We start from the raw sequence: 57671 nt of genomic DNA, 5'->3' as shown, positions 1-57671 counted from the left end.
AAAACTATAAATATAAGTGGGAGGGATTGTAAGTGGAGATAGGAGTAAGCACGTTTGTAGAAACATCACCAGATGTTCAAACAGGTGAAGTAATGAGTCATGCGCAGCGATTGCGTGAGGTTGTCGAGGAAATTGTGCTTGCCGATCAAGTTGGGCTGGATGTATTTGGCGTAGGCGAACATCATCGTAAAGATTATGCAGCGTCTTCGCCTGTAGTCTTGCTGGCTGCGGCTGCTTCACAGACGAAACGAATTCGCCTGACTAGTGCCGTTACTGTGCTATCATCGGCCGATCCGGTGCGTGTGTTTCAGGATTTTGCTACACTAGACGGTATTTCGAATGGACGAGCAGAGATTATGGCAGGTCGGGGTTCATTTATAGAATCCTTTCCACTGTTTGGCTATGATCTAAAAGACTATGATGAGTTGTTCGAAGAGAAGCTGGAGCTGCTGCTAAAATTACGGGATTCGGAGAAGGTAACCTGGAAGGGCGGGCATCGACCAGCTTTTACTAATCTAGGTGTATACCCGCGGCCTGTGCAGAATCCTTTACCCGTGTGGATAGGGAGCGGGGGAAATTCGGAATCCGTTATCCGTGCTGGTCTGCTTGGTTTACCGCTTGTACTAGCGATTATTGGCGGAAGTCCGCTGCAATTTGCACCACTGGTGCAGCTCTATAAGAAAGCAGCTACTCATGCAGGCCATGATGTATCGAAGCTGCCTGTTGCTTCTCACTCCCATGGTTTTGTTGGTGAGAACACGGAGCTCGCGGCAGATAAATTCTTCCCATCTACTCAAGCAACGATGAATATGCTCGGCAAAGAGCGGGGCTGGGGCCATTACGACCGATCCAGCTTTGATGCTGCACGCAGCTTCGAAGGAGCTTTATATGTAGGTGACCCAGAGACTGTCGCCCAGAAAATTATACACCTCCGCAAGAACGTAGGAATTACACGCTTCTTCCTGCATGTGCCTATCGGTACAATGCCTCACGAAGAAGTCATGAGAGCCATTGAGCTGCTGGGTAAAGAAGTAGCGCCGCGTGTTCGCGATGAAATAGCTAGATGGGAAGCAGAGAACGAGTAGTATAGGCAGATTTATGAGGGCTCAGCTATATAGCTGAGCTCTTTTGTATTCGGTTGGTGTCAGGCCGGTAATTTGCTTGAACAGCTTACTGAAGTAATAAGGATCTGGATAACCAACTTGCTCTGCAATATCTTTAAACAGCAAGCGTGGATGCTCTTTAATCAACCGTTTGGCTTCTTCGACCCGCAGTTATATTAGATAATCCAAGGGAGATTTGTGATTTTTACTCTTAAAAACATAGCTGAGATAGGAAGGGTTCAGGTTGAATTTCTCGGAAAGATCGGTCAGCGAGATATTGGTCACGTAATATTTCTCCAGATATTCCTCTACCTCGGTAAGCCAATCTGCTTGCTCTGCTTCTTCATTTTCCTGAAAAAGTCTTCCGAAAATGCGCTTGAGATGATCGATAATTAACGCGGATTCTCGGGTTCCCCAAATCGCATGCTTGATCTCATCCTCCATGCTTCTGGCTTTATCAGAAGCTATCGATGGCTGCGCATTGGATTCGAGTACCCTTACAAGATGCTGCATCGTTTCCACCCACAATGCCCTCGGGGCTGCTTCCAATTCACAGATGGCGATTATTGATAACAGCTGCTTTTCGAATTCATGCTGCTTTTGCTTGCGCTGAAAAGAAATTAAATGGTTCAAATGATTAACAGAGAGATCCATTCTACGGGAATCATGTATGGGTTCAGCAGCTTTAACAACCTCAAAAGACATTTTTTCTACATAATTATGGGTGAAAGCCGCTTTGCGTGCTTTAGTAAGCAGCTGCGGGATGCGGGCAAGACCGTCTTCAACTGGCAGTAAGACGAAGCTGACTGCTTCGGTATCTGATAATCCTCGGAGATCCGCTTCAATCTCCAGGTAGCGCTTCTCCTGAATATCATGAATACCAAATAAGAGGATACACTCATGTGCAGAAGCAGAAATTAGATAATGCCGTTCCCCTTGTCTGGGAAATTCGCCAGCCTTATCCAACAGCTGTGTTAAAGGGAGGCTGGTCTGCAGCTCTGGAGGAATCCAGGCATATAGCAATATATAATTCGCATGGTAGAAATATTCGCGTGCCATCTTCTCCGTTTTGGTGAAATTCTCAAGTGAATGATGGTTGGGAAAAGCCATATGCTGGAGGATTTCCGCTTCGACCAACGATTGGTTCTGCATGAGATTATCTTTAAGAGCAGTCAGCAGCTCTGCTATACTATCCACGGTTGGTGGCTTTAATAGATAGTCTGTAATACCCCGGCGTATTGCCATGCGGGTATATTCGTAATTCTGATATCCAGTGAGAATGACGCATATAATCTCCGGATATTTCTCACGCACCTGCTCCAATAATGCAGCCCCATCCATAACAGGCATCTGCAAATCTGTAATCAGCACATGCGGCTTTACGATATCCATTTCCAGCATCGCTGCAGTCCCGTTATGGTACTCGCCAACTACTTTAAAGTCAGGGTCAATGCTGATAATTTTCTCTTTAATACTGCGTATAATTGGGGGCTCATCTTCAACAATGACAACGCGAAACATTAGATCGTCTCCCCTCTATTACGAATGATCATGCGAATTTCGGCGCCTTCAGGCAGATTGCTCACGTTAAATTGAACTCGATCTTCCCAGAACATGCGGCAGCGGGTTAATGTATTCTCAACTCCAACACTCCCTAGTCCGCGCTTGGTAATTTCCAGGAGCTCTAGGGTTTGGCCGGAGTGCAAATGCTCGGTAATCCGCTGGATCTGCTCAAGTGCTGCTTGGCTAAAACCAATTCCATTATCTTTAATCGAAATAACCCATGTGCCATCATCGCTTGGACTGCTGCTAATATTAATCTGGATTGACCAAGGGGGCTCTACCTGCTGGAAAGCATGGGTAAAGCAGTTTTCGAGAAAGGGCTGAAGCAGCAGCTTTGGACTAATTCCTCTTCAAGGGCAGGATCCAGCCAGACTTCATATTGAAATTGATACTCAAAACGCATCTTCATCAGCTCCAGGAAAGAAACAGCGTGTTTAAGCTCCTCTTTAATAGCTACTGGAGTAGAGATAGACTGGGTGCTGTATCGCATCATTTGAGTAAGCTTATAACACATTTGCGCTACATTCGGATTAGCCGATTCTTCCGCCAGTCTGCCAATCGAGCTCAGAGTATTATACAAAAAGTGAGGATTCATTTGGGCATACAGCGCTTGCATCTGAGCGATATTCTCACGATGCTGCAAATCGATTACCTGATTCATCGAGGTATGGAAGCCCAATGTCATTTTGACAATGGTTTCATATAGCTCGTTTACTTCGTAGGAGTATTTAAATTGCAATGGCGATAATGAAAACGGAACATCCGCCAAATTAACTTTTCGAACGTACCGCTGCAGCTTGAGGATTTTATTGCAATAGCTGTTATATCTTTCATAGCTTTATATTTCCTTCGTAAACGGGAGGTTCAGCTATGACTAATAAACCGCTATTATTCGTTAAATGGGTGCTTATGTGTATCTTAAGCTTAATCATCTTTATTCCACTCTTGTTTATTGTCTTAAATGCGTTGAAAAATACGCAAGAAGCGGCTGTCTTGAAACTTACGCTTCCTAGTGAATGGATGTGGAGCAACTTTTCGGTTGTTTTTGAGCAGGGGAGGATGCTGCGCGGGCTAATTAACAGCAGTATTGTTACAGGAGGCTCTGTCGTACTCACTATCAGTATTGGTGTCTTGGCCGCATTCATTATCGCTCGACGTTCAGGTAAAGTGATGAATGTGATTTATTTAATCTTTGTAGCCGGATTAATAGCGCCATCTTCGGTTATTCCAACCTTTAAGCTGATGCAGTTTTTCCATTTGAATAATCATTTTACGGGTGTCATTCTGTTATATGCTGCCTTAAATTCACCTTTCATTATTCTGATGATGACCGGGTTTGTAAAATCGATTCCCAAAGAAATCGACGAATCGGCATTTGTGGACGGTTCACATGGGATCGGACTATTCGTTCGGATTATATTGCCGTTATTGGTTCCTTCCATTACCACTGCGTTGATTTTTGTTTTCCTCGGGGTTTGGAATGATTTCCAGCTGCCGTTGTATTTTCTGAATAATTCAGAGAAGTGGACAATCCCGCTTTCCGTGTTTGCTTTTAAATCTAAATTTGGTTCGGATTGGAACTTAATTTTTGCCAATTTAATTATCGCCATGCTGCCTATTCTACTGGTTTATGCAGTTGGGCAAAAGCTGATTATCGATGAGCTGACTGCAGGAGCGATTAAGGGATAATTTATAGACGCTGGGAGGCGTGACTGTTGTTTTATGACGATAGTAAGCAGCAGTGGATCATTAGAAATCAATATTTTGATTATCGAATAGGCTTGAAGAATAACCAATGTCATCATATTGGTTTTCTGCCTGTTGGTTTGTGGACGGACGATCTGGTAGATCAAATTATGGAGCTTGATCTGCAGCCTGAGGCGGAGGTTCACATCTACCGTGAGAATCGGGCCCAGCACCATGGGCTGAGGTGGATTGGCTGCAGTGCCAGTCAGCGGGCGGAGTATCAGAGCTTTCAAATTGTAGCAGGTGAGAACGAGCAGGAATTGGTGATTACAACATTGGATGTGCGGTCACAGCTGCAAATCAATTATCATTATCGAATATATGAGCATTCTCCCGCTCTAACGCGGTTTGTTTCACTCGTAAATCTTTCCGAAGTGCCAATTTCAATTGAGCATTTAGGATCCTTCAGCCTACACGGGATGCCTTTTTTTAACAAAGCTGAGTTTGGAGAGCAGATTATGATTCACAGCTTTCCTTCTTCGTGGTATTGGGAGGGGCAGAAGAAGTCGGTTTCCGCAGAGGAAGCTGGACTGTTCTCTGCATTCAACCTCGCTAGCCGCATTTACCATTCGTTTGGAAGAGCCCTTTAGTGCAAGGCTTTATGCTATTCAAATGGTTTAAATGATGAATAGCGGCCTTATTGGCCTCTAATCCAACAAGTGGTAAGTTTAGAGGGAAATAAGCGCCTCTTGGGCAGCTTACTAGAGAAACTGGATTCATTGTTAGGAGATAAGGCTAGTGATAAGGAAGATAGTTCTATTAAGGAAGAGCGCTGACCTAAGGGTTAGCGCTCTAAATTTATTGTAATACCAAATATTCTCCCTATTAATTCTCGTCTATAAAGATTGCGCCATTGCCTTTATAACTTGAGAAACCTGATGATCGTCCTTCATACTTTCTAAAGTGTGCCATCCTACTTCCTTTAAAACTTGTAGATCTTTTGCTAATTCGGGGTCATGTCCTAATGTTGGCCTCCAGGCAATGTCCAAAACTCTCTAGCATTTTCAATTTCACGAACCATAAGAATAGAATCATCTTTAATAATAGCTGCACAAGCTCTAGGCCGTTCATTACTCATAAAACGTATCCCTCCTGTCCAAATAGGATTGTTATTCTACTAACTTTTAAATTTCGCTATATTACTTTGTTTCCCTGCCTAAAAGGGGCTTAATTTCGACAGTTTTTTCCAATACTAACTTTATAAATTGTACACATGGAAGTTAACTGAGGTACACAGGAAATACACACCGGTCAAATATAATCAATTTGTAGCAAAAATAAACTATTGGAGGTAATACAGTATGAAGAAAGCAATTATGTTATCCATGGCCCTTTCAATGGCGGTTCTGCCGTCAGCAACAGCAGCATTTGCTGCACAGGAAACAGGTACGAATCAAGCAGCAGTGAGTAAGTTTACAACCGTGGCACGCAGCATGCCTTTGGAGATTTCGGGCAAGGTAGATAAGATCTCTAAAGGCGAATTGACTGTAACTGCCAAAGACGGCAAGGTTTATCTAGTACCGTTGTGGAAGCTCTCGACGATTAATGGTTTTAGTGATCTTGGTCTGAAGGTAGGTACGGAAGTAACCTTGAAAAGCACACAGCCTGATCTAGCTAATGTAAAGTCAGTTTCTAGCTTAGCTTCGCTTACTGTGAGTGCAAAGCCAATTGACATTAAGACTCTAAAAGTAGCAGAAGGTACACTAACTCCATTAACAGCTGTAGATGCTTCGAAGTTAATTAAAGGAGCAGATCTTACCTTTACTGCGGCTCCAAGCATTAAAGCTGTAGGTCATGTTGATTTGAAAGCAATTGATGCTAAAGAAGCTAAAGCAGTTGGTGCTACACTATCAAGCGCTACACCAGTAAGCACTACAGCAATAAGCAAAGATAGCATTACTACATTAACAGCAGTAAAAGGCCCTTTGCCTGATTTATCTAAAGTTCAAGTTGGCACGCTAAAAGTTGTTGAGAATGGAAAAGTAAGCTTTGTTGCACCAGCAGAAGGCAGCTTTACCCTATCAGCTCTAAATGAAGGAACCCAGCTCTTCTTAGCTGGAGAGATAACTGCAAACGGTAAAACAGTAAAAATAAGCAATTAACATATTTCACCAATACGACATAAATTTTGTTTATAGTATACTTATAAGCATAGATTATGTCGTATTGCTTCTTATTATTCTTACATAAGCAAGAGAGCGAGGTTTCCAGATGAATAAGAATATCCTTTTGGTTGAGGATGATATACGAATGAGAGAGATAGTTGTCGATTATTTTTCACAAGAAGATTTTAGAATTATTGAAGCTGAGAATGGTAGAAAAGCCCTGGAGCTTTTTGAAATAGAAGCAGTAGATTTGGTTTTGCTGGATATTATGATACCTGAGGTGGATGGGTGGTCCGTTTGCAAAAGATTAAGAAAAATATCAGATGTGCCTATAATCATGCTAACCTCGCGTGCGGATGAAGACGACAAATTAATGGGGTATGACCTAGGTGCGGATGATTATGTAACTAAGCCATTTAGTCCAAGGGTATTAGTAGCCAAAGCTAAAATGCTGCTAAAAAGAGCAGAAGGCTCAATCGGCCAAATGGATGGTTTTTTTGCGTACAATGGGATTGAAATTAATAGGCTCTCCCATACGGTGAAAATAGATAGTGAAAAAATTGAGCTCGCACCCAAGGAATATGATTTATTGCTCTATTTAATAGAAAATAAAGGAATTGTTTTGACGAGAGAAAGTATTTTAAGCAAGGTTTGGGGTTATGACTTTTTTGGAGATTTACGGGCAGTGGATACCCATATTAAGAAGCTGCGGAATAAACTCGGCGATAAATCAATTTATATCTCTACTGTGATTGGATCAGGCTATAAGTTCGAGGTGAATAAATGAAAAAGCGCAGCGTAACGTTTAAATTGTTTATGATTACTTTGCTGTCGTTTTCCTTATTCTTAGGTGTGTTCATGGCAGGCCAAACTCTATTCTACAAAAGCTTCTATTTAAGCATGAAAAAATCAAAATTAGAAAATAGTATTGAGAAATTCAGCCTGTTGTATGAAAAGGAAAAATGGGATAGCGCAGATATAACGCGAAACGTTAATAAGTTTGCTGACCAGAATAATACGCAGATCGCGATTTTGGATGAAAAAGGGACGGTAAAATTTACTCCTGCCTACGACTTTATTGTGGAAACGACGGATAAACAGCAATACAAGATACCTTTAAACAACATTGTCTACTTAGAGGAATTTCAAAAGTTAAAGCTGGCTATTGGACTGCAGGTAGAGGTAGAAGGGATTATTGACGATACACACAATCAGGTTAGTTATCTGTCCAGCATTTCAAATGATAATGAAAAATGGGAAAATTCTAATCTTAAGATAGTGAATGCTACAACAGCTGCCAATCCTAACTTTACGTTGTCCGGCATAACTCAAACAACGCTTACACCCGTAGCCACCCTTAAAAAAGCAACAGCCGTATCCATAGTGGGTATAGAGCTTAGCCAAAAGAAAATAGATGGTAAAATAATAGCTTTGGAAATACCCACACAGATTTCACAAATGGCTAGCTATAACAAGGAGCTGCTGTGGTCCTCGATTGATTACTGGAATGGGCTCAAGCTGCTGAATCATATTACAATCGAACCGGGTAAAACCATTCAATTTCAATATACGAGCCCTTCAAACGGCATGGATAATATCGTTTTTGCTAAGCCAGTAACCAAAGACGACGGAACTTCTGAGTACGTATTTGCCATATCGTCGCTCCAGCCTGTAGGAGAAGCGGTTGATGTAATGAAAAATTACTATATTTATGGATTTCTTGTGGCGTTGATCCTTATCGCTGCTATGGCACTGCTATTTTCTAAGATTATCACAAAGCCCCTAATTAAGATGAATCAAGTTGCTGCTAGAATGGCTAATTTGGATTTCTCCGAGGAAGTTCCGGTAAAATCTACGGATGAATTAGGAAATATGGCGGTAAGCTTAAACCGGTTATCTCGAAACCTTGGCTCTAGTCTAAGTGAATTAAAAGTGGCTAATGAGCAGCTGCAGCTTGATATTGAGAAAGAGAAGCTACTTGAAACCATGCGCAAAGAATTCGTCGCAAGCGTCTCGCACGAGCTCAAAACACCTCTGGGAATTATCAAAGGATTTGCCGAAGGAGTTAAGGATAATATAGCCGAGCATAAAAGAGAACATTATATTGATGTCATTTTGGATGAAATTGATAAGATGGATGACTTGGTTTTGGATTTACTTGATTTGGCTAAGCTTGAATCCAAGGCTTACAAGCTGGACGCAGAGAGCTTTGATATTATGGATCTTGTGGGTGACGTTGAGGCTAGGCTAATCAATCGTATTAAGGAGAAGCGGATTACGATTAAGCATGAAACGGAAACCCTCAAAGTTTACGGTGATTTTAGAAGAATCGAGCAGGTTATAACCAACATTCTGAATAACGCAATAAGGCATACGGATTATGAAGGCAGTATTACAATAGGCACCAGTAAGCTCGAAAATAAGGTCCATATTTATATAGAGAATAGCGGGAGCCCTATTGCAGAGGATGACCTGAAATTAATCTGGGATCGCTTCTATAGGGCAGAAAAATCGCGAGATCGCAAAACAGGAGGCACGGGACTCGGGTTATCGATTGTAAAGAATATTCTAGAGATGCACGATAGCAGGTTTGGCGTTGAAAATACAGATAATGGGGTCCGTTTCTATTTTACTCTAATGAATAGTCACTGATATTTGGTCTTTGACATGGAATAATATTGCTGTAAAATTGTAGTAATACAGCAAGGTTACATTAATTGTTGAGGTTGATTAAATTTACTCTGGAGGCGGACTATGAAGGTACTATTTATCGGTGGAACGGGAATTATTAGCTCGGGCATTACCAAGCAGCTGTTAGAAGAAGGCTGTGAGCTTTATCTACTCAATAGAGGCAATCGGAATGAGAACCTGCCTGCTGGAGTGAACATTATTAAAGCGGATATTAATGATGAAGCCAACGTAGCTAAGCTAATTGAGAACCATCAGTTTGATGTCGTTGCTGATTTTATTGCCTTTGGTGTGGCTCAATTGGAAAGAGATTTCCGTTTATTTAACGGTAAAACCAAACAGTTTATCTTTATCAGCTCGGCTTCTGCTTACCAAACGCCATTATCAGACTACAGAATTACAGAGGGAACTCCACTATCGAACCCATACTGGGAGTACTCCCGCAACAAGATTGCTTGCGAAGAGTATTTAATTAAGCAATATCGGGAGAATGGCTTTCCGATCACGATCATCAGACCCAGCCACACCTATGACGAACGTTCGATTCCGCTTGGTGTACATGGTAGCAAAGGAAGCTGGCAGGTTGCTAAGCGTATGCTAGAGAATAAGCCTGTGATTATACATGGAGATGGGACTTCTCTGTGGACCATGACACATAACAGTGATTTTGCTAAAGGCTTCATTGGTTTAATGGGTAATATTCATGCAATTGGGGAGTCTGTTCATATCACTACAGATGAGACGGTAACCTGGAATCAAATCCATGAAATCATTGCGGATGCTTTAGGAGTTAAGCTTAATGCCGTTCATGTTTCATCTGATTTCTTGGCTGCATGCAGCGATGAGGATTACCGGGGTGGTTTGTTAGGAGACAAAGCTAACTCAGTCGTTTTTGACAACTCCAAGCTGAAAAGACTTGTCCCTGGATTCGAGGCAACCACGCGGCTTGACCAAGGTATTAAACAAACGATCGCGTACATTCTAGCCCATCCCGAGCTTCAAACAGAAGACACGGAATTTGATAGCTGGTGTGATAAGGTTGTTCTAGAATTGGATGCTGCTATATGGAGAATAAAAGGCTAGAGAGTTAAGTGGAATAGAATAGGCTAGAAGGCCCCACCTCTCGTCGAAAATGATGGTAGGTGGTTTTTTGAGTTATAAAACTTTCCGTTTAGGGTATACATTTTATATAAATTAATCGAGGGAGGCCTTTATATGCAATGGAGAGGCAGAAGAGCGAGCGCAAATGTTGAAGATCGCAGGGGCAGAGGTGGCGGGTCAAAGCTTGTAGGCGGCGGTTTAGGCGGCATAATTATAGTGATTATTGTAACGCTGCTTAGCGGCGGAAATCCAGCAGATCTGCTGAATAGTGTTACCGGTACAGGATCAGATACGACAATCCCTTATGAACAAACCGCAGAAGAACAGGAGCTTGCGGAATTCGTGTCCGTTGTATTAGCGGATACAGAGGATGTTTGGAATGATATTTTCACACAGCAGGGTTTAACTTATGAAGACCCTACATTGGTTCTGTATACGGATAGTGTTCAGTCCGCCTGTGGAGAAGCCGGGGCTTCCGTAGGGCCGTTCTATTGTCCTGGTGATCAGAAGCTATACATTGACTTGAGCTTTTATGATGAACTCCGTCAGCAATTTCAGGCTCCGGGCGATTTTGCCATGGCTTATGTGATTGCCCATGAAGTGGGTCACCATGTCCAAACTCTTCTAGGCACTACGGATGAAATCATGCCGCTTCAACAGAAAATGAGTGAAACAGAGTTCAATGAATATCTGGTTAGGTTTGAATTGCAGGCTGATTATCTAGCAGGCGTTTGGGCCAATCATGCACAGGGATTGGGTTATTTAGAAGCGGGTGATCTTGAAGAAGCATTAACTGCAGCGAGTGCTGTCGGGGATGACAGCATCCAGAAAAAAGCTCAAGGGTATGTTGTACCAGAGAGCTTCACACACGGGACATCCACGCAAAGAAAAGAATGGTTCTCGAAAGGCTTCAAAACAGGAACCATAGAGGGTGGAGATACCTTTCAGCTTAAGGCATCTTGACGATAAGATTGCCTTCTTGCAGATGGACTTCATAGCTTGTAAGCTTTAGACTCGGAATGTGCTGGCAGCGTCCAGTATGAAGCTCGAAGGTCCAACCATGCATGGGGCAGACTAAACCGCCATCCTCGAGATCCACGGTATCACCCGCATGAGGGCAAATACGCGACATTAAGGTATAGCCCTCGCCTTCTTCCATTAGATAAAAAGGTTTACGATCGATATAAATCTCAGCAGGGAATTTAGCATAGTGTTCAATCGGTCCGATCAGAATATCTGTCATAATTAATCTCCTTGTATTATAGAAAGTTAGCTCGATTATACTTCAAATCAGGGAGAGAAACTATCTCTCTTTTTTTGTCGATTCATGGCGAAATTTACCCTTATTATTCCATTTATGCTATGATAAAGGCATCAAATGAGAAGGGGTTTTCAAATGAAAGCAGCTGCACAAGAAAAAAGTCTTAAAAGCCCTCTAATTGAAGGCCAATTTTTAAAAGAAAAAGAGTCTTTGGTTTTCTGGGCTAGTATTATTTTTATTATTTTGTTCTTGTTTACGGCTCCGTTTAGCTATAAAACTGGTCCAGGGTTATTCAACGGATATACGGAAACATATGAAGGGCGCATTTATGGAGCGATTATATGGAGTTCCATTTTCTTATTGGTTCTATCTGTCTCACTATGGAACAAATGGCGTTTACGTAACTGGCGAGATGTTTTAAGTGTCGCCGTTTGGACGATTCCGTTATTCTATTTGTTATCATTGATTCCAGCGGCTTCACAGCAGCTTGCAAGCAACATGGTTTTAATAAGCAGCTTGTATGCTATATTCTTTTTATTTGGCAGTTATCTTACTCAAGGCAAGCTTGGCTCAACAATTATCCAGCTCGCGATTGTACTTGCAGGATACTATATTGTGCTTTATGGGTATATGAATATGTTTGGAAATGCATTCTATTATAATGCGGTTATGTTCGATCAAGGGCTGAGGATAACCTCCATATTTCAGTATGCCAATGCCTATGCTGCTTTTTTATTGGCTATTTTCTTTGCGAGCTTGTATTTGGTAGTCTCCAGTCGCAAATGGTATTGGGTTATGGCCCACAGTATGATGCTGGTTCCAATTATGAGCTCATTCTGGCTGACACAATCTCGTGGCGCTTATGTATTGCTGCCGGTTATTTTCGTGCTTATTTTACCTTTCGTTTCCTTCCTTCGCCAGCTGCAAATGTCGCTATATCTCATTATTTCGATAATCCTAGGAGTTAGTTTGACAGGCAAGCTTATAGACATTGCTACACCCATTAATACGAGTAATGCGCAGCTGTATGAAACAGGACATGCGACTAATAAGTATTCGGTTTTCAGTCATACTTCATGGCCTGGTTGGAGCAGACTTGTGCTGGTTTCTTGTATAATGGCCGTTATTGCTTCCCTTATTCATTACTATGTTATTCCTTTTATTCTAAGAAAGCTCAACAATAGAAGGGCTCATAAGAATTTAACAGTTCTCTTCCCTGTAGGCTTAGTTGTCCTTGGAGTGATCAGCGTAATATTAATAGTGAGTGATACTGGAGTAACCAAACTCTTGCCAGAGTCTTTACGTGTTCGAGTGGAAACGATTAATTTTCAGCAGCACAGTGTTTTGGAAAGAGGAACCTTTTATAAGGATGCGCTTAAGGTAGTTGAACATTATCCATTTGGTTCGGGTGGAGGCGGTTGGGCAACGCTGTATGAGAAATATCAAAACAATCCTTATACCAGCAGACAAGCTCATAATTTCCCACTGCAATATTTGGTAGAGGTTGGTATTATCGGATTTATAGCTTTGGTTGGTTTTCTTGGTTTCTTATACTTTTTATATTTTAGACAATATTTCAATAAAGGCTCAGATGACACTGACCCTAGATTGGTCTTTTATATCGTAAGTTTGTCTATAATGGTACATAGTTTATTAGACTTCGATATTAGCTATGTCTACTTGGCATGCATTGTATTCTTATGCTTTGGCGGGATGGTAGCTTCAATACCATTTAGAGATATTCAGTGGCGTCGTACGGGGCTAATCAAGCCTATGCGCTGGATATATCCGGGAGTAGTTACCTTGATTGGGGTATTTATTCTGATCATTGCTTCCATGGCCTTAAGTGCGGATCGTGCTTATAAAAAAGCTAATTTTGCCATTACCCAAAATAAACCTTACGAGGAAATAACAGCGGCTCTAGATAGTGCGCTAGCTAAAAAGCCCAATCATCCAGATTTTTTAAATCTCAAAACTAATTTGATGCTGCAAGGCTACGATCAAACCAAGGATGAATCCTTTTATGACCAAGCGGTTAAGTTTAACCAGGATTTAAGGCGCAAAGAGCCATTCAACCGCCAAGGGCTGGATTTTGAGTATCAGTTATATGAATTAAAGCAGCAAACAGCAAAAATGCATGATGTATTGCTTTTGGCGACTCAGCATTTTCCATGGGATACGCAGATAATAGGTCCCACTCCGGAAAAATCCCGCGAGAGCTTCTATGAGCGACTTTTAAGTTTCGATTTAAAGTATGGGGATCAGGCGCTTAAAGATAATGATATAGCATTAAAAGATAAATATTTCACGGAAGCTAAGCAAATTTATGCGCTCGTCCAAGAAAAAACCAAGCATTTGCTGACATTACCCAAAGGGCAGGGCCAAGGCAGTGATTTCAAAGTTACTGAAACTATGCAAGCAGCTATGGATCAAATCAATGCTTATGACAAGAATGAGTAAGCCGGAGTAAAGAAGTAAATTGATTTTTATTCGACGATTGTGCTGCATAAGTCTGCTATTAAGCTTGGCAGCCAATCGTTAAATTGGAAAATAGTATTCTTTCATACATAGAAATGGTATTATCAGGAAAGTGGTTCTAAAGTCGCATTTAAAGGCAAAGAGCTCACTTAGATGGGTAAAATGAGGGAATATATTGAAGAAGAATAGTAGAAACTTGATGGTTTTTGCATGCTTAGTTTGCGCGTGTTTGTTATATGGTTGTACCGGAATTATGAATGATGGCATCCCCGGACAGAAGAAGAACAACTCACAGGTAAATGAGGTTACGAAGAATAACGATTTGGGCTATAAGCTAATGGATCAGGATAAGCCTGAAGAAGCGATCGTTTATTTCAAGAAAGCTTTAGATAACGTTTATCAGGTCGACCCTAGTTTAAGAGATCTGACTGAAGAGAAGAAATCAACGGGGCATCTGGATACCCCCTTTAATAATTTAAGCTGGGCTTATAACGAGCTGGGAAAACATGAGGAAAGCTTGAAGTATATAGAAAAGGCTCTCTTAATCCTGCCCAATACAGATGCGGAATACGTCAATAAAGGCAATGCTTTGTATGGCTTAAGCCGCGGGGATGAAGCCCTAGTGTATTATGATTTAGCAATAAAATTGAATAAAGATTGTGACAGTGCCTATTATGGCAGAGGAGCGGTCAATTACAATAATCAAAAATATAATGTAGCGCTAAAAGAATTTAATATTTATTTAAGAGCTAAACCTAATGATTTGGAAGCTGCCGATTATAAAGTTTCCACTCTGCTGCAGCTTGAACAAAAGCAGGAAGCTTTAGCGTATGCGGATACTGTGATTGCGAATAATTTGGATAAGTATGATGCCTATCTGTTAAAAGCAACGATTCTCGAAAAGTCAGGACAGTACGAGGACATTAAGAAGTTTGATGAAGAAACTAGCAAAATGTTCCCGCATAATCTAGAAGCCCAGATCAAGCTAGGCCAGCTTCACTATAACTATGGGTATTATAATCTTTCACTGGATCTCTTTAATGATCTATTAAAAAAGCATACGGATCATATGGAATTATATACGTGGGTGCTATATAACTATAGTAAATTAGGAGATTTCGATAACGCTAAAGCAACTTTTAATAAAGCAATTCAAATTGATAGTAAATCAGCAGATATTTATTCCGCTATGGGAAGTGCCTATGTCAACAATACTCAATACATGGAGGCTTTAGAATATCTCGATAAATCGATTGAATTAAACCCAACTAATGAGAGAGCACTGCAAAAAGCACGTATTTAGCTTTTTTAGAAGTATGGAATTAAATTTATACAAGAAAACTGAGATTCTATCCAAAAAATGCAGCTATCCTCTTCAAGAGGTTGGCTGCATTTTGTCCATTAGCTTTATCATTCGCTTGACGTTTACTACAAATATCGTGAGGAGTGTTTGCATTCGCATGCGAAAGAGACCACGGTATTTCGCCTTGGCCAGCCCATGATGTCTTTTTAATTCGGCATTTTTGTGTTCAATAATTGGTCGCCGTTTCATTCGTTTTTTAAATGACTCACTCTTCTCGAATGCCATGTGATCCTTAAATTGCTCGGCAATGATTCGAATCGAATACGTCTTACTCTTGGATTCAGGTTTGTAACACCCTTCTCGGAGTGGGCATGTCTTGCACTTTTCTACATTAAAGTAGAATACCAACGACCGGCTGTTTCCAGACGTTTTACTTCCCTGAAGCGCTTTTCGAATACTGTGTTCTCCAGCCGGACAAAGAACGAAGTCCGCATCTTTGTTATACTCAAACCCTTCTTGCTTCAAACCTCCATTATGTACGATTGGGTTTAGAGGAATAATGGCTTGGATTTCGTGTGCTTTCAATTTAGATAAATTATCTTTTCCAGAATAAGCGGTATCTCCGAGGATTTCTTTCACTTCCAAGCCCAATTCTAAAGATTGTTTGAGCAAATTCGGTAATTGCTTTCCATCATCACTACTGCCACCCGTCACTTCAACGGCTGTAATAATTTCCTCTTCAGTCATTGCAATATGGTTCTTGTAACCAAAAAAAGATTTTGTGTTGCTCTTCCATCCGAATCGCGCTTCTGGGTCAATGGCGGACATAATCCCTTTGTTTGCAAGTAGACGTTCATCTTCAACAATTTGCTTCGCGATCTGTAATTTCTCTGAAATAGCACCCTCATGATCAGGGAGTAATATTTCGACCGATTCACCGAGCTGAGCCAAATAATGCAGCATCACCTTTTCAGCATCAGCTTGATCCTTTTTAAGCTCGGGTTGTCTAGGTAATTTTTTTTCGAGCTTGGGATGTTTTTTAACGACGGTTCGTAAGAGTCGCTTCGCCACATCTCGCAAAACATCTAAGGCTCTTTGCTTTTGACTCGCTGCTAGAGAATGCGTAGAATCCAAGATTAACGCCTTGGATTTAATCAATCCTTTTTCAATACATTGTTTTACTATTACCTTCAACAATTCGTCAATTTGACTTGCGCCTAAACGATGATTGCGAAACCGAGAAAGCTGCGAGGCATCTGGAAGGGCTTCCTCGGGGTTCAACCCTATGAACCATTTGTAAGCTAGATTCACTTGAGCATCTTGTATCATCCTTTCGTCAGATAATCCATAGAGAATCTGCAGAAACAAGAGACGAAACAACAATTCAGGTTCATTTGCGGGTCTTCCATAATATTCGCAATAGGAGCATCGCACAAGTTCATGGACAAACGAAAAATCCACAACTTCATGAATCTTACGAAGTAAATGGCTTTCGGGTATGAGTTTATATAATTCCGCATGAAATGAGGCGGTTATTTGTTTGGCAGAGTGTAGCATGCTTTCTCACTCTTTCTTTTTTTCTTTTATTATACCAAAATGCAGAAAACCCAGCACCTATACGGTACTGGATTCCATTTTACAAATATTGTATTCGTTTTGCAGTGCTCTCTAATGAGGATACTTTTCTCAAAAAACTCAAGGCTCTCTATAATGGAAAACGAGATCAAAAATGTATCGAATTCGGTAAAGCTTCTGAGCAGAAATTTGCAGGTTCAGCAGATATTGTTTGGTTTATCGGCAAATGCAGCTCGGAGCTAGGCAACTATCAGGAAGCCATCGATTATTTTAAAAAGGCTGTGGAGATTAATGCCGAGGATGATGATGCACTGTCCAGCATGGCTTACGCTTATTTAGCGCTTGAAGATTATGTGCACGCCGAAGAGTATAGTATTAAGAGTTTGAAGATGTATTCAGAGAATAGCACAGCGTTATATGTCAAAGAGGCCCTGCAAGAGCGGAAAAAGCCGCTTGGTGAACAGATCAGCCAATTTTTTAGCGACAACTATTTATATAAAGACGGCATGGCTGATTTAGATAATAAGCTAGCGGCTTTGAAAAAACCAGAAATTACAAATCGTGAAATTGCAGAGGTTATTAATGGTGCGAAACAGAAGAATGATATCTTTACGTTTGTGCTATACGGCGAGGATTATGACTTTGCTACGGCCTCCACTAATCAGGATATAAGCTACAAGCTAGATGGAAATAAGGTTTATCTGCAAATCAATGACTTTAATCGCAACACAGACGATAAATTAGTTGAATTACTGGATAATATCCCCGATACAGAGCAGAAAACACTGATCATTGATTTACGAGGCAATTCTGGAGGTCTAACAGTAACCTCGAATAACATGCTGGATGCGCTGCTTCCCAAGTACGTAACTAGCACGTTAATCTACGCAGATGGTTACACAGACAGCTATTATTCCGACGCCTCGCAGATCAAGTTTAATAAGATCTATATTTTGGTTGACGAACATACGGCTAGTGCAGCTGAATTGTTAACCTTGGGTTTAAAAACATATCTAAGCAACGTAACCGTTATAGGGAGAAACACGTTTGGCAAAGGCGTAGGCCAGCAGGTTTTTGAAGATAAGAAAAGCAAGATCATGGTGTTCGTGGTGAATCACTACTGGAATGTCAAAGAAAAGAATATTATGAATGCTCATATAACACCTGATATTTACGTGAAAGGCAATGAATTGGAAGGTTTCTTAAAGCCGATTAAATAAGTGGTTTACACAATGGACTAGGCCTGCTTTTTGAAAGTCATCGTAATTATAATGTTGGTCATCATATAAACAATAGCCCCACCGAATAACAAAATGCTTAAAGTCCCAGACCAAGTTAAAGAAGTTATACCAAGTGTCAGACCGATTAAAGAATAACCAGGCAACACCGCATAGAAGATTCCTTTCTGTGCTGCGCTCTGTCGATCGATATCCTTCCACGAGAACATTTGAACAAAGGGCGAATCCAGTACCTCATACCAATAAACCTTTAGCCAGTTGCAGAAAAAGATCGAAAGTACCAGCCAGAGGACGATTTTAATTGTTTTGGGTAGAATGGGTAGTGCCATTAAGCCCATACCGACGGCAAGGAATTGTAAATAAAGCCTCATCTGAACTCCGCTGCGAACAAAAGATTTAAGGTAAAGCTCGACGAGCCCGTTAACAGGGTTTCGTTGTTTAAATATCAGGTTAGACTGAGAGAAGAAAAAGGGTTTTACTTTTTGGGTTTTAGGTTTTCTAGTTACGTTTCGTCTCAGTAAGAGCGCAATGAATTTCAAACGTTGTGTTTGCTCGTGCTCGACATCCCGGGCAAATGTGCCTTTAAGATGAAGCCGATATTTCATCGATAAATAGGTAAGCAAGGCAAATACTAGAACCTCACCGCTCCAAAGAAATAGCTCTAATTTCATAGTAAGCACGGTATAAACAAAAATAGTGGTCATAACAAGCTGCAATCCAATGGTGGCTAACAAATAGCGCCAGCTTGAATAACGCAAGCTAAGAAAGTGCTTTATAAAAGCGGACAGGTTACGGAATATCACCATGTAGAAAAATAGCATGATAAGTTGTCCTGGTGTTAATAGATAATGAACGACCAGCAGTGGAGCTAGCAGAGCGACTATTGCAGCGCTAAATACCAAGTGGAAGATAAACGAATAGGCCATTCCTAGCCGTTTAAGTCGCGGGATCCATTTGGAATGCTGCAGCAGGAATAATTGATCCGCTTCTTCGACGAATAAACGGACAGTGCCCATTGTAGCTATTCTATAGAGGATAATTACGATAATGTAATAGGGTATTTTCTCAATCCAAACAGGCGCATGGTCCCACCAAGAATGGTATTGGAATCCAAGAATAACAAATGCCGGCACAATAAAATACAGCGCAATGATCCAATCCACGACCAAACGAAGAACGCTCCATTGAAATGCCCCATGTGCGGCCAGACGTTTTAAGAATAATTTTGCTGGGGTAAGCATCGCAGGTCTCCTTAAGTCAATGAATGAAAGCAGTCGAATAATGAGGCGTTTGGAAGCTTGCATTGCTGTTGAATTTGCTGTAAATCTCCTTGTGCCACGATGGAGCCTTGATCTAGTAGAATAAATCGATCACAGATTTTCTCAGCGGTATCGAGTACATGTGTGGACATAAGAACAGCAGCGCCACGTTTACGTTCTTCCTCTAATAATGACAGCAAATCTTTTGTCGCTCGCGGATCTAAGCCAACAAAGGGTTCATCGACCACGTATAAGTCAGGCTCAGCTAGAAAGCCGAGAATAAGCATAATTTTCTGCTGCATCCCTTTAGAAAAGCTAGAGGGTAAATGGTGTTTAACCTCTTGCAGTCGAAATCGCTTAACTAAAAGCTCCGCTTTCGACTCAAAATCCGCTCGTTCCATTTCATTAGCAGACGCTGCCAGCTCTAGATGCTCCCAGAAGGTTAATTTATCATATAAAATCGGTTGTTCCGGGATATAAGCGTAATTTTTCTTCGAACCACCGAAATTTACTTCCCCTGTAAAATCCGCTAATAGGCCAAGAACTGCCTTGATTGTCGTGCTTTTTCCTGCGCCATTGGGTCCAATTAAACCAACTAATTCCCCCGGGTTGATGGAAAAGTGGATATCGCGAATGACATCCTTGCGTCCTTCATAGCCTGCTTGTTCAATACCAACCGTTACCATTCCCACAAGGTTCAATCCTCTCCGATTCTTTGTGAATTGATTATAGCATAATGGTTCAATTAAATCGTCGAGAGCAGAATGCCGGACAATCCAGCAGCATCAATGGTAATTTCAACCTGCTTTGCGCACCTTGACATTGTCCCTTATAATCAAATGATTAAGCAGCAGGGAGGATACCCTTAGGATGATTAGGCGGGTCTATACACAATATTTTAAGAACAATCTATTCATGAAAACGATTCTGTTATTCTCGATCTTCACCATTATTGCGATTATTGCCTTCTCCTACTTGATGTATGATTTCATGTCCCAATCTATCGTCAACAGCGAGCTGGATAAGCAAAAGAAGGCGATGGAGAGCGTGGATCATTATCTGACTAATAAATATGAAGCTGTGCAATCGATGGTTACGGACGTTTATAAGGATGAAATATTAGCAAACAATGTCTCGTATTTTTTGCAGCATTCGTTCCAAGAGTATGTCAGCAACAACCTCGATCAATTTGATCTGAGTAAAGCAAAAAGCTCTTTGAACGGTCTTGAGTACTTTCGGAATAAAATGGAGGATGATCGAAGTATTGAGGATATGATTCTATACAGCGCTAATCAGCAATTTATGTATGTTAACACCCCTGATAGAACTACGTTGATCTCAACCAATGCGTCGCGTTCCTATGTTCCGGACGCTATTGCCATGGAAATTAATAGTGTCGCCTCACCTAGCTTTTGGATGAGAAAAGCAATGGGTCAGTTGGATCCTCGGCTTTATTCGATTCGTAGTCCGATTAACGATAAAGCGACCTTGAAGAATATTGGCCAGCTGTTCGTTTATTATAAATCCTCAGGTATTCAGGATGCTTTAGTTAGCTATAATAAAGATTTAAAAGGCTCCATCTTGGTGCTGGCTGATGATGGTGATGTTTTATTCGATTCTTCGGATAGGTATTATGGAGCCGTCTACCCTTATATGAAAATGACGAATTCATTATACAAGGAAGTCACGTTGGATAAGCCATCGTATATGACTACTTTAACCCAGAATAAGGCTGGTTACATGGTGGTTGGGGTCGCTGCGAAAAGTGAAATTGCCATGGCCTATCGTAGTCTGCGGAATACAATTATCTTTATCAGCGCACTCTGTATCTTTTTTGCGATCCTCTTGCCCTCGTTGTTTGTAATAAATTTTGCCAAGCGCACTAAAAAAATCATTCGTTTCATGGGGAAGGTAGAGAAGGGTGATTTAAATGCCCGCATTTATGATCTTCAAGAGGATGAGCTTGGTCAAATATCGCGTAGCTTTAACGAGATGCTGGATGAATTAACACGCTACATTGATCGGGTCTATAAAGCGGAAATTAAGCAAAAGCATACGGAATTATCGGCATTACAAGCGAGAGTGAATCCCCACTTCTTATATAATACGCTGGAAGTTATCCGGATGAGAGCTATCTCGCAAGGGGCTGGTGATGTGGGGGAGATGATTTACAGCTTATCGGTTTTATTCAAACACTCCTACGAACAGAAATCCGTTTATACGCTTGAGGATGAAATTGAGGTTTGCCGGCTGTACTTGGAGCTTTTCCGCATTCGTTATAAGGATAAGCTTTCTTATGTCATCGAGTGGGACAAGGGGTTAGCCAAGCGGCAGATTATGAAATTGTCACTCCAGCCCATTATCGAAAATTACATTGTACATGGCCTGCAAGCACAACGCGAGGATAATCGGATCGTCATTCGGATCCAGCAAGTGGATGATCTGCTGCGCTTTGAATTCGCTGATAATGGCATTGGGATTGCGCAGGATAAGCTGCTGGAGATCCAACAATCGCTGATCGAGCTTGATTCGCCTGAGGAAGCGTTTGGCTTACGCAGTGTAAATGATCGCTTGAGGCTGTTTTATGGGATTGGGCATGGGATTAAGATAGATAGCGAACTGGGAAAAGGGACTACGGTGACAGTATGGTTTCCATTCAAGGAAGGGGGAGACGATCACCATGTATAAAGTTTTTATTGTTGAAGATGAGCCGTTCATCATTGAAGGCTTGTACGATATTATTGATTGGGCAAGCTTTGGTCTAGAAATTGTCGGGCATGCGGAGAATGGCAAGGAAGCCTTGGACGCTTTGCAGCTTAAGCCAGTTGATATCCTCATTACGGATATTTCAATGCCGATCATGAACGGTTTAGAGCTTATTGCGGCTGCGAGAGCTCTGCGTCCTGAACTGAAGGTGATTATTCTTAGTGGCTATAATGAGTTTAATTATCTTAAAGAAGGCATGAAGCTTGGGATTGAAAATTATCTGCTGAAGCCGATTAATCTGGTTGAGCTCCAATCGACACTCGCTAATACGATAGAAAAGCTAAATGAATATAAAGTAGAGAATGCTTGGAATAAATATGATAGCCGCATCATTCAGGATAATATTCTGTACCGATTCATGACGGGGCAGATTGCGGGAAATGAATTTATGGAGCGTGTCCATTTCCTGCAATTGGATTTTGATAAGCCCTATATTCTGGTAGCGATTATCCGTTCAGAGCGGTTTATTCCTGGATTATTTGATTATGTTGTCAGTGAGACTGAGGAGGATAGATCGATTATTCCTTTTCGTGATATGGATGGAGATATCGTGCTTATTTTTACGCTGAGCGAGATGAGCCAGGGGCATGAGGATGCTGCAGCCAAACTGCTTAAATTAAAAGAGCAATTGCTCGACCATGAGCCGCTGAGGTATTCCCTAGGTACGATTGAAAGCTTGCCCGAGCAGGCAGCTTTAAGCTACACACATGCAAAGAAGGCACAGGAATACTTCTTGATTTACCGCGATAAAGCCATTATGGATTATCAGGAGCTCCCGATTGTTCAAGGAATTCATCACGGATTGCCTGTAGATTGGCCCGAGTATTCCAAGTTAATTATTGCTAAGGAGAAATATCTGCTTTTTGCCCGCATCGATAAGGATTTTCAAAGAATTCAAACGATCGAGGGCATGACGCCGACTTATATCCAAAGCATCGCAATTGAAATGATGATTCGCTTCAAAATTAAATTAAAGGAAATTACCAATCGGGATCAAGCTGATTTATATGAAAAAGGCTTTGAGCAAGTCATGAATGCTTTTGGGATTTATGAGCTGGTAAGCGCAATTAAGGAAGTGGCAGGGTTAACGGTAGATTTGCTTATTCGCGATGTGAAAAGTCCGGTGATCCAACAGGTGCTGAAGGATATTGAAGAGCTGTATGCAGATGAAATATCTTTAAAAACGTTAAGCGGCAAATATAATATCCACCCTGTGTATCTCGGTCAGCTGTTCCACAAAGAAACGAGCGAGAGCTTTGCGGAGTATATCAACAAATATCGGATTGAGCAGGCCAAAGAGATGCTGAAGTCCACTCATTTCAAGGTCCATGAAATTGCCCGTAAGGTTGGTTATTGGGAGACGGGTTATTTCTACAAGCAATTTAAAAAATACGTAGGCATATCGCCCACAGATTATAAAGGACTGCTGTGAGTGTACAACAGCGGTTCTTTTCTTTATTTTGGACAGGATATCTTAGGTTTTTATCCTATTGGGAATTCTATGGATAAGGTACTGTTAAGGTAGTCTTTAGGACAAGGGCTAACTACTTATTAAGGGGAGATCCATTATCATGAAAAAGACAAAAAAGAGTTGGGTTCTATTGCTTACGCTTTTATTAACCGTTTCAGTTGTATTAAGCGCTTGTGGTGGAGGCACTAAGGAAGCAGCAGAAGGCGGTATGAGTGCGAAGCCTGAGACAGCGAAGCCAGTTGAGTTGATCTGGTACACGATCGGAACACCACAAAAGGACACAGATAAAGTAATGGATGCAGTAAGTAAATATACAGCAGAGAAAATCGGCGTAACTGTCAAAATGAAGATGCTCGACTGGGGCGATTACGCGCAAAAAATGCAAGTAATGACCGCTGCAGGAGAGCCAATGGATATCATGTTTTCCGCATCATGGGCATTTGATTATGTGCAAAATGCACGCAAAGGCGCATTCCTGCAAATCGATGATCTACTTAAATCAAACGGACAAGGTATTCTAAGTGCAGTTGATCCTGCATTCATAGAAGGCTCCAAGGTGGATGGCCATAATTATGGCGTGCCAACTAATAAAGAGCTTCCCGCTCAAGAAGTATGGCGTTTCAACAAACAGTTTCTTGATAAATACAAGCTGGATATTACAAAAGTCAATTCCATCGAAAGTCTAGAGCCTTTGCTCAAGACAATTAAAGAGAATGAAAAAGATGTCTATCCACTAGCAGCAGATAAAAGCTTCATGCCTTATATCCCTTATGATTATGTGATTGAAAAAATGCCGATGGCTGTGAAGCTGGATACAACGGATTATAAAGTAATCAACATCCTAGAAACACCTGAAATGAAGCAAGCCCTGCAAACCATGCACAAATATTACAAAGCAGGCTACCTTCCAACAGAAGCAGCTACGCTAAATGCACTAACGGATGTTCAATCAACTGGAAAATGGTTTATCGACAAAGCGACTACGCAGCCTTTTGCTGATAATTTGTGGTCAGCCAGCTTGCAATATCCAGTCGTTTCGACGCCAGCTAGTCCGTCTTTAATTTATAACTGGTCTGTGATGGGTTCCTTGCAAGCCATTTCCGCAAATTCGAAATATCCAGAAAAGGCAATGGACTTCCTAAACCTGCTTAACACAGATCCAACTCTACGGAATATGGTTGATTCCGGAATTGAAGGCGTGCATTACAAGAAAGTCAGCGCCAATGTTATGGAAGCTTTGCCGGATGCCAAAAATTATGACATGCCAACCTTCTCATTAGGAAACATTATGATTACGGATCTGAACGCAAGTGATCCAGCAGATAAATGGGATGTGTTCAAGAAATTTAACGCCGCTGGCAAGCCGGCAGCTTTGTATGGCTTTAACTTCGATACGTCTAAAGTAGTCAATGAGATTGCAGCCGTTTCAAATGTTAAAGAAGAATTCTGGTCCGCGTTGATGACCGGAACTGTAGATCCTGAGAAATATCTGCCACAAGCAATTGAAAAGTTTAAAACAGCTGGTTTAGATAAGATTATGGCTGAAGCTCAAACACAAGTTGATGCTTGGAGAGCAACGCAGAAATAAATTAAAGAATCGCAAAAGTATATATAGAGTCATTGGGCGAATGCTAACCATTCGCCCAATCTTTTTTAAGTGGTAGATTATCCGGTTGAGGAGTGAAAGAGTATGAAGAGTATAAGGCACTTTCTCAAAGACATGAATATGAATAAAGCATTTCTGATCATGGTAATGCCAGCTACAGTCTGGTTTGTCCTGTTTTCCTATCTTCCCATGGCAGGCATGATTATAGCTTTTAAGGAATATCGCGTCGGTAGAGATGGTTTCTTGGCAAGTATTATCGATAGCAAGTGGGTAGGGCTGCAAAATTTCACTTTCTTATTTCGTACAGAGGACGCTTATATTATTACACGGAATACTCTGCTTTATAACATAGCATTTATCGTTTTAGGACTGTTATTTTCCTTAATCTTGGCCATCATGCTTTCGGAGATTTCCAATAAGAAGCTAGCAAAGCTTTATCAAACAGGGATGTTTCTTCCTTATTTTCTATCTTGGGTCATTGTAGGTTACTTTCTCTATAGTTTTTTAAGCTTTGATAAAGGTATGGTTAATCAAATAGCTTCTTATCTGGGCATAGATGTGGTGCAGTGGTATTCGGACCCGACCTATTGGCCATTGATTCTGATTTTGGTGTATCTATGGAAGTCAGTCGGCTACAGCAGTGTTATCTATTTAGCGGCCATTATGGGGATTGATAAGTCCTTGTATGAAGCGGCAATGATTGATGGTGCCAGCAAATGGCAGCGGATTTGGAGCATTACCCTGCCTAACCTGAAGCCGTTGATGACTATCCTGACCTTGCTTGCTATTGGCAGAATTTTTTATGCGGATTTTGGACTGTTCTATCAGGTTCCGCGCAATTCGGGAACGTTATTCCCGGTAACCAACGTTATTGATACTTACGTCTATAGAGGATTGAAATCAACGGGAGAAATTGGGATGAGTACAGCAGCGGGATTATACCAGTCATTAATCGGTTTTGTTCTGGTTATGGTATCCAACTACGTTGTGCGCAGATTCAATAAAGATAATGCCTTGTTCTAATTCAGGCTTCGCATAGAAAGGGGATGTGACTGTGTCCACTAAAGCAATAAAAAATCGTGATTTTAATCAATTAAATCCTGTTTGGAGCGGTATATTTAATGTTGTTGCGGGAGTTGCTGCCATACTTAGCGTATTTCCTTTTTTGTTTGTAATGATCATTTCGTTTACGGATGAATCCACATTAGCTGAAAATGGGTATCGGGTTATTCCTGAAAAATGGAGCTTTGACGCTTACCGTTATCTTTTTAAAGCGGGTGACCAGTTATTGCGCTCTTACGGAATAACGATATTTGTCACTGTTGTAGGAACCGTCATTAGTTTAGTTGTGACTGCTCTTTTTGCCTATGCCGTTTCAAGAAAAAGCTTCAAGTATCGCAATTTCTTTGCATTTTTTGCTTTTTTTACGATGTTATTCAACGGTGGCTTAGTGCCGACCTATATTGTGCTTACCCAGCTTTTAGGCTTGAAGGATTCGGTATGGGCTCTAATTCTGCCACTTGCGGTCAATGCCTTTTATATAATGATCATGCGGACCTTCTTTGTAACCATGGTTCCTGACGCCATTATTGAATCGGGAAAAATTGACGGAGCAGGCGAATTTAAAGTGTTAACCAAGCTTGTTCTGCCTTTATCGCTGCCTGGTCTGGCGACGATTGCTTTATTCAGTACGCTGGGCTATTGGAATGATTGGTTTAATGCGCTGCTTTACATTGATGATCCTACCAAGGTGCCGTTGCAATCCATGCTGATGCGAATTGAGAACAGCATGCAGTTTATTCTGCAGAATTCGAATAATCCTTCCATTGGGATGGGAGTACTGCAATCTATGCCTCAGGATACCTCGCGGATGGCGATGGTTGTATTGGCTACAGGTCCGATCGTGCTAGCTTATCCGTTTTTTCAGCGTTACTTCATTCAGGGGTTAACGGTTGGTGCGGTTAAAGAATAACTATCTATGGAGGAAAGACATACTATGGAGCAATTTAGATTACCGAAAATACAAATGCCGAGGCTGGAGCTGCCTCATGCCATTCAAGATATATTAAAAGAAGCGGAAGACAAGCTGGCTCATCGTCCCAAGCTGCTGCAGCTGTTTAAAAACTGTTTTCCCAATACATTGGAAACGACTACGAAGCTGATGGAGGATGGCACAACCTTCGTTATTACTGGAGACATTCCTGCGATGTGGCTGCGTGATTCGGTTGAGCAAATGATGCATTTTGTGCCTTTTGCTAAGCATGATCCGGATTTGCAACGCATCCTTAGTGGAGTAATTAAACGTCATATTTCCTATATTCATATCGATCCTTATGCCAACGCTTTTAATGAATCTGCCAATGACTGGCACTGGAATACAGATGATCAAACCGAAATGTCACCGTGGGTATGGGAGCGCAAGTTCGAGCTGGATTCCATTTGCTTCTCGATGCGGCTGGCTTATCATTATTGGCAGGAAACAGAGCGTACGGATATTTTCGATTCGTCCTTTAAGTCAGCCATGCGTAAAATCGTCGATTTATGGAAGACGGAGCAGTATCACTTTGAGCAGTCCCCGTATCGCTTCACGCGTGATAACGGAATTCCTACGGATTCGCTTCGCAATAACGGCTTAGGTATGCCGGTTAACTATACAGGAATGATCTGGTCTGGCTTCCGTCCTAGTGACGATGCTTGTGACTTTCATTACAACATTCCAGCGAATATGTTTGCGGTAGTTACGCTTCGTCAGATGCAGGAGATGGCAGAGTGGGTATTCCGCGATATATCCTTTGTACAAGAGATGAAGCAGCTGGAGCTGGATATTGATCATGGCATCCAATTGTATGGTACTTATCGTCATCCAGAACTCGGATTGATCTATGCTTATGAAACAGACGGCTTTGGCAATCACTGTTTAATGGACGATGCGGGAACACCAGGGCTGTTATCCATACCTTATCTAGGCTATACGACGGCGGATGATCCGATATATCTCAATACACGTAGCTTTGCCTTGAGTAAACATAATCCTTTTTATTATGAGGGCAAGCTTGCCAAAGGAATCGGAAGTCCACATACTCCGCCAAGCTATATCTGGCATATGTCTTTATCTATGCAAGGCTTAACGGCTTTGAATACGGATGAAAAGCTTGAAATGATTGCTATGCTTGAAGCTACTGATGCGGAAACGGGCTTTATGCATGAAGGCTTTCATGCAGATGATCCGCTGATTTTTACGCGCAAGTGGTTTGCTTGGTCCAATAGCTTGTTTGCTCAGCTAGTTTATCAGACGATGAAAGCAGGCTTGCTATGAGCACATCGTTAATTATTTTCTACGATCCAACATTTCCAATTACCGTTTCGCTGGAGCCGCAGCATGAGAAAGCTTTACAGGATATCGGTTCTGTTGTTGGGGCGGCTAAGCTCGCAGAGTATTTGAGTTTAGCTGAAGGCGGGAGCTTTGTTAATCTGCACGCTCCCTATTTTCCTAAGTCGGCTTGGAACGACATTCTTGGCTTTTTGCAAAGAGGCGGTGGCTTCGTCAGCATTGGTGGAGCGACCTTTAAATATCCAGTCCGTGAGGTTGAGGGGGCTTGGTATATAGAAGCCGAGCAAACCGCTTACCATCAAGAGCTTAACATTCATGAAATACTGCCAGTGGATTCGTCTCCGATTAATGAATTAGCTGCCCATGCCCATATTCCCCTATTAACAGGGTTTGAAGGCTTATTTACGGTTTCCGACACATGGAACCTGATTCCGCATGTGACTAAAAGCAGTGATTTGCCTCACCAAATGGGATCATCAGGTCCGATGGATGCCAGGCTGTATCCGCTGCTAAAGGGGATTTCGTCCGATCAGCGCGAAGTCGCGGCACCTGTCGTGTTGTGGGAGAATAGCAACGGCGCCTTTACTGGCGGGCGTTGGCTGTTCATCAATCAGCCGATTCAAGCGATATTCTGGGAGCGTGGCGGGGCAAAAGCGCTGCAGCAATGGGCAGAGTTTTGTGCTAGAGGCGTTACAGAGCTGTGGATCAAGCCGAATTATGCCTCTTATGAAGCTGGGGAGAAAGTGATGCTTACACTGCAAACCCAACGAATACAACGTAAAGGTGATGCCATAAAACCAAGTGAACCATGGACATTCTCCCTATTCGTAAACCATGTGGAAACAGGCGAAAGCTGGAACCACAGCTTAATCATGGATATTAGTACTAATTTCAATATCATGCGCATTCCTGTATCTCTTGAAATAACAAGCGGTTTTTATCATATTCTTTGCAGTGCCAAATCGCCCTTGGGGGAAATTAGAATTCTGCGCCAGGGCTTCTGGGGACATGATGCAAAGCTCTTGGCCCAAGGCAGTTCAATAAGCTGTGATCGAGATTATTTTATCAAGGATGGGCGGCCTTTACCTGTTGTTGGCATGACTTATATGACATCGGATGTTGCCCGTAAGTTCTTGTTCCTGCCTAACGCTAAAGTTTGGGATGAGGACATGGCGCAAATGCGTAAAGCAGGTATAAATTGGATTCGAACCGGCATATGGACAGCGTATCGCAATATCATGCAGGTCGATGGACATGTTTCCGAAGAGGTTTTAAGAGCGATTGATGCTTTCCTATTAACAGCGAAAAAGCATGATTTGCAGGTGACCTTTACCTTCTTTTCGTTTACGCCGGAAACTTGGGAGGGGAGCAATCCGTATCTTGACCCACGCAGCTTGGAAGCGCAAAAGCGGTTCATCGTTTCGATTGTCTCGCGCCATTGTGAAACAACAAACGTGGATTGGGATTTAATCAATGAGCCTTCGATGTTTGATCCAGCGAAAATTTTCTCCGATGGTCCACGTTCCTGCAAGGATCCGCTAGAACAAGCTGCTTATGTAGAGTATCTGAAGCTCAGGCATGGCTCAGTGGAGGTGCTGCAGGAACGCTGGAATATGACGCATTCGCAGCTTCCTAGCTTCGAAGCGGCTGTTCCTCCGGAAGCGGAAGAGATTAATTTTGACGTGCAAGATATGCATCAGGGGAAAAAGGGCACGCGTTGGCTGGACTATGTTTTGTTTTCCATGGAGATTCACAACCGTTGGGCTAAGCAGCTGTATACAGCGATTAAAGCGGTGTGTCCGAATCAGCTGGTTACGGTTGGTCAAGATGAAGGATTAGGTGCGCAGCGGCCTTCGCCGTTCTTTTATGCAGAAGCTGTGGATTACACAACGGTTCATTCCTGGTGGTTCAATGACCATCTGCTATGGGATGGGATTTTTGCAAAAACGCATCATAAGCCGAATCTGATTCAAGAAACCGGGATTATGTATGTGGAGACGCCAGACGGTCGGGCTAAACGTTCCGAGCTGGAGCTGAGGAACTTCTTAGAGCGCAAGTATGCCTATGCTTTTGCAACAGGTGGAGCAGGAGCTGTACAATGGATCTGGAATACTAATTATTACATGGATAATGCGAATGAATCGCACATTGGCGCACTTAGGGCGGATGGGACGGAGAAGCCAGAGGCAAACGTATCCTATGATTTTGGAAGATTCATGGCCGAGATTAGAGATTTGTTCTCCGAACGCAAGCTCGAGGATATTGCGGTTGTTTTTCCATACTCGAATGATTTTTCTAATCGCAAGCTAGCTTTTGAAGCAACCACAAGCTTGACTCGGATTATGTCCTATGAAATGAAAATACCGTTTCGTGCTGTAGGCGAATATCATTTGGAGTCATTATCTATTGATCCACCTAAGTTAATTATTTTGCCGAGTGCTCATAATTTTGCTGATACGGCATTGGCTGATTTACTTGAGGTAGTTAAGCAAACAGGGGCTACCCTTTTAATGACAGGTCCTGCTGGGATCGATGCTTATTGGAGACCAACTGACCGCTTAACAGAAGTGTTAGGTATGAGGAAGCTAGCCAATGTGCGCCGCGAGGAAATATTGGATATTCAAGGGGATAGTATGCCACTTTCCTATGGTGGGCGGAAGATAGCGCAGATTTCGAAGGAAGTTACAGATAGTGCGTCATCCGTCATCAACGTGCCAATGGGAAAAGGACGGATCATTTGGAGTCCGCAGCCTGTTGAATTAAATGAGCGGATCGAGCCGATTGTAAAGCTTTATCAATATGCAATTGAAGCAGCCGGATGCAGTAATGAATTGGAGTGGGTTTCCGGAGGCAATTTAGCTGGTGTTTATGGTCGTAAGCTAAGCTTTGGTGCAGGCTCACTGTTTATTTTTGTATCAGAGTTCGCTGGAGATAGCCCTATCGCAGTAAAGGATGCTGTCACGGGGTTCACTTATTCTTTCATACTTGAAGAGGAACGATCAGTTTTATTTGCTACGGATGCCAAGGGTCGTGTAACCGCAGTTTATCGCCCAGAGGAAGTTAATGTTTCGGTTGTTGAAGATTTAGTCTAGAGGGAGGAAATAGAGATGGCAAAAAAAAGAACAGCGCATATTATTTCGCATACGCATTGGGATCGCGAGTGGTATCTGCCTTATGAAAAACACCATGTTCAGCTGATTCAGCTGATGGATACGCTGCTTGATACGATGGAGCGGGATCCCGATTATCGCAGCTTCTTTCTGGATGGTCAAACGATTATATTGGAGGATTATCTTCAGGTTAGACCGGAGAAGAAAGTGCAGCTTGAAGCACTCATTCGCGCAGAGCGGATATATATTGGTCCTTGGTATATCCTTCAGGATGCCTTTTTGACCAGTAGTGAAGCCAATATACGCAATTTGCAGATCGGACATCAGGATGCTAAACGTTATGGGAAAATTGCTAAAGTTGGTTATTTTCCAGATACCTTTGGCAATATTGGGCAAGCACCCCAAATTATGCAGCAGGCTGGAATTAACAATGCTGTGTTTGGTCGCGGCGTGAAGCCAACGGGCTTTAATAATATGGTTTCCGATTCAGACTATGAATCCTCGTTCTCCGAGCTTATTTGGGAAGGACCCGACGGCTCGCGTGTGCTGGGAATTCTGTTTGCCAACTGGTATAGCAACGGCAATGAAATTCCAACGGACGAAACGGAAGCTAAGGTATACTGGGAGCGGAAATTAGCAGATGCCGAGAAATACGCTTCTACTAATCAGCTGCTGTTTATGAATGGCTGCGATCATCAGCCGATCCAGCAGGATTTGTCGGAAGCCATTAGAACAGCTGAGGGCTTATACCCGGATACAGCATTTGTGCATTCGAGCTTTGCGGATTATCTGCAAGCTGTAAACGAAACGCTGAAGCAGGATTTGTCCATGGTGAAAGGCGAGCTGCGCAGCCAGCGTACGGATGGCTGGTCCACCTTGGTAAATACAGCATCCTCACGTGTTTATTTGAAGCAGATGAACCAAGTTGGCCAAACGCTGTTAGAGAAAGTCGCGGAACCGCTAGCTTCCTTCGCTGCACTAGTGGGCAAGACCTATCCGCATCATCTATTCACATACGCATGGAAAACATTGATGCAGAATCACCCGCATGACAGCATTTGTGGCTGCAGTGTGGATGAAGTGCACCGCGAGATGATTACTCGCTTTGATAAAAGCCGCCATGTAACGGAAACGATTGTTGAGGATAGTAAGCGTGCGATTGCTGAAGCAGTCGATACATCGATTTTTGCTCAAATCGGAGAGGATGCACTTCCTTTTATTGTGTTCAATACGAGTGGATGGAAGCGGAGTGGTACTGTATCGGTGGAGCTCGATGTGGAGCGGGTTTATTTTCGCGACGGGTTTTCACTGGAGGAAATGAATCTGCGTATGAAAGGTGTATCTCTGGAGTCGAGAATACTTGTGGACACTGCCAGAAATTCACTCGCCTATAAGGTCGAGGATAAAGGGGTGCAGTTCGGCTACGATTTGCCTGATGATAAATTTCGGCAGCCCTATATGTGTCGCAAAGTGATACTGACGTTTGAAGCGGAGCAAGTACCTGCTCTTGGAATGAAAGCATATGCCTGGACTAGAGTTTCTGATGATGTGATAGATGAAGCTGATTCTAGTGGTGCTTCGTTAATTACGTCTGCTCAGAGTATGGAGAATGAGTGGATTAAGCTTGTGATCGCAGAGGATGGTTCTTTTACCCTGACAGAGAAAAAAGGCAATAGAACCTATTATGAATTAGGTGTTTATGAGGATACTGGGGATATCGGCAATGAATACATGTATAAACAGCCTAACGGAGAGCTTCCGTTCACGACAAAAGGTCTTTTAGCAGAAATTCAAATACTTGAGGATACGCCTTATCGTGCTTCTTTAGAGATCATTCACCACTGGCAAATACCAGCATCGGGTGATGAGAAATTTGAGCAAGAAAAACAAGAGCTTATCTATTTTCCAGAACGGCAAGGAAAACGAGTTAGTCAAATGATCCCGCTTGAAATCCGTACTGTAGTTCGTCTGAACCGCAACGGTAAAGGCGTAGAAATAGAATCGAGCTTTAACAACCAAGCTAAGGATCACCGCATTCGGATGCTTTTTCCAACTGATTTAGTGGCTGCAACCCACTCGGCAGATTCAATCTTTGAAGTTGTCCAAAGGGATAATCAACCAGCTGCGGAATGGGAGAATCCAAGCAATTGCCAGCATCAACAAGCGTTTGTGGATGTAAGCAGTGAGGAAGCGGGTTTAACGATCGCTAATCTTGGACTGAATGAATATGAGATTCTCCGAGATGGACGGAACACAATCGCCATTACTTTATTGCGGTCTACGGGAGAGCTTGGAGATTGGGGACTATTCCCGACACCAGAAGCGCAATGCCTCGGAGAGCATACAGCTCGCTTAGAGATCATTCCTCATAGCGGAGATGGAGTACAAACAGGTGCGTATGCGGAAGCTTACCAATACCAAATTCCATGGACGGTCTGTCAGACTGGAATACATGAAGGAAGTATTGCCCCTATTTATGCGCCTGTTGCTTGGGAGGGCGAAGCCTTAGCTTTCTCATCCATGAAAATTAATGAAGCCTCAGGTGATTTAATGCTGCGATGGTTCAACATGAACAATTCGAATTCCGAATTAGTCGTGCATCCGGATGCTTCGTATAACCAAATTTATAAAAGCAATGTATTAGAAGAACAAGAAAAAGACGTGACTGCTTATGCAGTGGGTCCCTTGTCATTACCTGTAGGTCGTTGCGAAATCCTGACTTTAGGGATAAATCGACTGGATAAGGAATAGGTAGAAGGGAGCTGCAGCTCCTTAGTAATTGAATATAGATGTTTGGACAAACGTGCCTTCTTCCTTTGGAAAGATGGTGCGTTTTTGCTTCACAGCCTAACAAGTTTAAAGTTACAATTAGACACTGGATATCAGGTAGTTTACTATAAAGGAAGGAAAGTATTAGGAGAAATAAGGAGGGCTAGGGATGCTGCAAACCGTTACGGGAAAGATTAGTGAACATGAGGCTGGCACAATGCTGGTTCATGAGCATATCCTCGTTGGTTTCGTGAAAGACGCGAAGCTGACTTCAGCAGATTACGATCGTCAGGAGGTAGTGGCGCTGACTCTACCGCTCCTAATGCAGTTAAAGGAAGCGGGCTGCTCCACGTTCGTCGATTGTGCGCCAGAGTATTTGGGGAGAGATCCCTATATCCTAAAGGAGCTTTCGGAGAAATCAGGGCTTTATTTCATAACCAATACGGGCTTTTATAAGGAGCCCTACTTGCCGTCGTTCGTCTATCAAGCCAATCATCAGGAGCTATCGGACATATGGATTAAAGAAGCACGCGATGGGATTGGCGAAAGCGGAGTATACCCAGGCTATATTAAAATCGCCTTGAACGATGGAACAGCTATCGATGAAACGCAGCAAAAGATTCTGCGGGCAGCGATTCGCACCTCGCTAGAAACAGGGCTACCAATCCAATGCCATACCATTGGCGGGGATGTTGCCCTTCATGCCAATGAAATCATGAAGCAAGCTGGCTTTGATCGGGAACGGTTCATCTGGGTGCATGCTCAGACAGGAAAGGATTTGACTGTTCACAAGCAGTTAGCCGATGAAGGCATGTGGATTTCCATCGACTCGATCCTTCCAGGTACATATGACGAACACGTCGTATTACTCAAACAGCTGCAAGCTTATAAGGTCAGTGCAGATAAAATCCTGCTCTCCCAAGATACAGGCTGGTACACGGTTGGTGAAGAAAAAGGCGGCCATATTCGACCGTATCATCACCTTTTGACGGATTTCATTCCCTATGCAATTGAAAATGGTTTGGATGCCTCGTGGCTAAAACAGTGCGTCACCCGTCACCCCTATCAAGCGATGCGTATCCGAGTTTAATCAAAAATATTGTTGCTTAGACGCTCTTCGTGAGTTTAGTCTCAGTACTGCTCATAAATGAAGAGAAGGCTTCTGAGATATCTACGTTTAGCCGTTCGGACAGGACAAGAATCCACCAGAGTGATTCAGCCAGTTTGTGCTTTAGCTCGCCGTTCACATCTCCACCGTACCCCCATGGTCCCTCTGCGGCCATGACCAGGCGGCCAACAAGGCCAACATCCGCGAAGAAACCAAGCATATCTTCTGAAACAGTCCACTCGCGACCGAGAGATTTTGTTTCCAATTGGTGGTAAAGGCTGCGCACATGCATAGCACGCTCAGTGGCTAAGGTTAAATCAATGTTCTTGTATAACCTGACTACATATTGTCAAGTTATACACGTTAAGCTGTTATATTTAAGATAATCTTAGCTGAGTACTTGGACGGGCTGTGGTGTTTTTTTACGGAAGGATACGAAATACAAGAGCCCGCTTGCGATGATAATTATGCCTAGGAATAGAATGAGATTGCTGTACATATAGGCATTTGGGTCTGAAATTAACGGATGAAGCGGGAAAGCGAAGAACTCTTGTTCAATCGATTTGGCAACCAAGGCTGTCACAATCGCCCCGGATATAGTGGAGATCATATTAAAGAATCCCATGCCTACGCCGATTTGGTGTGAAGGCAATATGTTTGTGACACTTTCGGTTAATGCCGTCTGTACGAATGAGAAGCCAATGAACATCATAATTAAGGCGGCTCCAATATACCATACCCAAAGTCCGATGGATGAAGATTGCAGCAGCAAACTGAGTGCAATTAACACTAATCCGAGATATACGACAAAATGACTCCCTCGTTTGACCGTCATAGTACCGGCAACCTTGCCGAAGACGACCGCACTGATGGCACCAGGAAACATAATCAGTCCAATGGTCTCTGTGCTCAGTCCATACATTTTACTTATCATCAACGGAATTGCGAACATTACAGATAGCACAGTGCCGTAAATGAGAAAACCGATAATAAGTGCGTTTCGGTAGATGGGATTACTAAAAAGTGCGGGATCCACAAAAGGATCCTTTACTCTGTGGATATGAGCAATAAATAGAATAAGCGCTACGAAGGTTACGAGCAGATAAATCCAATGACCTTCTGTTGTAAACAAAATCAGCATCGCCACTAGAATACACAGCAGCAATGTCCCCACTAAATCCAATTTACCTGGACCGCGTGGCTCTTTTGGCAAATATTTTTGGAAGAAGGGAATCGCTATTAGGACAGGAAGCGGCACGAGAAATAAAAAAGCCCAGTGAAACGAACCTGCGACATAGCCGCCAAGCACCGGACCGATTCCAATTGCAAAGGAAACAGTTGATGTGATGATCCCAAACATTTTTGCTCGTTCTTTTGCATTGAAGAATCGCGCTACTATGACAAAAACCAATGCCGGGATCGCAGATCCACCTGCTCCTTGAATAGCCCTTGATAAAATGACACCAGGATACCAGGACTGTAAAGCAAAGCCGAGAATAGAGCCAAAGCTGTAGAGGATAATGCCAATAATAATTAGCGTTTTAACATTATAAATATCAGATAGCTTCCCAAAGATGACAATGCCTACACCGAAGACGATAAAAAAGATCGTAACCACCCAGCTTACACCAGCAGCATCCAAATTAAACTGGTTGGCAATGCTTGGAGTGGACACGTTAAATACCGATTCATTTAATACGGCAAAAAAGAGGATGTAATAAATCCACAGCACACTTTTCTTGATGTCAGAGGAGCTTGATACAGGTTCGGTACCATTCTCCAGAGGTATCACTTTATTGCACTTCCTTCTTCTAGGTTAGTATGGAATAAGTTAAGCTGTAAATTCCTTAGTACGAATTGGGCTAGCCTCGGATAAGGCTTGGCGAATACCATCCCCATTTAATTCTTTACCATAGCTTGGGGTTCCTGGCTGTTGGCGCCAAGATTCAGCTAATCCACCAGCGTCTACTGCATCAAAGCCCAGACTCTCCACAAGCTGCAAAATAATTTCCTTTGCATGAGGGTCATCCCCTGCTACAGGTAATCCGATTCGACCTGAGGACCCTTTGGGCAAGCCTCTTTCGAGCAGATGCTTCGACCAAATTCCGTTGAATACCTTGAATACGGACTTTCCAAGCTGTTGTTCCACCCATTTGCTTTCCGGCATGCCGGCTTCAATAGGTGCAATCAGTCCATCACGCTGTTTAGGGTAATAGTTGCAGGTTTCAATAATAGCTGCGTTGCTGGCTGCCTCATTAAGAAAACCAACAGGGAGATCAGGAATATTTTTCAATGGGATGGATATAATGACGACTTCTGCTCCGCGAGCGACATCGGAAATGTCAGCTGCTTTTGCTCCAGTTTCATTGACTAAATCGATAAGTGTATGAGGTCCGCGTGAATTAGCAATGTGCACATCATGTCCCAGCTTTGTGAGAAGTCGAGTGAGATTCCCACCAATTTCTCCAGTACCAATAATTCCTATTTTCATTTAGATTCCCTCTTTCGTTTTAAGATGATTTAACTGTAACAATTGTAATTACAGATGTCAAGCAACAAAATTAGCGGAAAGCGTATAGAAATGTTCCTAACGTTCCACGGATTAGATCAGCCTTTGATTATATGTTCATTTACAAAAGTATACTAATCCACAACAAGGTAAGTACTTGCTTATCATAATTTTAAGATTAGAATATATGGATAGAGCTTTTTGAGTAATGGATGGACTAGACTTGGAGGGTGAAGCAAATGAATGTAGAAAATAACGTGAATAATTCCACTGAGGGAATCAGCTCGATTCCCATTTCGATACTTGATCTTGCCCCCGTTATAGCAGGGGGGACACCTCGAGATTCCTTCCACCGTTCTCTTGATCTGGCACAGCATGCTGAGCAATGGGGCTATCGCCGATACTGGCTCGCCGAGCATCACAATATGCCGGGTATTGCCAGCTCAGCTACTTCGTTGGTCATTGGCTATATTGCCAACGGCACCAAAACGATACGAGTTGGCTCTGGCGGGATTATGCTGCCGAACCATGCTCCGCTAGTCATTGCTGAGCAATTCGGCACATTGGAATCGATGTACCCTGGTCGAATAGACTTAGGTCTGGGACGTGCTCCAGGCTCTGACCAGCCAGCAATGAGGGCAATTCGCCGTGGTTTAGGCAGCGATGGACAGAATTTCCCTGAACAACTGAGCGAGCTGCGCAGCTACCTAGACCCATCGTTGGGAGCAGGCATGCCAGGCGTTAGAGCTGTTCCAGGCGAGGGATTGGATATTCCGATCTGGCTGCTTGGATCGAGTGGTTTTAGTGCACAGCTGGCAGGTGAGCTGGGGCTGCCCTTTGCTTTTGCGAGCCATTTTGCCCCGGATTATTTGCTGGCGGCTTTAGAGCTGTATCGCAGTTATTTCAAGCCTTCTCAGGCATTGAATAAGCCGCATGCCATGGTGGGAATAAACATCATTGCCGCTGATACAGATGAAGAAGCACAACGATTGGCGACTTCACAGCAGCAGCAATTTCTTAATATTGTACGTGGAATTCCAGGGATGTTAAGCCCAGCGGTTGACCCATCTGATATCCTCTGGAGCGAGCCGGAAAAAGCTTACGTACAGAAAAGCTTAAGCTTTTCCATAGTGGGGAGCAGAGATACAGTTCGGAAGAGACTATCCCATCTTCAGGAACAAACGCAGGCCGATGAATGGATCATCTCGGCTCAAATTTATGATCATGAAGCTCGATTGAAATCCTATCAGATCGTCTCTGAGATCATGAAAGAATAATATTAGTTGCGAAAGGTTGGCAAGAAAACATCATGAATTCAACACATGCTTTACAAGGTGGGGCTGCTGTTAAAGAGCGGTTCCCGATTTCTCTTTTCTCCTTAACCTTGGGTGCCTTTGCTATCGGAATGACGGAATTTGTTATTATGGGGATTCTACCTAATGTCGCGGATGATCTGCATGTCAGTATTCCACAAGCAGGCCAGCTAATTACCAGCTATGCGTTAGGTGTAGCCATCGGCGGGCCTATCCTTGCTCTTGCCACGCATAAGCTGCCCCAAAAATTGCTGCTTTGCCTGCTCATGCTGCTGTTTATTCTAGGAAACGGGATTGCAATAATTGCGCCTAATTATTCTATTGTTATGGTAGCTCGGCTCATTACCGCTTTAGCTCACGGCACCTTTTTAGGAGTTGGTTCTGTTATTGCTGCCAATCTTGTAAGAGTAGATAAACGTGCTGCGGCTATTTCCGTAATGATGGCTGGATTGACCATTTCCAATATTATTGGCGTACCTTTGGGCACTTTCATTGGGCAGCATTTAGGCTGGAGGGCATCGTTCGGCGCAATTGCTATTATGGGTATTATTTCGTTAATTGGCATACTTATCTTCATTCCACGAATTAAGCAGAAAACCAACACCAGCTTGCTTCAACAAGTTCGCTCGCTTGCTCAGCCTAAATTGTTGCTTGTCTTACTAATTGGGGCTTTAGGTTGCGGCAGCTTATTCATGGTATTTACCTACATTGCACCGATACTCTTAGAAATTACCGGGTTTTCCGAGCATGTCGTAACTTGGATCTTAGTGCTGTTTGGTTTTGGCGTCACCCTAGGTAATATAGTAGGAGGCAAGCTAGCAGACTGGAAGCTAATGCCCTACTTGCTGGGCAATTTTGCTGTATTGGCGCTGATTCTAGCTGTCTTCTCGTTTACGGATAAAATACCTGTAGCTGCTATTGTTACTATTTTCATCTGGGGTGTTGCAGCATTTGGTATCCTGCCGGGTCTGCAAATCCGTATCATGAATCTAGCCAAAGACGCACCAGAGCTTGCAGCCACTTCAACACATTCCGCTTTGAATGTAGGTAATGCAGGAGGGGCCTTTCTTGGTGGCTGGGCTATTACTCATGTGGGTCTTTCCTCGTTGCCATGGATAGCTTCGCTCCTTGCTGCGCTTGGATTCCTGCTATTGCTGGCAGGTCATTTATATGATCGAAGGAAAGAGGCAGTTAAACATGCTTAGTTACAAAAACACAACGACAGAAGTTGCGATAAGCTCACTGTAGATAGATGCTGGGGGAAATTTGAAGAAGGAAGCTTATCTGCTGATGAATTGCGAGAAAAGGGCAAGCTGTTCTGGGAAACATTCATTAAAAAACGGACAGAAGGTTTAAAACAAATCCTCGAGGAAGCATATCGCAGAAAGATGGCAGGTTAGTAGGGATCCATTCGTGTTAACTATTATTAATTGATAATAGGTACCGCTCCCATGGATTTGCCTTTAATGAGAGTAACATAAATATGTTCAGGCTCAACCTCAATACCGGCAATTAACTTAAGCAGCTGTTCGGAGGCAAGTACTCCCCATTTTCGCTTAGAGTAATCAATCGTTGCTAATCGCGGCTGAGTGTACTGGGCTACCTCGATATTATCAAACCCTATTAGGTGAATATCCACACCAATTCGTATATTCGTTGTTAGTAAATATTCATAGATTCCAATTGCCATTTCGTCATTTAAACAGAAGACGGCAGCAGGACCTGAATATTCTTGAGTGATCTGTTTGCCGGCAAGCACCCCAGCTGATTTGGTGAAATCACCTGCGATTTCGATATATTGCATGTCTGGATTCCGACCAACCGTTTGTTTAACGGCTTGGATTCGCTGTCGAGAGTCGAATGAGCCGATGGTTCCGGTGACCACGTAGAGCTTGCGATGTCCTAGCTCGATCAAATGCTCCATCGCCAGAGTGGCACCAGCTTTATTGTCGAGATGGACTTGATTAATATTCTTATGGTCCAGGTCACGGTCCATGACGACTACTTTATGGCCTTGATTGGCGTACTCCAACAGCTCCTCACTAGAGAACGTCTCATCGAGGATGATGGCCCCGTCGATCATTCGCTGTGGAAGCAGACGATGGGATTGTTTGCTGCTGCAAACTATAAGATCGTAACCGCTCTGATTTAGCCCCTCTTTTATGCCTTGTAGGAGATCCCCGTAGAATGATCCACTGAAATTGGTTAAAAACACCCCAATAATTTTTGTTTCCTGCCTCTTCAAGTTACGTGCAGCCGCGTTTGGAACGTAGTGCAGCTCTTTGGCAATCGCTTTTATTCTTGCGGCGGTTACTGCTGTTACCTTCGAACTTCCGTTGAGCGCATAAGAGACAGTCGATATTGAAACACCTGCTAGCTTAGCAATATCCTTGATGTTAGCCACGAAACACGCTCCTTCCCATTTCTTTCTACCATTTTATCATACATAGAGAGCATTTAAATGTTAATTCATAGAAACGTTTCGATTATATTTCTCAAATTGTAATATACGCAAAAAATAGTGTCGAACGATGTTTATCTATCTTATTAAGCCTTTTTAGAGTGTTTCAAACAAATATTCTTTGGGTATTACTAACTAGTTGAATGCGGTTTCACTTTTTTTTATGCGTTATAGAAACGTTTCGAAAATATTGTTTTTATTAAAAATTATTTGAGGAGGAAATTTATATGTTATTCAAGAAAAAAATGTTGAGTGTTGTATTGGCAGGTTCTGTTTTACTAGTAGGCGCACTTGCAGGCTGCTCGTCATCATCCAGTGATGGTGGTAAAGTAACCCTTAATGTTTGGGGGATGGGCGACGAAGCTAAGTCATTGCCAGCGATGGTGGAAAGCTTCAAAAAGCTGAACCCGGATATTGATGTTAAGATTCAAGCTATTCCATGGGCTTCCGCTCATGATAAAATGCTGACGGCTGTCGCATCTAAGAAGGGACCTGATGTTGTTCAAATGGGGACTACCTGGATTCCGGAATTCGGAGCAGCTGGAGCTTTAATGGATTTAACACCTTATTTGGACCAATATCCGGAGCTGAAGGCAGATAATTTCTTCGAAGGGTCTTTGGAAACAGCTAAATTCGACAATAAAATAGTAGGCGTTCCTTGGTACATTGATACTCGTGTCCTCTATTACCGTACCGACCTTCTCGCTGCAGTTGGCTTTAAAGAAGCACCCAAAACCTGGGAAGAGCTAAGTGATGCAGCACAGAAGCTAGCCAAACGCGGCGAGGGGAAATACGGGATTAGTATTGATGCTAAAGAACAAACGCTATCTTTTATGTTTGCCCGCCAGAATGGGTCCAAATTGCTTGATGACAAGAACAAGCCGTTGTTTAATCAACCGGAATTTGTCGATGCCGTTAAATATTTAAATTCTTTCTATGAAAATGGTTCTTCTCCAAAAGAAGATTTAGGTCTAGATGCTGTACAAGCTTTTAAAGGCGATGCAATTATTCCGATGTTCATCTCGGGTCCTTGGATGGTTAAACAGATAAACGACCAGGCTCCTGAATTGAAGGATAAATGGGCAACGGCTGTACTGCCGAAAAAGCTGAATAATCAATCCAATCTAGGAGGCGCCAACTGGTCCGTCTTTCAATATACCAAACAAAAAGAGGCTTCATTAAAGTTTATCGCTTATATGAGCAAAGCAGAAACTCAAGTCGAATGGATGAAGCTCGCCAATGCCATGCCGGCTGCAAAAGTAGCATGGGATGATGCTTTTCTGAAGGAAAACAAGAACCTAAATGTTTTTGGCGAGCAAATGAAGAACGCTCAATCAATGCCGCTACTTAAGCCTTGGGAAGAGCTTTCCCAAAAATATCTAACTACCTTCGAGAAAATTTACCGCGGTGGCGATGATGTGCAGAAGTCCTTGGATGACTTTAATAAAAACGCAGAAGAAATTCTTAGTAAATAGGGTGAACGGAAGGAAGTGACGTTACCATGAAAGGGATTGCCAAGAGTAAGGCCCCCTATTTCTTTATTGCACCGACGCTTATATTGCTTGTCTTATTTTCCTTAATTCCGATTGCAATTGCATTGGTTATTAGTTTTACGAATATGGATTTGACCGGTCTGGGGAATTACTCGGCAGTCAAATTCATCGGCATACAGAACTATTTGGACGTTATCACAGATCCCACATTTATTAAAGCTATTACTAACACCTTATTCTATGTGGTGATTGGTGTCCCGCTTGTCATAATCTGCTCGTTAATAATTGCGTTGCTTATCAATTCTGGTAAGTCGCGTGTGTTCAAAGTTTTTCGAGTCGTTTATTATATGCCTTCTATAACTAATGTTGTGGCAGTTGCTGTAGTTTGGGGCTACCTTTACAATCCCTCGATTGGTTTGCTGAACTTCCTGCTCAGTAAGCTCCACCTTGGTGCAGTTCCATGGCTGACAGATCCCGTCATGGCCAAAATATCGTTGATTGTGTTAGCTCTCTGGCGGGGGATTGGTCTTAACATGATTATTTTTATCGCAGCTATTCAAGGGATTCCAAAGACTTATTATGAAGCAGCTCAGCTCGACGGTGCAAATCGTTGGCAGCAGCTTACGAACATTACATTGCCTATGCTGCGTTACGCGATCTTTTTCGTTTCGATTACAACGATGATTGGTTGGCTGCAATTTTTCGAGGAACCGTTCATTATGACTAACGGCGGCCCATTGGATAGTACAACCTCGGTTTCGTTGTTCATCTATCGCAATGGCTTTCAGCTAAGTAATTTTGGTTATGCAGCAGCAGGCTCCTTCGTCTTGTTTGCAGTGATCATAGCGATTACACTGCTCCAATTCCGAATGCAGAATAAAGAAACGGATTATTGACCCTGACATGACTGGAGGTGAGCCTGATGAGTTCGAATACCATACTCAAAAAACATACTAAGCGGAGTTCAACTGGAGCAACGTTTACTTGGATCGTTGGTATTATTCTATTAGTTGGAGGAATTCTCGTTATGCTGCCGTTTGTGTGGATGATTTTCTCCGCATTTAAAACGGAAAGCGAGGTCATGCAGATTCCCCCGACTTTGTTTCCCAAAACCTTTACATTCGGCAACTTTAGCAATCTGTTTGAGAATATGAATTTTGCCGTTTATTTGCGCAATACAATGACTGTCGTGTTGTTCTCATTTCTCGGATTGTTCTTGAATGCAATGGCCGGATTTGGTTTCGCCAAATATAAGTTTAAAGCTAAAGATAAGCTATTTTACCTTGTGCTCGCCACAATGATGATTCCGGGTCAAGTGACGATGATTCCTGTTTATCTGCTCTTAAACTACATGCATTTAACGAATACGATGATCGGGATTGTGTTGCCTGGCTTGGTTGGCGCGTTTGGTATTTTTCTATTCCGCCAGTTTATGTCCACCATACCAGATGAACTTTTAGAGGCGACTAGGCTGGACGGTGCCAGCGAGTGGAGAACGTTTCTGCAAATTGTTATACCGATTTCCAAACCGATTCTTGCGGTTCAAGCGATCTTAACCTTTATTGCCGGCTGGAATAGCTTTCTTTGGCCGCTTATTATTGCTAATGATGAAAAGCTGTATACGTTGTCTGTTGGTTTATCTCTGCTCAAAGGACAATATGCAGGCAACTATGCTCTGCAAATGGCAGGCTCCGCGTTTATGGTTGTTCCTATCATTATTATATTTGTATTCTTCCAGAAGCATATTATCGAAAACTATTCTATTTCTGGCATGAAGTAAGGCAGCTCTTAAGCAGATTCAAAACCTAGCAATCGGGTTAAGAGGAAGGATAGATTCAACGAGGAGATGTTCATTTTGAAAAGAAACACTGGAAAGAATGCATTTGTATGGGTAATTACTTTATGTTTAATTTTTTCGACAGTTGGTACAGCTACAGCTGCAGCCAGTGTCAGCGATATTAAAGATCATTGGGCAGAAAGCGCCATTTCTAGCTGGGTGAATCAGAGCTTGGTCGTTGGTTATGAAGACGGCACATTTAGACCAGAGGTTAAGGTGAATCGTCAGGAATTTGCGGCATTGGTCAACCGATCATTTGTCTTTACAGAAGCAGGAACGATTGAATTTACGGATGTTGCACAGACTGACTGGGCGTATTCCGATATTGCTAAAGCCAAACAAGCTGGATACGTAACCGGCTATCCAGATGGCACTTTCAAGCCTAAGCAAGAAATGAGCCGCCAAGAGGTAGCTGTAACTATTGCCAAGCTGTTGGCGTTGAAACCGTCGACTTCGGCAGATTTAATTAAAGATCTCAGCAGTATTCCCGCGTGGAGCAAAGGAGATATCGGTGCAGTCATGGATCAAGCGATTATGACAGGCTATCCAGATGGCACATTCCATCCTCTACAGGCTACTTCCCGTGCTGAAGTGATTATCATTCTGGATAAAGCGTTAAAGGTTAAAGCAGGACAAGGTACCGTAGTCCCTACACCATCTACTCTTCCAGTAACTACACCTGTACCTGTAACACCTGTTGCAACACCGGTAGTACCTGGATCGACACCAATTCCAGGGGCAACGGTGATCCCAGTAGTATCACCACTTCCAGGAACTATCTCCCAGCCAATTTTGAACACAGCAACGGTGGCGCCTGGAACGAATGTAACGATTAGTGCTCCTGCAGCAGGGGACACAGCCTGGTTAGCGCCAACAGGCACAACTATTTTTGCAGCTGGAGCTAACATGACAAGTTTAACAGGGAATGGAACATCAACCACTGTTACGGCACCATTAACGGCAGGTGATTATCATTTGTTCTTGGTTAACGCAGCAGGTATGTCCGCAGCATCAGCTGGAATATTGACAGTTAGTTCTGTTGCCGTTGGACCTTCTCCAGTAAATCTAGGTACGGCAGGCAATTTTGCAATCCTGGCCAAAACAGGCATCTCTTCCGTTCCCAATTCTGCTGTAACGGGAAACATTGGAGTTAGTCCAATCGATGCGACAGCTATCACTGGGTTATCTCTGACCATGGATGCTACCAATGAATTTGCCATTTCCAGTCAAATTACGGGTAAGGTATATGCATCAGACTATACTTCTCCGACTTCAGTTAATCTAACAACAGCAATAAGCAACGTGGAGACCGCATATACAGACGCAGCTGGAAGAGCGGTTAATTATACGGAGTTATACAGTGGAGACCTTAGTGGGCAAACCCTAACAGCAGGTGTTTATAAATGGGGAACCGCGGTTTTAATTAATTCGAATGTCACTCTTCATGGTGGGCCAAACGATGTTTGGATTTTCCAAATAGGCAGAGGCATTACTCAAGCCAGCGGCACGAATATTATTCTCACAGGTGGAGCCCAAGCGAAGAACATCTTCTGGCAGACAGCGGAAACGGTTTCGATTGGAACAGATGCACATTTTGAGGGAAATATTCTGAGTATGACTAATATTACTATGGGAACTAACGCTTCGGTAAATGGTCGATTGCTAGCTCAAACGGCAGTCACCTTGGACAAAAGCACGGTTGTAGCTCCCTAAATTTTCCGAAAGATACTATTTATGAATAAAATAATTACCCTATCGCACTATGATAGGCGCACAGACGTATTTAACGGGAAAAAAACCTGTTTGATACGTCTGTTTTTTACTGATTATCTCCTTTTTTCATGCGTTTCTGCTAGAATAGAAATGGCAGATATTAAGGTACCATATGCCACGGAGGTCAATAATCAATGAACTATAATGTATATTTGTCTGTATTGTTAATTGCCTCTACCTGCTGTACTTTGGTCATGTCCTATCTCTCTTGGAAAAGAAGAGAGTTTCCAATAGCTATTACCTATGGATTGGGGATGGTAGCGGGGGCATTCTATACGTTTGGTTACGCTTTTGAAATTGTCAGCACCAATCTGGAAGAAATTCGTTTCTGGCTAAGAATTGAATATATTGGAGTTCCTTCTGGTACTTTTCTTTGGATTATCATGGTGCTGCAGTATACAGGACACCAATCGGTATTGCGCAAACGGAATATTGCCTTACTGCTGATTGTTCCCGTTACTACATTTGTAGCTCATTATACAAACGAATGGCATCATTTGTTTTACACTAACATGACGATTAATAACTCCGCTGGATTCCCGTTGGTTTCATTGGTTAAAGGGCCATTGTACTTACTTCATGTTACGTACGCCTATACCACTTTTATCGTTGGTATGGGTTTAATGTTCCAAATGTACCGAAAAGCAACACCGCGGATGAAGAAACAAATAGCCCTGATGATGATTGGTTCTTGTGGTCCTTATGGGTTTACCGTCGTATATTTAAGCAATGTGCTTCACATGCCAATTGACCTGTCTCCTTTTGGATTTGTTTTCTCAGGCGTTTTCTATATGTGGGGGATTTATCAATTTAATATGCTCCGTCTGGCTCCGCTTGCTTTGGAGAAGGTATTTGAATCTATGCAGGATGCGGTTGTTGTATTCGATCTGGATAATGCTATAACTAGCTTTAATCAGTCTGCCGTTCGTGTTATAGATGGTTTAAATAACATTAGTGCGGTTGGGCAGCCTGCTGCGCACGTTCTAGCTCTATATCCAAAGCTAATTAGTAAGATCCAGAGTGAACCATCAACAGAAAACAAAGCCCAGCTTCAAAGTCAGAATGACGATAAATTCTATAATATAAGCATGACGTTTATCAGTAACAGCAGCCAGAAAATTGTGGGTAAGATGCTTTTATTAAGCGATGTTACGGAAACGGTGCTCAATGAAGAGCGACTGCTAGATAATGCTAGACAATTGAGTGAATTAAATACGTTCAAGGATAAAATGTTTAATGTAGTTGCCCATGATATACGTGACCCCTTAGCGGTTTTGGTCAATTTAATGGAATTAATGGAAGAGGAAATTCAATCCAGCAACGAAAACCATGATGAAATCATGCATGAGATGAGTCAACAAATTCACAATACGTTTACGCTGGTCGAAAGCTTGTTGGATTGGTTTCGGAACCAAAGGGGAGGCATGGTGTTTAATCCGCTTGTCTTGGATTTGTCCCAAGCTGTTCAGAGCAATGTTCGTTTCTTAAAGGTTCGCAGTGAGGGGAAACAAATTCAAATTAAATCGGACATACCGAATAGCTTGTTTGTTTATGCAGATAAAGAAATGCTCGATTTAATTATCCGCAATCTGCTCTCCAATGCGATTAAATTCACAGATTTCGGAGGAAGGATTCAATTAAAGGCAGAGCGTGTTGAGGGGAAAATGGTTGTATCTGTTAGCGATACTGGAGAAGGGATTACCTCGGATCATGCCAATACTTTGTTAAAGGAAGAATACCCGGTCTCATCCACAGGAACAGCTGGAGAACGAGGCGTGGGGTTAGGCCTTACCTTATGCAGAGAGTTTGTTCGCTTAAATGGGGGAGAGATTTGGTTTGACAGCACTCCATCGCAAGGCAGCACCTTTTATTTCTCCATTCCCACTCCCCCTAAGGGTTCCTCTTATTCTATCGAGCAGCTTGAAAGGAAGGGAAATCCGTGAAAGTCGTTATAATTGACGATGAAAAAGCGATGCATTTGATTATGAGGCGCATGCTGGCCAAGGTTGTAGATATTGATATTGTGGGTTTTTTTCAGGAAACGGCAAGCGCCTTTTCATATTTGGAAAACCATGAGACTGATCTGGTATTTGTAGATATTAGTATGCCGCGAGAGAATGGTTTAGAGTTTGCGAGACGGTTAAGAGCAACCGGCAGGCAGACAAGGCTAATATTCGTTACCTCTCACAAGGAGCATGCACTATCTGCGTTTGATGTCTATGCATTCGATTACATCTTAAAGCCGGTTGAGAAGGCTAGGCTTCAACAAACGCTCCAAAGGGCGCTTGCTGAAAAGAAACTGGAGCAAATGCAAACGGAGCTTGAGCCCGCTTCAAATGGTGTGACGTATATTTGCCTAGGTGGAATTGATATTCTTACCGCAGAAGGTATCAGTATTAAATGGAAGTCTACTAAAAGTGCTGAGCTCTTTGGATATCTGCTAATGAATAAAGGCAGACGTGTATCGCGAGCTAGGTTAATAGAGGACATTTTCGGAGATTTACCGCAAAAGAATGCTGAAAGCTATTTAAATACAACCGTTTATCAGCTGCGTAAGCTACTGGAAGCATTTGGCCTCAGAGGGAATCTTTATTCGGACACCAGCCATTATGTGCTCGATTTTCACAATGTGCGAGTTGATTTTTACGAGTTTGAAGAGGGCTGCAAACGGATGGCTGTCATAGACGAGACAAATATTAAACAAGCTATTGAGCTAGAGCAGATTTATGGGGGAGATTTATTCGGAGATCGAGCATTTCACTGGGCAAGGAGCGAGGTTGAACGATTATCGCTGATATACACTGCTTTTGCTCAACAATTATGCAGCACTTTATTAAGTAGAGGGGAAACGCATGCTTCAATACGACTTTTAAAAAAACTCATTACTCAAAACGAGCTGGATGAAGAAACTATTATGTCACTTATGAAGGCGTTAGCTAAGCTGAAGAATAAAGAAGCTGTCATTCAGCAATACATACAATTTACAGAGACGCTGCATAATGAAATTGGTATTGGACCATCTATTGGAGTCACAGATCTTTACCAAGAGCTGTTATCAGAACTGGATTAATCCTAGGTAACTATTAATTCTAGCTAGTTTGTCATTTTGCCGTCATTGCAGTGAGTTATACTTATCCTTCAGCTCAAAAAGAAGCTTAGCTTAGGAGCTTAGAAGGAGAGGCGCTGGCATGAAGGTCATTATTATTGACGATGAAAAAGCGATGCATCTAATTATGAAGCGAATGCTTTCCAAAATGGTTGAGGTCGAAATTGTGGGAAGCTTTCAAGAAACGGCAGCTGCCTTTTCTTATTTAATAACTCATGAAGTCGATTTAATATTCGTTGATATCAGTATGCCAAGGGAGAATGGCTTTGAGTTTGCCACACGCGTAAGAGAGAGCGGTAGAGAGCTGAAGCTTGTATTCGTTACTTCCCATAAAGAATATGCGCTGTCTGCATTTGAAGTTTATGCCTATGACTACATAGTGAAGCCTGTTGAGTCAGAAAGACTTCAGCAAACTGTACAAAGGGCAATTTCGGATAAATTTGCAGCAATTAAGATTAAGAAGTCTGAGGCAGTCTCCTTTGCAGTGGCGTTCAACTGTTTAGGCGGGATTGATATTCGAAGCGAGCAGGGTGTGATGCTCAAGTGGGAATCCAGTAAAAGCATGGAGCTATTCTGCTATCTGCTTATGTATAAAGGCAGACGTGTCTCTAGAGAGAAGCTGCTTGAAGATATTTTCCACGGAGCGCCACCAAAGAGTGCAGAGATTTACTTGAATACGACTGTTTACAAGCTGCGAAAGGTATTGAACCTATTTGGAATTAAGGAGAATTTACATTCAGATAGCAAGCATTATGCGCTTAATTTAACGCAAGTCATAGTGGATTTTTTGTATTTTGAAGAGGGGTGTAAACGGCTGGCTATTATCAATGAGACCAATATGCAGCAGGCAATAGAGCTGGAGCAGCTTTATGCAGGTGCTTTATTCGGCGATTTTGCATTCCCATGGGCTAAGAGCGAGATTGAAAGAATATCGCTTATGTACACAAACTTGGTCCAACGATTGTGCGATGCCCAGATAAATGGGGAACATGTAAGCTCTGATTTTCAAGCAGTGAAGAATCTGCAATTTAACCATAGATATATGCTGCCATGACAGCATAAATGAGTATTGTGTCATAGTTTGTCATTTTCCCGTCATTGAGATGGTTTATACTTGCTCTATTGCATGATGCGGAGGGGTTTATAATGATATTAAAAACTAAATTACATATTCCACATATACGTTCCTCATTAGTATCTCGTCCGAAGCTCATGAACAAGCTTAATCATGGAATGGAAGCCAAGCTAACGCTGGTTTCCGCGCAAGCTGGTTACGGGAAAACAACCGCGTTAAGTGAGTGGGTCAAACAATGTAAGGCGATTGTAGCATGGGTATCCGTAGATGAGCATGATAATGATTGGGTTCAGTTCTGGAGTTATGTGACAGCTTCCATTGAGGAGAGGATTCATGGATTTGGAGAATCCGTATGGCCGCAGCTTGCGAAGGGGGCTTCGGTGTCTTTGGAGCCTGCGGTTGCAGCATTGCTGAATGAACTTAATGGTCTCGATGGTGCTCTGGTTATCGTGCTCGATGATTATCATGTGATTGAGCTGCCAACTATCCATCATTCAATGGCTTATTTACTGGAGCACTTGCCTGCCCATATTCATCTCTATATCGCGAGTAGAACGGAATTAGCAATACCTACGGCTCGACTTCTTGCCAAGGGAGAATTGCAACGAATCATTATGCAGGACCTGCGTTTTCAGTTGGATGACGGGCTTATTTTTTTTAGAGATTTGACCGGGCTTTTGCTGACCAAACAACAAGTGACACAGCTGGTAAATCAGACAGAAGGCTGGGTCAGTGGACTGCAGCTAGCAGCCATCTCTTTGGAGCGGAGTGATAACATTGCGGAGTCGATTCACCAGTTTACAGGACACCAGCTGAATATATCCAATTATTTGTTAGAAGAGGTTTTTAATCATCTTTCACATCAAATGAGGAATTTTTTATTAGAAACATCGATTTTAAGTAGAATGAACCACTCCTTGTGTAAGGCTGTGACAGGCCAGAAGAACTCACAAGAACTATTAGAACGGCTTGAGCAAATGAACTTATTTATTACCCCATTGGATGATCAACGAAATTGGTATCAGTATCATCCGCTGCTTTCTGATTTTCTAAAACAAATTTTGATCAGATCTGATCTACAAAAATGGATACAAGCTCATATTAATGCGGCGTTATGGTCAGAGAGCAATGGGTTTGAAGAAGAAGCCGTGAATCATTATATCGAGGGAAAACAGGATGCGGATGCCGTGCGGCTGATCGAGAAGAATCTTCAGCCTTTAATGCAGTCCAAAAGTATTATTCTGAATAAATGGTTATCGGTACTGCCCGAACAATCATTTGCCGAGAAGCCGATAATTGAAATGTTCTATACAGCTGTATTGCTTGGAATTGGGAAATGGGATTTAGCCTTCACACGAGTAGAGCAAGCCAAAATCCGCTTTCAAGCGATGCAAGGCAAGCTGCCTGATGCAGAATGGAAGCAAGTCATGGGTATTATTTACTTTTTTTGTGCTGTAAAGTCTTATCTACATAAAGATTTAGATGAAATGTCCCAATACTTCGAGCTGGTTGAGCGAAACATGCCGGAAGGCAGCTTTTTTCAAACGATGGGTCGTAATAGGTATCAAGGCTATGATGCGTTTGATGACCACTTATCTTATATCAACGATCTTCATGCGGCTGAGGGATTCCTTTTAAAATGGATTCAGACATGGGAAAACAAAAAGAATTATCCGTTTAGCGGCTTTTTGTACGCCTCTTATAGTCAATTGCTCTATGAGAGGAATCGTCTAGATGAGGCAGAGGTTTATGCTGATCATGCGCTTGGACGGAAGGATATTCAACCATTTGCACGCGTTTTAATTCTTGTGGCTAGAAGCGCTTCGCGAATTCAACAAGCCAAAGGAAACTCACAGCGTGCAATGGAGCTGCTGGAGCAGCTTAAGCTGCAGATCGATTCACCTGACTATGCCCTGTTTATGACGAGAGTCGAAGCGCAGATAGCCTGTTTATCGCTGCAGCAAGGATCAACACTCTATGCGTTAGAGTGGCTGCAAAGGTGCGGTATGTCCTATCTGGATGAGGTAACTTTAAGTAATGTGACCGAGCATTTAGCATTGGCTAGAGTGCTATCTGAGTGTGGGCAAATGGCAGAAGCGCTAATCTTGTTAGAGCGTTTGTACAGCTTATTAAGTAAGGAAAATCGGTTACGAGATCGAGTTAAGGTATTGATTTTACAAAGTGTAACGTTTCGGCGATTGGGGCAAACAGATGCTGCATTAATTCCATTGGAGCGAGCACTGCAATTAGGAGAACCAGAGGGGTACATCCGCAGCTTTGTTGATGAGGGTATGATGATGGCGGAGATGTTAACTGAATATATGGAGGATCAACAAAACAAACTAGTAGGTGCTACATCCATTGTTTCATTAACTTACTTAAAGGAGCTTCTTCAAGCTCTGAACGTCATTTCCAAAGAAGATTTTCTGCTGAAGGCAATACTGACTGAGCAAGAAATGAAAGTTCTCCAATTGATCAGCAACGGAATGGCGACTAAAGAAATAGCGGAGCAGCTAATCGTCACTGGTGAAACGGTTAAGTCGCATATTAAAAATTTGTACCGAAAATTAAGGGTCAATAATCGCATTCAAGCCCTGCAGCGTGCCAAAGAACTAGGGATAATAATAGAGTAGAATCCGAAATATCTTACTAAAAAGCAAAAGAAAAAATACTAGCTGCAACCTTTTTATAACCAAGCCCGTTTAAGGATATGAAAAGCACAAAACAAAAACTCAACGAGGTGAAGGCTATGAAAACGAAATTTAAAATGATCACACTTACGGCAGTTACAGCTCTTACATTATCATTTGGAGCTCAAAGCTTTGCAGCTAGCCAACCCTTCTCAGATTTAAACAATGTAACAGCTAAGGATAAAATTATTTCCTTGCAGGAACAAGGTTTGGTTCATGGTATTACTAATGACTTGTTTGCCCCGAATGTTACTATCACAGCAGCACAAGGTGTTCAACTAATTGTTAATGCGCTTGATCTAAATTTGGATCTTGTCCGTTTTCTTAAAGAGCCGAAAGCAACCGATTATTTCAAGAATGCAAATGACAAAGCTTGGTATGCGAATGCTTTAATTACAGCTTCAGTTAATGGACTTGTGTTGCCAGCAGATCTAGATCCAAACAAGAAATGGACTCGTGAAGAATTCACTCACCAGCTTATTAGCACCATCGAATCGCACAGCAATCTTCCAATGATTAAGCTGGTTCCTGTTGAAATTGCAGATAATGCTGATCTTACCGTTGACTACGACGGATCGATCCAACGCGCGCTTGCTTATAATGTTGTCGAGCTAGATGACAAAGGGAACTTCCATCCAAAAGCAGAAATTTCCCGTGCTGAAGCGGCTGTACAGATCTTTAATGCAATTGAGTATATCAAGGCACACCCTGGTCCAACAGTAAGTCCAGAGCCAGCAGCACCAAGTGGCAAGAGAGTACCAGGCAGTACAGATCCAATCATTCCAGGAACCAAATAAATATCTTACTTAATAGATAATTAGTTGAGTTGCGGATACACAATTTTATAGGCGAACGCTTCCCGGGATTAACCGCGAAGCGTTCGCCTATTTTTTTGCCGTAATGCTATTGTAATCTTAACGAACGATACTAACGATGCGGTTGCGTCCTTCATTTTTAGCTTGGTATAAGGCCTTGTCTACAGATTCAAACAATTCGTTTAAATAGGTTTTTGGCGTTTCTAAATTCTCCATTTCAAAAGATTCAATCGATACGATTCCCATACTGATTGTAATGGATAAAGAATGGGCTACATTTTCAGCCATTATTTTGTTTTTTTCAACAGCAGATTTGACTCGTTCAGCCAAGAAGCTTGCTTGCAGCGGAGTCGTATGCGGTAAGTAAATCATAAACTCTTCTCCGCCATAACGGGCTAGAATGTCCGTTCTCCGCAAGGTCTCTTTAATCGCATCTACCGTGCTGCATATGACTTCATCGCCAACCAAATGTCCGTAATTGTCATTAACTAATTTAAAAAAATCTATATCCAATAGAAAGATCGCAAAAGGGATTTGGTACCTTATATTCATCATCACTTCATGCTCTAGCTGCTGCGTTAGGTAATGCCGATTATAACAACCCGTCATGCTGTCGGTTAACGCCATTTGTTCGAGTTTCTGGTTCGTCTGGAAAAGCTCCTCTTGGATCAAAATTAACGATTGATTGCGTTCTTGCAGGATTTCATTCTGAAGTTTTGTTTCATCAATGAGGCGGCGAAGCTCGCTTATATTCTGAATAGTAACAATGCGTCCAACTCGGGTGCCGCTAACCATGATGGGTGCTGCTTGTATAATGACATGACGTCTTTCATTAGTTGTGTAAACCAATTCGATTTCTGCTTTCTTCCCAGGATGATTTCGGTAGGTATCTAGGAATGAATCGGTATTACTAACAATTTCTACATGAGGCAAATAAGCCTCAATTTCAAAATGGTCACCTATTTGTAAGCTGATATGGGGAAGCAGCGACTGATTAATCTCAACAACCGTTTCATCCTCATTAAGGACCAGAATCCCTAGTGCCAAAGTATCAATAATATCTTGATGAGCGATGGTGACAATATCAAATACTTTATCACGATGAATGGCAATGACAAAGAAAACAGCAGATATCAAAATGCCTAGTGAGGTTAATCCAGGAATGATGGGCAGATATTGGGCCAAGATCACATTGAGTATTATGTCCAGTATTATGAATATAAACAACACTAAAATACCTTGTAGCACATGTTTAATTTGGTTTTTGATCCGAAGTGATTTGGTTGATTTTACTGTGCGAAACATAATATAAAGGGATGCGATAATGTAGCTAATCAAGATAATAAAGTTAATCCAGAAAAGGATACCATAGGATCGCTCGTAGTAACCCCCATTCACTGGAAGGACGAACAAACCGTTTGGATTGAATATTGCACCTAATGGAAGTAATAGGGCTGGACTGAAAAGCAATAAAGCTATCTTTCGGCGGAGAAATGAAGAATGCCCGATTAAAAAAATCGTGAAAACAAGCCATCCAGCAGATATTAAAGCCGTATCAACAAAAGCAAGCTTAACGTAAAATAATTGAAACTGAGGCTTATCTGTTGTTTGAATAGCAAACTGGCAAAAAGGCCACACCATCATCGAAAAATGAAAGATTAGATAGATTTTATGTAGGTTGGTAATAGTAACAGAAGCCATTATGTATACAAATAAAGCAAACAAAAGAAAGAACAACAGTAAATCAAACCATACTAAAAGGCCCATTGCTTTACACCTTCTTCATTGTTAGTGGTCCTTTTATACGGTTAACGGGCATAATTGTTACCCATTAACCACCTAAATATAATATTGTGAAAGCTATTGGTTCGCAGCTATTATCATAGTTACGTTTAGTTTTCGGGCTTCGTTAAATCATTTATAATAATGTTCCCATCTAGCAAATTAGAACTATATTAAGTATAACGTCTTTACGCAGTCTGTCTATATAAAATGCTGAAAAATAGCGATTATTATAGGTTCAATGAATTTATCCTTTTCTCCAATCAAAACGATGAAAATCCAATCGTTGTTATATAGTATCGTTTGTAAGAGAATTAACCCGAATATCAAGGTATATGAGGTTGCAGATCAGGTGGGTATTCAGACCTCAGCCTATTTTACCTATCTGTTTAAAAAAATGGTTGGCAGCACGCCTCAGAAGTATCGCGACTATCATTACTCGAAGGATGCATAGAATATCAAGCCCTGTTTCATACTAACTAAAAGGGGTGTTTCTATGAGTAGAAGAAGCAGCAGACGACTTTTAGTACCTGGAGCTCAGCAAGGTTTAGATGCTTTTAAAGTGGCGGTTATGCAGCGCGAGGGCTATTCAGTAAATCCTCTGAGGCCAGACGATGTTAAATATGAAGTGGCCAAGAGAATGGGAATTCCCTTGAATAATACAGGGGATAATGGTCATCTTTCGACTAAAAGTGCAGGGCAGGTCGGCGGGAGAATCGGCGGAACCATGGTACGTGAAATGATAAAGATAGCTAAAGAGCAATTAGCCGGCCAATCGAGATAGTGAGTTCACATCTACGTAGTATAAAAGCGCACCCTAGCTATTGCTGCTAGTGAGCGCTTTTATGTGTTGTTTTTTTAACCTTAGCTTACGATAAAAGCATCTACATCCGTATAGTAGTTGCTGGAGGAAGCGTTTTTGTCACTGCGCAGCTGTATTTTAATCGTATGTGAGCCGCTAGCTAAACCTGCAATTGAGAAAAGCGTTTGCTGCTTATCAAAGGTAGAAGAATAAGTATCTAAGGTTGAATTAAAGACACCATCGATATAAATGTCTACTTTTCCATGATCGTTGCTCCTTGCCCCAATCCATTGAATTCCTGTTCCAGTAAAGGTGTATTGGGCATAAGCTCCAGAAGTATTGGCATAATGCAAGGTGCTGTTATAGTATCCAGCTGTAGTTGTAGTACTCCAAGCTCCGGAATAAGTGATTCCAGCATTGTTATCATCTAACGT

48 protein-coding genes (2 of these 48 cut by a window edge) are annotated in these 57671 nt (G+C 42.3%); 34 read left to right on the top strand and 14 right to left on the bottom strand.

The window, feature by feature from the left end:
* Together EHS13_RS35445 and EHS13_RS35440 are read left to right on the top strand one after the other, a co-directional pair.
* Positions 1-10 carry the end of a zinc ribbon domain-containing protein YjdM gene (locus EHS13_RS35445; RefSeq protein ID WP_155704964.1) on the top strand. 335 nt of this gene lie to the left of the window's left edge, so only the last 10 of its 345 coding nucleotides appear in the window; the start codon falls outside the window, past its left edge; it ends in the stop codon at positions 8-10.
* Between the two features lie 22 nt (positions 11-32).
* Entirely contained in the window at positions 33-1085 is a 1053-nt protein-coding gene (locus EHS13_RS35440) for an LLM class flavin-dependent oxidoreductase (protein ID WP_155704961.1), read from the top strand.
* Between the two features lie 21 nt (positions 1086-1106).
* On the opposite strand, the gene EHS13_RS35435 is transcribed toward EHS13_RS35440, so the two are convergent.
* From EHS13_RS35435 to EHS13_RS35420, 4 genes are read right to left on the bottom strand one after another with little or no spacing between them, the layout of a single operon-like run.
* Positions 1107-1274, bottom strand: coding sequence for a helix-turn-helix domain-containing protein (locus EHS13_RS35435; protein WP_155704959.1), 168 nt, complete (start codon positions 1272-1274; stop codon positions 1107-1109).
* The gene (locus EHS13_RS35430) at positions 1275-2624 is read right to left on the bottom strand and encodes a response regulator (protein ID WP_155704956.1); all 1350 of its coding nucleotides are present in this window, start codon (positions 2622-2624) and stop codon (positions 1275-1277) included.
* Complete coding sequence (locus EHS13_RS37700; protein ID WP_405083601.1) at positions 2624-2995, bottom strand: sensor histidine kinase; 372 nt, start codon at positions 2993-2995, stop codon at positions 2624-2626. Before EHS13_RS37700 ends, EHS13_RS35430 begins: the two co-directional genes overlap by 1 nt.
* Positions 2944-3405: a sensor histidine kinase gene (locus tag EHS13_RS35420; RefSeq protein WP_155704952.1), complete on the bottom strand. Its 462-nt coding sequence runs from the start codon at positions 3403-3405 to the stop codon at positions 2944-2946. The genes EHS13_RS37700 and EHS13_RS35420 overlap by 52 nt, the downstream gene beginning before the upstream one ends.
* Positions 3406-3536: 131 nt before the next feature.
* Between EHS13_RS35420 and EHS13_RS35415 the strand changes: the two genes are divergently transcribed.
* The 7 genes from EHS13_RS35415 (at position 3537) to ypfJ (ending at position 11269) form a co-directional block, all read left to right on the top strand.
* On the top strand, positions 3537-4355 hold the full coding sequence (locus EHS13_RS35415; RefSeq protein ID WP_155704950.1) for a carbohydrate ABC transporter permease: 819 nt from the start codon (positions 3537-3539) through the stop codon (positions 4353-4355).
* A 26-nt stretch (positions 4356-4381) separates the two neighbouring features.
* Entirely contained in the window at positions 4382-5002 is a 621-nt protein-coding gene (locus tag EHS13_RS35410; protein ID WP_155704948.1) for a glycoside hydrolase family 36 N-terminal domain-containing protein, read from the top strand.
* Between the two features lie 711 nt (positions 5003-5713).
* A complete protein-coding gene (locus tag EHS13_RS35405; protein WP_155704946.1) occupies positions 5714-6514 on the top strand; it encodes a hypothetical protein in 801 nt (266 codons plus the stop codon).
* A 109-nt stretch (positions 6515-6623) separates the two neighbouring features.
* Complete coding sequence (locus EHS13_RS35400; protein WP_155704944.1) at positions 6624-7304, top strand: response regulator transcription factor; 681 nt, start codon at positions 6624-6626, stop codon at positions 7302-7304.
* Entirely contained in the window at positions 7301-9169 is a 1869-nt protein-coding gene (locus EHS13_RS35395; protein WP_155704942.1) for a sensor histidine kinase, read from the top strand. Before EHS13_RS35400 ends, EHS13_RS35395 begins: the two co-directional genes overlap by 4 nt.
* Positions 9170-9271: 102 nt before the next feature.
* On the top strand, positions 9272-10288 hold the full coding sequence (locus EHS13_RS35390) for an SDR family oxidoreductase (RefSeq protein WP_155704940.1): 1017 nt from the start codon (positions 9272-9274) through the stop codon (positions 10286-10288).
* A 132-nt stretch (positions 10289-10420) separates the two neighbouring features.
* A complete protein-coding gene (ypfJ, locus tag EHS13_RS35385; RefSeq protein ID WP_155704938.1) occupies positions 10421-11269 on the top strand; it encodes a KPN_02809 family neutral zinc metallopeptidase in 849 nt (282 codons plus the stop codon).
* On the opposite strand, the gene EHS13_RS35380 is transcribed toward ypfJ, so the two are convergent.
* The gene (locus EHS13_RS35380; protein ID WP_155704937.1) at positions 11256-11549 is read right to left on the bottom strand and encodes a Rieske (2Fe-2S) protein; all 294 of its coding nucleotides are present in this window, start codon (positions 11547-11549) and stop codon (positions 11256-11258) included. The genes ypfJ and EHS13_RS35380 overlap by 14 nt on opposite strands.
* 153 nt (positions 11550-11702) lie before the next feature.
* Between EHS13_RS35380 and EHS13_RS35375 the strand changes: the two genes are divergently transcribed.
* The gene (locus EHS13_RS35375; protein WP_162463413.1) at positions 11703-14027 is read left to right on the top strand and encodes an O-antigen ligase family protein; all 2325 of its coding nucleotides are present in this window, start codon (positions 11703-11705) and stop codon (positions 14025-14027) included.
* 193 nt (positions 14028-14220) lie between these two features.
* Positions 14221-15348 (top strand): tetratricopeptide repeat protein, encoded by a 1128-nt coding sequence (locus tag EHS13_RS35370; protein WP_155704933.1) that lies wholly within the window; start codon positions 14221-14223, stop codon positions 15346-15348.
* A 72-nt stretch (positions 15349-15420) separates the two neighbouring features.
* On the opposite strand, the gene EHS13_RS35365 is transcribed toward EHS13_RS35370, so the two are convergent.
* Positions 15421-16905 (bottom strand): IS1182 family transposase, encoded by a 1485-nt coding sequence (locus tag EHS13_RS35365; protein WP_227013715.1) that lies wholly within the window; start codon positions 16903-16905, stop codon positions 15421-15423.
* Between the two features lie 104 nt (positions 16906-17009).
* Between EHS13_RS35365 and EHS13_RS35360 the strand changes: the two genes are divergently transcribed.
* On the top strand, positions 17010-18143 hold the full coding sequence (locus tag EHS13_RS35360) for a S41 family peptidase (protein WP_162463412.1): 1134 nt from the start codon (positions 17010-17012) through the stop codon (positions 18141-18143).
* Between the two features lie 17 nt (positions 18144-18160).
* On the opposite strand, the gene EHS13_RS35355 is transcribed toward EHS13_RS35360, so the two are convergent.
* Positions 18161-19402 carry an ABC transporter permease gene (locus EHS13_RS35355; protein WP_162463411.1) on the bottom strand — a complete coding sequence of 414 codons (1242 nt, stop codon included), beginning with the start codon at positions 19400-19402 and terminating at the stop codon, positions 18161-18163.
* Between the two features lie 11 nt (positions 19403-19413).
* A complete protein-coding gene (locus EHS13_RS35350) occupies positions 19414-20106 on the bottom strand; it encodes an ABC transporter ATP-binding protein (RefSeq protein WP_155705642.1) in 693 nt (230 codons plus the stop codon).
* Positions 20107-20290: 184 nt separating this feature from the next.
* Between EHS13_RS35350 and EHS13_RS35345 the strand changes: the two genes are divergently transcribed.
* The 9 genes from EHS13_RS35345 to EHS13_RS35305 all read left to right on the top strand — a co-directional run bounded on the left by EHS13_RS35345 (position 20291) and on the right by EHS13_RS35305 (position 35563).
* Positions 20291-22108: a sensor histidine kinase gene (locus EHS13_RS35345; RefSeq protein WP_155704928.1), complete on the top strand. Its 1818-nt coding sequence runs from the start codon at positions 20291-20293 to the stop codon at positions 22106-22108.
* A complete protein-coding gene (locus EHS13_RS35340; protein WP_155704925.1) occupies positions 22101-23618 on the top strand; it encodes a response regulator transcription factor in 1518 nt (505 codons plus the stop codon). The genes EHS13_RS35345 and EHS13_RS35340 overlap by 8 nt, the downstream gene beginning before the upstream one ends.
* A gap of 139 nt (positions 23619-23757) precedes the next feature.
* Positions 23758-25245 (top strand): ABC transporter substrate-binding protein, encoded by a 1488-nt coding sequence (locus EHS13_RS35335; RefSeq protein WP_155704924.1) that lies wholly within the window; start codon positions 23758-23760, stop codon positions 25243-25245.
* 102 nt (positions 25246-25347) lie between these two features.
* Positions 25348-26286, top strand: coding sequence for an ABC transporter permease (locus tag EHS13_RS35330; RefSeq protein WP_155704922.1), 939 nt, complete (start codon positions 25348-25350; stop codon positions 26284-26286).
* A 31-nt stretch (positions 26287-26317) separates the two neighbouring features.
* A complete protein-coding gene (locus tag EHS13_RS35325; protein ID WP_193571467.1) occupies positions 26318-27235 on the top strand; it encodes a carbohydrate ABC transporter permease in 918 nt (305 codons plus the stop codon).
* A gap of 24 nt (positions 27236-27259) precedes the next feature.
* Positions 27260-28579, top strand: coding sequence for a glycoside hydrolase family 125 protein (locus EHS13_RS35320; protein WP_155704918.1), 1320 nt, complete (start codon positions 27260-27262; stop codon positions 28577-28579).
* Complete coding sequence (locus tag EHS13_RS35315) at positions 28576-31686, top strand: glycoside hydrolase 5 family protein (protein WP_155704916.1); 3111 nt, start codon at positions 28576-28578, stop codon at positions 31684-31686. Before EHS13_RS35320 ends, EHS13_RS35315 begins: the two co-directional genes overlap by 4 nt.
* 15 nt (positions 31687-31701) lie before the next feature.
* Positions 31702-34455 (top strand): alpha-mannosidase, encoded by a 2754-nt coding sequence (locus tag EHS13_RS35310; RefSeq protein WP_155704914.1) that lies wholly within the window; start codon positions 31702-31704, stop codon positions 34453-34455.
* Positions 34456-34642: 187 nt separating this feature from the next.
* Positions 34643-35563, top strand: a complete 921-nt coding sequence (locus tag EHS13_RS35305; protein WP_155704912.1) for a phosphotriesterase family protein — start codon at positions 34643-34645, stop codon at positions 35561-35563.
* A 16-nt stretch (positions 35564-35579) separates the two neighbouring features.
* On the opposite strand, the gene EHS13_RS35300 is transcribed toward EHS13_RS35305, so the two are convergent.
* The 3 genes from EHS13_RS35300 to EHS13_RS35290 form a co-directional block, all read right to left on the bottom strand.
* Positions 35580-35846: a nucleoside triphosphate pyrophosphohydrolase family protein gene (locus EHS13_RS35300; protein WP_227013714.1), complete on the bottom strand. Its 267-nt coding sequence runs from the start codon at positions 35844-35846 to the stop codon at positions 35580-35582.
* Positions 35847-35969: 123 nt separating this feature from the next.
* Positions 35970-37373, bottom strand: a complete 1404-nt coding sequence (locus EHS13_RS35295; protein ID WP_155704908.1) for an MFS transporter — start codon at positions 37371-37373, stop codon at positions 35970-35972.
* A 39-nt stretch (positions 37374-37412) separates the two neighbouring features.
* Entirely contained in the window at positions 37413-38072 is a 660-nt protein-coding gene (locus tag EHS13_RS35290; protein WP_155704905.1) for an NADPH-dependent F420 reductase, read from the bottom strand.
* Between the two features lie 257 nt (positions 38073-38329).
* On the opposite strand from EHS13_RS35290, the gene EHS13_RS35285 reads away from it, so the two are divergent.
* Together EHS13_RS35285 and EHS13_RS35280 are read left to right on the top strand one after the other, a co-directional pair.
* Positions 38330-39367: an LLM class flavin-dependent oxidoreductase gene (locus EHS13_RS35285; protein WP_155704903.1), complete on the top strand. Its 1038-nt coding sequence runs from the start codon at positions 38330-38332 to the stop codon at positions 39365-39367.
* A 32-nt stretch (positions 39368-39399) separates the two neighbouring features.
* The gene (locus tag EHS13_RS35280) at positions 39400-40608 is read left to right on the top strand and encodes an MFS transporter (RefSeq protein ID WP_155704901.1); all 1209 of its coding nucleotides are present in this window, start codon (positions 39400-39402) and stop codon (positions 40606-40608) included.
* Positions 40609-40829: 221 nt separating this feature from the next.
* Here EHS13_RS35280 and EHS13_RS35275 read toward each other — a convergent pair whose 3' ends face one another.
* Positions 40830-41807, bottom strand: coding sequence for a LacI family DNA-binding transcriptional regulator (locus tag EHS13_RS35275; RefSeq protein WP_155704899.1), 978 nt, complete (start codon positions 41805-41807; stop codon positions 40830-40832).
* Positions 41808-42091: 284 nt separating this feature from the next.
* Between EHS13_RS35275 and EHS13_RS35270 the strand changes: the two genes are divergently transcribed.
* The 9 genes from EHS13_RS35270 (at position 42092) to EHS13_RS35230 (ending at position 54635) form a co-directional block, all read left to right on the top strand.
* Complete coding sequence (locus tag EHS13_RS35270) at positions 42092-43339, top strand: sugar ABC transporter substrate-binding protein (protein ID WP_155704897.1); 1248 nt, start codon at positions 42092-42094, stop codon at positions 43337-43339.
* Between the two features lie 26 nt (positions 43340-43365).
* The gene (locus EHS13_RS35265) at positions 43366-44253 is read left to right on the top strand and encodes a carbohydrate ABC transporter permease (RefSeq protein ID WP_155704894.1); all 888 of its coding nucleotides are present in this window, start codon (positions 43366-43368) and stop codon (positions 44251-44253) included.
* A 26-nt stretch (positions 44254-44279) separates the two neighbouring features.
* The gene (locus tag EHS13_RS35260; protein WP_155704892.1) at positions 44280-45137 is read left to right on the top strand and encodes a carbohydrate ABC transporter permease; all 858 of its coding nucleotides are present in this window, start codon (positions 44280-44282) and stop codon (positions 45135-45137) included.
* Between the two features lie 75 nt (positions 45138-45212).
* A complete protein-coding gene (locus EHS13_RS35255) occupies positions 45213-46907 on the top strand; it encodes an ice-binding family protein (protein WP_162463410.1) in 1695 nt (564 codons plus the stop codon).
* A 194-nt stretch (positions 46908-47101) separates the two neighbouring features.
* The gene (locus tag EHS13_RS35250; RefSeq protein WP_155704888.1) at positions 47102-48910 is read left to right on the top strand and encodes a sensor histidine kinase; all 1809 of its coding nucleotides are present in this window, start codon (positions 47102-47104) and stop codon (positions 48908-48910) included.
* Entirely contained in the window at positions 48907-50037 is a 1131-nt protein-coding gene (locus EHS13_RS35245) for a response regulator (protein WP_155704886.1), read from the top strand. Before EHS13_RS35250 ends, EHS13_RS35245 begins: the two co-directional genes overlap by 4 nt.
* Before the next feature lie 118 nt (positions 50038-50155).
* Positions 50156-51127, top strand: a complete 972-nt coding sequence (locus EHS13_RS35240; protein WP_155704885.1) for a response regulator — start codon at positions 50156-50158, stop codon at positions 51125-51127.
* 92 nt (positions 51128-51219) lie between these two features.
* On the top strand, positions 51220-53781 hold the full coding sequence (locus EHS13_RS35235) for a winged helix-turn-helix domain-containing protein (RefSeq protein WP_155704884.1): 2562 nt from the start codon (positions 51220-51222) through the stop codon (positions 53779-53781).
* Between the two features lie 116 nt (positions 53782-53897).
* Positions 53898-54635, top strand: coding sequence for an S-layer homology domain-containing protein (locus EHS13_RS35230; protein WP_155704883.1), 738 nt, complete (start codon positions 53898-53900; stop codon positions 54633-54635).
* 117 nt (positions 54636-54752) lie between these two features.
* On the opposite strand, the gene EHS13_RS35225 is transcribed toward EHS13_RS35230, so the two are convergent.
* Positions 54753-56420, bottom strand: a complete 1668-nt coding sequence (locus EHS13_RS35225; protein WP_155704882.1) for a histidine kinase N-terminal 7TM domain-containing diguanylate cyclase — start codon at positions 56418-56420, stop codon at positions 54753-54755.
* A gap of 286 nt (positions 56421-56706) precedes the next feature.
* Here EHS13_RS35225 and EHS13_RS35220 point away from each other — a divergent pair, with 286 nt between their 5' ends.
* Together EHS13_RS35220 and EHS13_RS35215 are read left to right on the top strand one after the other, a co-directional pair.
* Complete coding sequence (locus EHS13_RS35220; RefSeq protein ID WP_227013712.1) at positions 56707-56889, top strand: helix-turn-helix transcriptional regulator; 183 nt, start codon at positions 56707-56709, stop codon at positions 56887-56889.
* A gap of 42 nt (positions 56890-56931) precedes the next feature.
* On the top strand, positions 56932-57219 hold the full coding sequence (locus EHS13_RS35215) for an alpha/beta-type small acid-soluble spore protein (protein ID WP_155704880.1): 288 nt from the start codon (positions 56932-56934) through the stop codon (positions 57217-57219).
* An 80-nt stretch (positions 57220-57299) separates the two neighbouring features.
* Here EHS13_RS35215 and EHS13_RS35210 read toward each other — a convergent pair whose 3' ends face one another.
* On the bottom strand, positions 57300-57671 hold the 3' end of the coding sequence (locus tag EHS13_RS35210; protein WP_155704879.1) for a CBM35 domain-containing protein. The gene runs 1911 nt beyond the window's last position; 372 of the gene's 2283 nt are visible here — the last part of the coding sequence; its start codon lies beyond the right edge, outside the window; its stop codon occupies positions 57300-57302.

The sequence above is a fragment of the Paenibacillus psychroresistens genome (genome assembly GCF_009728935.1).
In the GTDB taxonomy this organism is placed as follows: Bacteria; Bacillota; Bacilli; order Paenibacillales; family NBRC-103111; genus Paenibacillus_AC; species Paenibacillus_AC psychroresistens.
The sequence above is the reverse complement of the archived record's forward strand: the minus strand, read 5'-3'. Positions and strand labels throughout refer to the sequence as shown.

Coding starts and splice junctions, on each gene's coding strand:
- EHS13_RS35285 (WP_155704903.1), top strand. CDS start 38,330: ATGAATGTAGAAAATAACGTGAATAATTCCACTGAGGGAATCAGCTCG.
- EHS13_RS35430 (WP_155704956.1), bottom strand. CDS start 2,624: ATGTTTCGCGTTGTCATTGTTGAAGATGAGCCCCCAATTATACGCAGT.
- EHS13_RS35240 (WP_155704885.1), top strand. CDS start 50,156: ATGAAGGTCATTATTATTGACGATGAAAAAGCGATGCATCTAATTATG.
- EHS13_RS35215 (WP_155704880.1), top strand. CDS start 56,932: ATGAGTAGAAGAAGCAGCAGACGACTTTTAGTACCTGGAGCTCAGCAA.
- EHS13_RS35345 (WP_155704928.1), top strand. CDS start 20,291: ATGATTAGGCGGGTCTATACACAATATTTTAAGAACAATCTATTCATG.
- EHS13_RS35220 (WP_227013712.1), top strand. CDS start 56,707: ATGAAAATCCAATCGTTGTTATATAGTATCGTTTGTAAGAGAATTAAC.
- EHS13_RS35310 (WP_155704914.1), top strand. CDS start 31,702: ATGGCAAAAAAAAGAACAGCGCATATTATTTCGCATACGCATTGGGAT.
- EHS13_RS35235 (WP_155704884.1), top strand. CDS start 51,220: ATGATATTAAAAACTAAATTACATATTCCACATATACGTTCCTCATTA.
- EHS13_RS35395 (WP_155704942.1), top strand. CDS start 7,301: ATGAAAAAGCGCAGCGTAACGTTTAAATTGTTTATGATTACTTTGCTG.
- EHS13_RS35330 (WP_155704922.1), top strand. CDS start 25,348: ATGAAGAGTATAAGGCACTTTCTCAAAGACATGAATATGAATAAAGCA.
- EHS13_RS35280 (WP_155704901.1), top strand. CDS start 39,400: ATGAATTCAACACATGCTTTACAAGGTGGGGCTGCTGTTAAAGAGCGG.
- EHS13_RS35375 (WP_162463413.1), top strand. CDS start 11,703: ATGAAAGCAGCTGCACAAGAAAAAAGTCTTAAAAGCCCTCTAATTGAA.
- EHS13_RS35400 (WP_155704944.1), top strand. CDS start 6,624: ATGAATAAGAATATCCTTTTGGTTGAGGATGATATACGAATGAGAGAG.
- EHS13_RS35355 (WP_162463411.1), bottom strand. CDS start 19,402: ATGCTTACCCCAGCAAAATTATTCTTAAAACGTCTGGCCGCACATGGG.
- EHS13_RS35320 (WP_155704918.1), top strand. CDS start 27,260: ATGGAGCAATTTAGATTACCGAAAATACAAATGCCGAGGCTGGAGCTG.
- EHS13_RS35415 (WP_155704950.1), top strand. CDS start 3,537: ATGACTAATAAACCGCTATTATTCGTTAAATGGGTGCTTATGTGTATC.
- EHS13_RS35225 (WP_155704882.1), bottom strand. CDS start 56,420: ATGGGCCTTTTAGTATGGTTTGATTTACTGTTGTTCTTTCTTTTGTTT.
- EHS13_RS35270 (WP_155704897.1), top strand. CDS start 42,092: ATGTTATTCAAGAAAAAAATGTTGAGTGTTGTATTGGCAGGTTCTGTT.
- EHS13_RS35405 (WP_155704946.1), top strand. CDS start 5,714: ATGAAGAAAGCAATTATGTTATCCATGGCCCTTTCAATGGCGGTTCTG.
- EHS13_RS35315 (WP_155704916.1), top strand. CDS start 28,576: ATGAGCACATCGTTAATTATTTTCTACGATCCAACATTTCCAATTACC.
- EHS13_RS35350 (WP_155705642.1), bottom strand. CDS start 20,106: ATGGTAACGGTTGGTATTGAACAAGCAGGCTATGAAGGACGCAAGGAT.
- EHS13_RS35335 (WP_155704924.1), top strand. CDS start 23,758: ATGAAAAAGACAAAAAAGAGTTGGGTTCTATTGCTTACGCTTTTATTA.
- EHS13_RS35250 (WP_155704888.1), top strand. CDS start 47,102: ATGAACTATAATGTATATTTGTCTGTATTGTTAATTGCCTCTACCTGC.
- EHS13_RS35305 (WP_155704912.1), top strand. CDS start 34,643: ATGCTGCAAACCGTTACGGGAAAGATTAGTGAACATGAGGCTGGCACA.
- EHS13_RS35365 (WP_227013715.1), bottom strand. CDS start 16,905: ATGCTACACTCTGCCAAACAAATAACCGCCTCATTTCATGCGGAATTA.
- EHS13_RS35230 (WP_155704883.1), top strand. CDS start 53,898: ATGAAAACGAAATTTAAAATGATCACACTTACGGCAGTTACAGCTCTT.
- EHS13_RS35260 (WP_155704892.1), top strand. CDS start 44,280: ATGAGTTCGAATACCATACTCAAAAAACATACTAAGCGGAGTTCAACT.
- EHS13_RS35380 (WP_155704937.1), bottom strand. CDS start 11,549: ATGACAGATATTCTGATCGGACCGATTGAACACTATGCTAAATTCCCT.
- EHS13_RS35290 (WP_155704905.1), bottom strand. CDS start 38,072: ATGAAAATAGGAATTATTGGTACTGGAGAAATTGGTGGGAATCTCACT.
- ypfJ (WP_155704938.1), top strand. CDS start 10,421: ATGCAATGGAGAGGCAGAAGAGCGAGCGCAAATGTTGAAGATCGCAGG.
- EHS13_RS35340 (WP_155704925.1), top strand. CDS start 22,101: ATGTATAAAGTTTTTATTGTTGAAGATGAGCCGTTCATCATTGAAGGC.
- EHS13_RS35265 (WP_155704894.1), top strand. CDS start 43,366: ATGAAAGGGATTGCCAAGAGTAAGGCCCCCTATTTCTTTATTGCACCG.
- EHS13_RS35390 (WP_155704940.1), top strand. CDS start 9,272: ATGAAGGTACTATTTATCGGTGGAACGGGAATTATTAGCTCGGGCATT.